The 57,671-nt window shown below is 66.8% G+C and carries 49 protein-coding genes and 1 pseudogene (2 of these 50 only partly in view); 11 read left to right on the top strand and 39 right to left on the bottom strand.

Going from position 1 to position 57,671, the window contains the following annotated elements; genetic code table 11:
* The 12 genes from ACZYZ5_RS05890 to ACZYZ5_RS05945 form a co-directional block, all read right to left on the bottom strand.
* A protein-coding gene (locus ACZYZ5_RS05890; protein ID WP_463899974.1) for an McrB family protein crosses the window boundary here: on the bottom strand, positions 1-1,917 show its 5' portion. It extends 315 nt beyond the left edge of the window; 1,917 of the gene's 2,232 nt are visible here — the first part of the coding sequence; the start codon lies at positions 1,915-1,917; its stop codon lies off the left edge, out of view.
* Between the two features lie 97 nt (positions 1,918-2,014).
* Positions 2,015-2,290, bottom strand: a complete 276-nt coding sequence (locus ACZYZ5_RS05895) for a hypothetical protein (protein ID WP_463899975.1) — start codon at positions 2,288-2,290, stop codon at positions 2,015-2,017.
* A gap of 96 nt (positions 2,291-2,386) precedes the next feature.
* Positions 2,387-2,815, bottom strand: a complete 429-nt coding sequence (locus ACZYZ5_RS05900; RefSeq protein WP_463900186.1) for an acyl-CoA thioesterase — start codon at positions 2,813-2,815, stop codon at positions 2,387-2,389.
* 50 nt (positions 2,816-2,865) lie between these two features.
* Positions 2,866-4,953, bottom strand: coding sequence for an ABC transporter ATP-binding protein (locus tag ACZYZ5_RS05905; RefSeq protein WP_463899977.1), 2,088 nt, complete (start codon positions 4,951-4,953; stop codon positions 2,866-2,868).
* Positions 4,950-6,683, bottom strand: a complete 1,734-nt coding sequence (locus ACZYZ5_RS05910) for an ABC transporter ATP-binding protein (RefSeq protein ID WP_463899979.1) — start codon at positions 6,681-6,683, stop codon at positions 4,950-4,952. Before ACZYZ5_RS05910 ends, ACZYZ5_RS05905 begins: the two co-directional genes overlap by 4 nt.
* Before the next feature lie 259 nt (positions 6,684-6,942).
* Positions 6,943-8,670 carry an MFS transporter gene (locus tag ACZYZ5_RS05915; RefSeq protein ID WP_463899982.1) on the bottom strand — a complete coding sequence of 576 codons (1,728 nt, stop codon included), beginning with the start codon at positions 8,668-8,670 and terminating at the stop codon, positions 6,943-6,945.
* A 10-nt stretch (positions 8,671-8,680) separates the two neighbouring features.
* Positions 8,681-9,160 carry a MarR family winged helix-turn-helix transcriptional regulator gene (locus ACZYZ5_RS05920; protein ID WP_463899984.1) on the bottom strand — a complete coding sequence of 160 codons (480 nt, stop codon included), beginning with the start codon at positions 9,158-9,160 and terminating at the stop codon, positions 8,681-8,683.
* Positions 9,161-9,357: 197 nt separating this feature from the next.
* Positions 9,358-11,034, bottom strand: coding sequence for a thiamine pyrophosphate-binding protein (locus ACZYZ5_RS05925; RefSeq protein WP_463899985.1), 1,677 nt, complete (start codon positions 11,032-11,034; stop codon positions 9,358-9,360).
* Entirely contained in the window at positions 11,031-12,119 is a 1,089-nt protein-coding gene (speB, locus tag ACZYZ5_RS05930; RefSeq protein WP_463899988.1) for an agmatinase, read from the bottom strand. The genes ACZYZ5_RS05925 and speB overlap by 4 nt, the downstream gene beginning before the upstream one ends.
* A gap of 81 nt (positions 12,120-12,200) precedes the next feature.
* Positions 12,201-13,730, bottom strand: coding sequence for a glycoside hydrolase family 32 protein (locus ACZYZ5_RS05935; protein ID WP_463899990.1), 1,530 nt, complete (start codon positions 13,728-13,730; stop codon positions 12,201-12,203).
* 670 nt (positions 13,731-14,400) lie between these two features.
* The gene (locus ACZYZ5_RS05940; RefSeq protein WP_463899993.1) at positions 14,401-15,996 is read right to left on the bottom strand and encodes a glycoside hydrolase family 68 protein; all 1,596 of its coding nucleotides are present in this window, start codon (positions 15,994-15,996) and stop codon (positions 14,401-14,403) included.
* A 458-nt stretch (positions 15,997-16,454) separates the two neighbouring features.
* Positions 16,455-17,030 (bottom strand): helix-turn-helix domain-containing protein, encoded by a 576-nt coding sequence (locus tag ACZYZ5_RS05945; protein ID WP_463899995.1) that lies wholly within the window; start codon positions 17,028-17,030, stop codon positions 16,455-16,457.
* 322 nt (positions 17,031-17,352) lie between these two features.
* Between ACZYZ5_RS05945 and ACZYZ5_RS05950 the strand changes: the two genes are divergently transcribed.
* Positions 17,353-18,876 carry a sodium:solute symporter family protein gene (locus ACZYZ5_RS05950; RefSeq protein ID WP_463899998.1) on the top strand — a complete coding sequence of 508 codons (1,524 nt, stop codon included), beginning with the start codon at positions 17,353-17,355 and terminating at the stop codon, positions 18,874-18,876.
* Between the two features lie 139 nt (positions 18,877-19,015).
* On the opposite strand, the gene ACZYZ5_RS05955 is transcribed toward ACZYZ5_RS05950, so the two are convergent.
* Positions 19,016-19,252 (bottom strand): hypothetical protein, encoded by a 237-nt coding sequence (locus tag ACZYZ5_RS05955; protein ID WP_463900000.1) that lies wholly within the window; start codon positions 19,250-19,252, stop codon positions 19,016-19,018.
* A gap of 263 nt (positions 19,253-19,515) precedes the next feature.
* On the opposite strand from ACZYZ5_RS05955, the gene ACZYZ5_RS05960 reads away from it, so the two are divergent.
* Positions 19,516-20,673 carry a VIT1/CCC1 transporter family protein gene (locus ACZYZ5_RS05960; protein WP_463900003.1) on the top strand — a complete coding sequence of 386 codons (1,158 nt, stop codon included), beginning with the start codon at positions 19,516-19,518 and terminating at the stop codon, positions 20,671-20,673.
* Positions 20,673-21,581: a matrixin family metalloprotease gene (locus ACZYZ5_RS05965; RefSeq protein WP_463900005.1), complete on the top strand. Its 909-nt coding sequence runs from the start codon at positions 20,673-20,675 to the stop codon at positions 21,579-21,581. The genes ACZYZ5_RS05960 and ACZYZ5_RS05965 overlap by 1 nt, the downstream gene beginning before the upstream one ends.
* Before the next feature lie 4 nt (positions 21,582-21,585).
* Here ACZYZ5_RS05965 and ACZYZ5_RS05970 read toward each other — a convergent pair.
* Together ACZYZ5_RS05970 and ACZYZ5_RS05975 are read right to left on the bottom strand one after the other, a co-directional pair.
* A pseudogene (locus ACZYZ5_RS05970) lies at positions 21,586-22,720 on the bottom strand (LOG family protein).
* Between the two features lie 154 nt (positions 22,721-22,874).
* Positions 22,875-23,360, bottom strand: coding sequence for an SRPBCC family protein (locus tag ACZYZ5_RS05975; RefSeq protein WP_463900006.1), 486 nt, complete (start codon positions 23,358-23,360; stop codon positions 22,875-22,877).
* Between the two features lie 53 nt (positions 23,361-23,413).
* On the opposite strand from ACZYZ5_RS05975, the gene ACZYZ5_RS05980 reads away from it, so the two are divergent.
* From ACZYZ5_RS05980 to iolB, 3 genes are all read left to right on the top strand, one after another.
* Positions 23,414-24,217 (top strand): gamma-glutamyl-gamma-aminobutyrate hydrolase family protein, encoded by an 804-nt coding sequence (locus ACZYZ5_RS05980; RefSeq protein ID WP_463900008.1) that lies wholly within the window; start codon positions 23,414-23,416, stop codon positions 24,215-24,217.
* A 131-nt stretch (positions 24,218-24,348) separates the two neighbouring features.
* Positions 24,349-25,089 carry a GntR family transcriptional regulator gene (locus ACZYZ5_RS05985; RefSeq protein WP_463900010.1) on the top strand — a complete coding sequence of 247 codons (741 nt, stop codon included), beginning with the start codon at positions 24,349-24,351 and terminating at the stop codon, positions 25,087-25,089.
* Positions 25,090-25,237: 148 nt separating this feature from the next.
* On the top strand, positions 25,238-26,134 hold the full coding sequence (gene iolB, locus ACZYZ5_RS05990; protein ID WP_463900011.1) for a 5-deoxy-glucuronate isomerase: 897 nt from the start codon (positions 25,238-25,240) through the stop codon (positions 26,132-26,134).
* Positions 26,135-26,261: 127 nt separating this feature from the next.
* Here the strand turns inward: iolB and ACZYZ5_RS05995 are convergent, their stop codons facing one another.
* The 7 genes from ACZYZ5_RS05995 to ACZYZ5_RS06025 all read right to left on the bottom strand — a co-directional run bounded on the left by ACZYZ5_RS05995 (position 26,262) and on the right by ACZYZ5_RS06025 (position 33,890).
* Positions 26,262-27,296 (bottom strand): Gfo/Idh/MocA family oxidoreductase, encoded by a 1,035-nt coding sequence (locus tag ACZYZ5_RS05995; RefSeq protein WP_463900013.1) that lies wholly within the window; start codon positions 27,294-27,296, stop codon positions 26,262-26,264.
* Positions 27,293-28,087, bottom strand: coding sequence for a TIM barrel protein (locus ACZYZ5_RS06000; protein WP_463900015.1), 795 nt, complete (start codon positions 28,085-28,087; stop codon positions 27,293-27,295). Before ACZYZ5_RS06000 ends, ACZYZ5_RS05995 begins: the two co-directional genes overlap by 4 nt.
* Positions 28,087-29,193, bottom strand: a complete 1,107-nt coding sequence (locus tag ACZYZ5_RS06005) for a Gfo/Idh/MocA family oxidoreductase (protein WP_463900017.1) — start codon at positions 29,191-29,193, stop codon at positions 28,087-28,089. Before ACZYZ5_RS06005 ends, ACZYZ5_RS06000 begins: the two co-directional genes overlap by 1 nt.
* A gap of 169 nt (positions 29,194-29,362) precedes the next feature.
* The gene (locus tag ACZYZ5_RS06010) at positions 29,363-30,277 is read right to left on the bottom strand and encodes an ATP-binding cassette domain-containing protein (RefSeq protein WP_463900019.1); all 915 of its coding nucleotides are present in this window, start codon (positions 30,275-30,277) and stop codon (positions 29,363-29,365) included.
* A 16-nt stretch (positions 30,278-30,293) separates the two neighbouring features.
* A complete protein-coding gene (locus ACZYZ5_RS06015; RefSeq protein ID WP_463900020.1) occupies positions 30,294-31,343 on the bottom strand; it encodes an ABC transporter permease in 1,050 nt (349 codons plus the stop codon).
* Positions 31,344-31,395: 52 nt separating this feature from the next.
* Positions 31,396-32,391 carry a substrate-binding domain-containing protein gene (locus ACZYZ5_RS06020; RefSeq protein WP_463900023.1) on the bottom strand — a complete coding sequence of 332 codons (996 nt, stop codon included), beginning with the start codon at positions 32,389-32,391 and terminating at the stop codon, positions 31,396-31,398.
* A 263-nt stretch (positions 32,392-32,654) separates the two neighbouring features.
* Positions 32,655-33,890, bottom strand: coding sequence for an MFS transporter (locus ACZYZ5_RS06025; protein WP_463900025.1), 1,236 nt, complete (start codon positions 33,888-33,890; stop codon positions 32,655-32,657).
* Positions 33,891-34,062: 172 nt separating this feature from the next.
* On the opposite strand from ACZYZ5_RS06025, the gene ACZYZ5_RS06030 reads away from it, so the two are divergent.
* Entirely contained in the window at positions 34,063-34,512 is a 450-nt protein-coding gene (locus ACZYZ5_RS06030; protein ID WP_307463632.1) for a MarR family winged helix-turn-helix transcriptional regulator, read from the top strand.
* A 77-nt stretch (positions 34,513-34,589) separates the two neighbouring features.
* On the opposite strand, the gene ACZYZ5_RS06035 is transcribed toward ACZYZ5_RS06030, so the two are convergent.
* The 9 genes from ACZYZ5_RS06035 to ACZYZ5_RS06075 form a co-directional block, all read right to left on the bottom strand.
* Positions 34,590-36,041: a sugar porter family MFS transporter gene (locus ACZYZ5_RS06035; RefSeq protein ID WP_463900027.1), complete on the bottom strand. Its 1,452-nt coding sequence runs from the start codon at positions 36,039-36,041 to the stop codon at positions 34,590-34,592.
* 10 nt (positions 36,042-36,051) lie between these two features.
* On the bottom strand, positions 36,052-36,924 hold the full coding sequence (locus ACZYZ5_RS06040) for a sugar phosphate isomerase/epimerase family protein (protein WP_463900030.1): 873 nt from the start codon (positions 36,922-36,924) through the stop codon (positions 36,052-36,054).
* A gap of 80 nt (positions 36,925-37,004) precedes the next feature.
* Complete coding sequence (locus ACZYZ5_RS06045; protein ID WP_463900032.1) at positions 37,005-38,018, bottom strand: Gfo/Idh/MocA family protein; 1,014 nt, start codon at positions 38,016-38,018, stop codon at positions 37,005-37,007.
* Between the two features lie 27 nt (positions 38,019-38,045).
* The gene (locus tag ACZYZ5_RS06050; RefSeq protein ID WP_463900034.1) at positions 38,046-38,957 is read right to left on the bottom strand and encodes a sugar phosphate isomerase/epimerase family protein; all 912 of its coding nucleotides are present in this window, start codon (positions 38,955-38,957) and stop codon (positions 38,046-38,048) included.
* A 92-nt stretch (positions 38,958-39,049) separates the two neighbouring features.
* On the bottom strand, positions 39,050-40,561 hold the full coding sequence (locus ACZYZ5_RS06055) for a CoA-acylating methylmalonate-semialdehyde dehydrogenase (RefSeq protein WP_463900036.1): 1,512 nt from the start codon (positions 40,559-40,561) through the stop codon (positions 39,050-39,052).
* 48 nt (positions 40,562-40,609) lie between these two features.
* Positions 40,610-42,538 (bottom strand): 3D-(3,5/4)-trihydroxycyclohexane-1,2-dione acylhydrolase (decyclizing), encoded by a 1,929-nt coding sequence (gene iolD / locus ACZYZ5_RS06060; protein ID WP_463900038.1) that lies wholly within the window; start codon positions 42,536-42,538, stop codon positions 40,610-40,612.
* Between the two features lie 39 nt (positions 42,539-42,577).
* A complete protein-coding gene (locus tag ACZYZ5_RS06065) occupies positions 42,578-43,543 on the bottom strand; it encodes a Cgl0159 family (beta/alpha)8-fold protein (RefSeq protein WP_463900040.1) in 966 nt (321 codons plus the stop codon).
* Complete coding sequence (iolC, locus tag ACZYZ5_RS06070; protein WP_463900042.1) at positions 43,540-44,541, bottom strand: 5-dehydro-2-deoxygluconokinase; 1,002 nt, start codon at positions 44,539-44,541, stop codon at positions 43,540-43,542. Before iolC ends, ACZYZ5_RS06065 begins: the two co-directional genes overlap by 4 nt.
* Positions 44,542-44,660: 119 nt before the next feature.
* Positions 44,661-45,023, bottom strand: coding sequence for a tautomerase family protein (locus ACZYZ5_RS06075; RefSeq protein WP_463900189.1), 363 nt, complete (start codon positions 45,021-45,023; stop codon positions 44,661-44,663).
* A 211-nt stretch (positions 45,024-45,234) separates the two neighbouring features.
* On the opposite strand from ACZYZ5_RS06075, the gene ACZYZ5_RS06080 reads away from it, so the two are divergent.
* Positions 45,235-45,600, top strand: a complete 366-nt coding sequence (locus ACZYZ5_RS06080; protein ID WP_463900044.1) for an ArsR/SmtB family transcription factor — start codon at positions 45,235-45,237, stop codon at positions 45,598-45,600.
* Positions 45,597-46,079, top strand: coding sequence for an SRPBCC family protein (locus ACZYZ5_RS06085; protein WP_463900046.1), 483 nt, complete (start codon positions 45,597-45,599; stop codon positions 46,077-46,079). Before ACZYZ5_RS06080 ends, ACZYZ5_RS06085 begins: the two co-directional genes overlap by 4 nt.
* 182 nt (positions 46,080-46,261) lie before the next feature.
* On the opposite strand, the gene sucD is transcribed toward ACZYZ5_RS06085, so the two are convergent.
* The 6 genes from sucD to ACZYZ5_RS06115 form a co-directional block, all read right to left on the bottom strand.
* The gene (sucD, locus tag ACZYZ5_RS06090; RefSeq protein WP_463900048.1) at positions 46,262-47,164 is read right to left on the bottom strand and encodes a succinate--CoA ligase subunit alpha; all 903 of its coding nucleotides are present in this window, start codon (positions 47,162-47,164) and stop codon (positions 46,262-46,264) included.
* 12 nt (positions 47,165-47,176) lie between these two features.
* A complete protein-coding gene (gene sucC, locus ACZYZ5_RS06095) occupies positions 47,177-48,346 on the bottom strand; it encodes an ADP-forming succinate--CoA ligase subunit beta (protein WP_463900050.1) in 1,170 nt (389 codons plus the stop codon).
* Between the two features lie 224 nt (positions 48,347-48,570).
* On the bottom strand, positions 48,571-49,278 hold the full coding sequence (locus ACZYZ5_RS06100) for a hypothetical protein (RefSeq protein ID WP_463900051.1): 708 nt from the start codon (positions 49,276-49,278) through the stop codon (positions 48,571-48,573).
* Positions 49,279-49,353: 75 nt separating this feature from the next.
* Positions 49,354-50,682 (bottom strand): glycosyltransferase, encoded by a 1,329-nt coding sequence (locus ACZYZ5_RS06105; protein WP_463900053.1) that lies wholly within the window; start codon positions 50,680-50,682, stop codon positions 49,354-49,356.
* 8 nt (positions 50,683-50,690) lie between these two features.
* Positions 50,691-53,207 (bottom strand): DNA helicase PcrA, encoded by a 2,517-nt coding sequence (pcrA, locus tag ACZYZ5_RS06110; RefSeq protein WP_463900190.1) that lies wholly within the window; start codon positions 53,205-53,207, stop codon positions 50,691-50,693.
* Between the two features lie 476 nt (positions 53,208-53,683).
* Positions 53,684-54,538 carry an inositol monophosphatase family protein gene (locus tag ACZYZ5_RS06115; protein ID WP_463900055.1) on the bottom strand — a complete coding sequence of 285 codons (855 nt, stop codon included), beginning with the start codon at positions 54,536-54,538 and terminating at the stop codon, positions 53,684-53,686.
* A gap of 101 nt (positions 54,539-54,639) precedes the next feature.
* Between ACZYZ5_RS06115 and ACZYZ5_RS06120 the strand changes: the two genes are divergently transcribed.
* Positions 54,640-55,293 (top strand): hypothetical protein, encoded by a 654-nt coding sequence (locus ACZYZ5_RS06120; protein ID WP_463900057.1) that lies wholly within the window; start codon positions 54,640-54,642, stop codon positions 55,291-55,293.
* Positions 55,294-55,399: 106 nt separating this feature from the next.
* On the opposite strand, the gene ACZYZ5_RS06125 is transcribed toward ACZYZ5_RS06120, so the two are convergent.
* Positions 55,400-56,422, bottom strand: a complete 1,023-nt coding sequence (locus tag ACZYZ5_RS06125; protein WP_463900059.1) for a hypothetical protein — start codon at positions 56,420-56,422, stop codon at positions 55,400-55,402.
* Positions 56,423-56,633: 211 nt separating this feature from the next.
* On the opposite strand from ACZYZ5_RS06125, the gene ACZYZ5_RS06130 reads away from it, so the two are divergent.
* The gene (locus ACZYZ5_RS06130; RefSeq protein WP_463900061.1) at positions 56,634-56,786 is read left to right on the top strand and encodes a hypothetical protein; all 153 of its coding nucleotides are present in this window, start codon (positions 56,634-56,636) and stop codon (positions 56,784-56,786) included.
* Positions 56,787-56,895: 109 nt separating this feature from the next.
* Here ACZYZ5_RS06130 and ACZYZ5_RS06135 read toward each other — a convergent pair whose 3' ends face one another.
* On the bottom strand, positions 56,896-57,671 hold the 3' portion of the coding sequence (locus tag ACZYZ5_RS06135; protein WP_463900063.1) for a putative bifunctional diguanylate cyclase/phosphodiesterase. Its footprint extends 757 nt past the window's final position; the window shows 776 of its 1,533 coding nt (coding positions 758-1,533); its start codon lies beyond the right edge, outside the window — the gene reads right to left on this strand; the stop codon is at positions 56,896-56,898.

Below are 57,671 nucleotides of genomic sequence, written 5' to 3' on the forward strand. Positions count from 1 at the left end.
GAAGGAGAAGCGCCGGCGGATGGCGGCATCCATCATCGCAATGGACCGGTCCGCGGTGTTCATGGTGCCGATGATGTACAGGTTGTCCGGCAGCGTGAAGGGCTCGTTGGGGCTGTATTGCAGGTAGATCCGGTCGTCGCGGTATTCGAGCAGGAAGTACAGCTCACCGAAGACCTTCGCGAGGTTGGCCCGGTTCATCTCATCGATGATCAGGAAGTACGGTTTGCTCTCGTTGCCGGGTTTGGCAGCCTCCTCGGCGATCCGGCGCAGCGGCCCGGCGACGAGTTTGAAGGACACCTGGCCTTCCTCCGTCTTGTCCGGCCGGAAGCCCTCGAAGAAGTCCTCATAGGCGTACGAGGGGTGGAACTGGACCAGCTTGACGCGCTCATCGGTGGTGTCGCCGGCGAGCTGGGCGGCCAGGTGCTTGGCGAGGTACGTCTTGCCGGTCCCGGGCGGGCCATACAGCACCAACTGGCGGTTCTCCTCCAGCAGTTCGGCGATCTCCTGCAGCGGCTCCAGGTCCATGTGCAGCGACGCGGCGAACTCCGGCGTCAGCGGGCGGAATCCTTCGCAGGCAGGTTCGACGGCGGCGGCCGGCCCGGTCCCGTCGCCAGGCTGGGCTTCCGCTTCGGCGGGCAGCAGTGCCTCCAGGGCCTGAATGACACGGGTGGTGTCCACGACAATGCCGGAGGTGGCCAGCTGCCGCTGCACGTGGCGCGGCAGCTCCGTCATGTTGTGGGTCTCGTCGAACCAGCGGACCTTGCGACGCAGCCGGCGGTTGTCCTCGCGGTGCTCGGGCTCACCGAGCACCACGCCCACCCGGACGGTGCCGGAGCTCTGGTACAGGGCCAGGTCGCCCGGCTTCATCACGGTCAGGAAGGCGAAGACGGCAGTTTTGGTGTCCTCGCGTTCCACGTAGCCAAGGTGCTTGTAGTCCTCGTCGACGGCATGCTGGACCAGCCCGGCGGTGACGCCCGGGTCCAGCAGGCGCAGGTGCTCGACGTCGAGCGTTACCGATTCCTCGGCCTGCCAGGTGCCCAGCAGTTCCGCGTTGTCGTGGTGGGTGCGCAGCAGCCAGGCCCGCCGGCCGGGGTCGCCGACCTTGCGCCACTGGCTCACGAGCTGCCGGGAGTACCAGTCGATCCGCTGGCCGGCCTGTTCGCCGAGGTGCAGCCGGATCCGGTGGATGTCGGCGGAAATGTCCTCGTCGCTGTCGCCCTTCGCGCCGCCCACGAGGGAGGCGAACGCGTCGCGGATCTCCTGGCGCTCGACGTCGGCCACGACGGGCTCGAAGTAGCTGGGCCAGACCAGGAATTCGATGCTGCGGCGAATGGCCGGCTGGTCATCGGGCGTGCCGGCAACGAGCCGATGGAAGGCCAGCGGATCCTTGACGGCGGCCGCGACTTCCCCGGCCGGGCGCTGGGCGACGTGTTTCACCAGCCGGCAGAGCCATTTCAGGTGGTCCCAGATGGTCCAGTTGAACTCCGCGGTGCGGTCCCGGATGACACCGTGGTCCGTCATGCCCGCGAACAGCTCCTCCGGGAGTTCCAGCGGCGGTTCCAGCCAAGAAGCAGCCTCGGCCACCCGCGCGCGCTTGACCTTGAGGGACTTGACCTCATGGGCCAATGGCAGGGACTGCAGGAAGAGCAGCTCCACGGCCAACTGCTTGGCTCCCCTGGAGGCGTCCGCCAGGTTCTGCCGCAAGTTGGTCATCATGGGCGCTTTGGGATCCGGCACCCCGCGTTCGAGGCGGCCGAGCAGCTCCGCGGCGGCCGGCACCGACCACGTTTTGGTGCGGCCGTCCAGGGCTGAAGCTTTGCCCAGCAGCCCGGGCCCCAATACAAACCACGCCGCATCCTCAATCTCCTTGGAGATGCCGAGGGCGCGGTGCATGGCAGGCTTTTTGGCTGGGGTCATGCCTTTCAATTTACAGGCTTAAGCTGGACGCCCGCATCACGGGGCACCCCAAAGTTACTGCGAAGTAAGCGCGGAAGGATCGGCTATGTGATCGTTGCTACTGGGTAGCGTGATGTCGCTTGACGCCAAAGGTGAAATAGCTGCCCGGGCCGACGAAGTTCACCAGTGTGGCGATCCGCCACATCGCCTTGCTGCCGCGGATCTCCGCCGCTGGGCGTCGCGTGATGTCCGTCTGGGCCGCGACGAGCAGCGAGAGTTGGACGAGGGCAGCGGAAATGGTTCCAAACTTCGCCGTCGGTGAGAGATCTTTCCACGCCTTCTTTCGGGCGTTCCTGCGCTTGTGCGCCATTATTTGTGCTCGCTTGTTCACCATGATCTGTGCTCCTTGGCTTCGGGGCTGAGTGCCCGCGGGTTTTTTATTCTAGGGACGATCGGTGGACCGAGGTAGAGCCTAACGGACCGGTTTGGCTCAGCCGGCGGGAACCGGCGCGAAGCGGGCGAGCTTCTCCTTCTGCTCCGGGGTCAGCCGCAGCACCCGCCCGGTGGATTCCTCCACGAAGGCCAGGTGGCTGGTGGCCCGGACGCAGTCCTCGCCGGTCACGGGGTCCTGGACGAGGTAGTGGATGTCGAAGCTGGCGCCCTTGACCGCGCCGATCCACAGCTGCACCAGGGCCGGGATGTTGCGGTATTCAAGCGTCCGGACGTAGCGGATCTTGTGTTCCACGATCAGCGCCAAAGTCCCTTCCGGGACCTCGCTAAAGAGCGGCACGGGCGGCTCGATCCCGGGCAGCCCAGGACCGCGCGGCGGCCCAAAGGCTGCGATGCGGGCCTCCTCCAGGATCCGGACGACCTGGACGTTATTGATATGGCCGTAGGCGTCCATGTCGCCCCAGCGCATCGGGATCTGCACCTCGATGCGCCGGGACTCTGCGGCCCGGCCGGCAGCACTCAACTACGCACCGTCGTCGCGTCGTCTGCCGTGTTTTCCGAAAAGGCCGTCTCTGCGTCTTCGCCGGCAAACTGGGACATGTACAGGCGGTAGTAGGCGCCCTTGAGGTCCAGCAGCTGGGCGTGGGCGCCCTGCTCCACGATCCGGCCGGACTCCATCACCAGGATGGTGTCGGCGTCGCGGATGGTCGAGAGGCGGTGCGCAATCACGAAGCTCGTGCGGTCGGTGCGCAGGGCGGCCATCGCCTTCTGGACGAGCACCTCAGTGCGGGTGTCCACCGAGCTGGTGGCCTCGTCCAGGATCAGCAGCGAGGGGTTCGCCACGAAGGCCCGGGCGATGGTGATCAGCTGCTTCTCGCCGGCGCTGACGTTGTTGCCTTCCTCGTCGATGATGGTGTTGTAGCCGTCCGGGAGGGCGCGGACGAAACGGTCCACGAAGGTGGCCTTCGCCGCCTCCATCACCTGGTCCTCGGAGGCGTCCAGCTTGCCGTAGCGGATGTTGTCGTAGATGGTCCCGCCGAAGAGCCAGGCGTCCTGGAGCACCATACCCACCTTGGCCCGCAGTTCCGCACGGCTCAGGTGGGTGATGTCGACGCCGTCCAGGGTGATGCTGCCGCCCTGGAGTTCGTAGAAGCGCATTACGAGGTTCACTAGGGTGGTCTTGCCCGCACCGGTGGGGCCGACGATCGCGACGGTGTGCCCGGGCTCCGCGGTGAAGGACAGGTCCTCGATCAGCGGCTTGTCCGGGGTGTAGCTGAACGTGACCTGCCGGAACTCGACGTGGCCGTCGGTCTTAGCCGGCAACTGCTCCGTGGCGGTCTCGGCGTCCTGTTCCTCGGCGTCGACGAATTCAAAGACCCGCTCCGCGGAGGCGACGCCGGACTGCAGCATGTTTGCCATGCCCGCCATCTGGCCCAGCGGCTGCGTGAACTCGCGCGAGTACTGGATGAACGCGGTGGCGTCGCCCAGGCTCATCCCGCCGGAGGCTACGCGAAGCCCGCCGACAACGGCGATGCCGACGTAGCTGAGGTAGGAGACGAACTGCATGACAGGCATGATCATGCCGGACACGAACTGCGCCCCGAAGCTGGCCTTGTAGAGCGCCTCGTTCCGTTCGTCGAAGCGGTCCAGCATGTCGGCATCACGGCCGAAGACCCGGACGAGGTCGTGGCCGGAGAAGGATTCTTCGATCTGGCCGTTGAGCTCGCCGGTGTTCTTCCACTGGGCGGCGAAGAGCTTCTGGCTCCGGGAGCCGATGATACCGGCGGCCACGGCCGAGAGCGGCAGCGCGACCAGGGCAATGAGCGCCAGCTGCCAGGACACGATGAACATCATGATGACGATGCCGATCACCGTCAGTGCTGAGTTCACGAGCTGCGCGAAGGCCTGCTGCAGCGCCTGCTGGATGTTGTCCACGTCGTTAGTGACCCGGGAAAGGATGTCGCCGCGCTGGCGGGTGTCGAAGTAGTTCAGCGGGAGCCGGTTGAGCTTCTTCTCGGTGTCGTCGCGCAGCTGGCGGACCACGCGCATGACCAGGATGTTCAGAACGTAGCCCTGCAGCCAGAGGAAGATGTTGGCAACGAAATACATCACCAGCACCACGCTGATCAGGAAGGCGAGCTGCTGGAAGTCGATGCCGACGCCGGGGATGACGTCCATCTTGGAGAGCATGTCCGCGAAGTTGTCCTGGCCCTGGGCGCGCAGGCCCTCGACGAATTCCTCCTTGGTGCCGCCAGCCGGCAGCTGCTTGCCGACAACGCCGCCGAAGATCACGTCCATCGCCTGGCCGAGGATCCGGGGCGCCACCACGTTGAGGACGACGGCGACCGTCACCATGGCGAGCACGGCGATAATGCCGGTCCGTTCGGGCTTCAGCAGGCCCATCAGCCGCTTCGCGGAGGGCCAAAAGTGTTGGGCCTTCTTCGCGGGCAGGTCCCCGAACATGCCGCCGTCGGCTTCCCCGGGCTTGTATTCCTCCTCGTAGAAATCGTCGTCGGGCTCGGTGACGTCAGGCTCGGTGGCAGCTGGTTCCGTGGCAGATAGTTCCGCGTCGGCGGATTGGAGCTTGGTCTTTTCGTTGGTGCTCATGCCACGGCCTCCGCGGTCAGCTGGGATTCGACGATTTCTTGGTAGGTGCTGGAGCTCTGCAGCAGTTCCTCATGGGTGCCGCGGTCCACGATCCGCCCGTTGTCGAGCACCAGGATCTGGTCGGCGTCGGCGATGGTGGAGACGCGCTGCCCGACGATGATGACCGTGGCGTCGGCGGTTTTGGCTTTGAGGGCGCGGCGGAGCCGGGCGTCGGTGGCGACGTCGAGGGCTGAGAAGGAGTCGTCAAAGAGGAACACCTTCGGCTCGGTGATCAGGGCCCGGGCGATGCAGAGACGCTGGCGCTGGCCGCCCGAGACGTTGGTGCCGCCCTGGGAAATCCGTGAGCCGAGCCCGTTCTTCTTCTCGCGCACAAAGTCCGCCGCCTGGGCCACGGTCAGCGCGTCCCAGAGCTGTTCCTCGGTGGCCTCCGGCTTCCCGAAGCGCAGGTTGTGGTCGATGGTCCCGGAGAACAGGTAGGGCCGCTGCGGAACCATGGCCACGCGCTGCGTGATCTCGGAGCGGGCCAACTGGGTGACGGGGACGCCGTCGAGCAGCACCTCCCCCGAGGCGGCGTCGTAGAGGCGGGGCAGCAGGGCCAGCAGGCTGGTCTTGCCGGCGCCCGTGGAGCCGATGATGGCCACGGTCTGGCCGGGTTCGGCGGTGAAGCTGATGTCGCTCAGTACGGGCGCCTCGGCGCCGGGATAGGCGAAGGACACGTTCCGGAATTCGACGCGGCCGGCTTTTTCGGCCGGTGCCACGGGGGTCAGCGACTCGTGGATGGAGGGTTCGACGTCGAGCACCTCGCCAATGCGGTCGGCGCAGACCGAGGCGCGCGGAATCATCATGGCCATGAACGTGCCCATCATGACGGCCATCAGGATCTGCAGCAGGTACTGCAGGAAGGCTGTCAGCGCGCCGACCTGCATTTCGCCGGCTTCGACCCGCTGGCCGCCGAACCACAGCACGGCGGCGGTGGAGACGTGCAGGATCATGCCGATCGCGGGGAACATGAGGACGAACAGGGCGCCGATTTTCAGTGAAACGTCGGTGAGTTCCTTGTTGGCGGCACCGAAGCGCTCGGCTTCGTGGGGTTCGCGGACGAAGGCCCGGACCACGCGGATGCCGATGATCTGCTCGCGGAGGATGCCGTTGAGCCGGTCAATCTTCTTCTGCATGGACCGGAAGAGCGGCATCAGGCGGACCACGAGGTAGCCCACCACCACCACGAGCACCGGAACGGAAACCCAGACCAGCCAGGACAGGTTGAGGTCCTCGCGGAGGGCCATGAAGATGCCGCCGATGCACATGATGGGCGTGGCCACCATGAAGTTCAGCCCCATCAGCATGAGCATCTGCACCTGCTGGACATCGTTGGTGCCGCGGGTAATCAGGGTGGGGGCGCCGAAGACGTTGACGTCCTTGGCGGAGAAGCCCGTGACCTGGCGGAAGACCCCGCGGCGCAGGTCGCGGCCGAACGCCATGGCGGCCTTGGACCCGAAATACACGCCGGCGATCGCGGTGGCGACCTGGACCAGGGCGACGACGAGCATCACCCCGCCGGTCCGCCAGATGTAGTCCGTGTCGCCGCGGGAGACACCCTCGTCAATGATCTGGGCGTTCAGGCTGGGAAGATACAGCGCCGCGATGGTGGAGGCGAGCTGGAAGAAGATGACTGCCCAGATGTATGGCAGATACGGCTTCGAGTAGCGCCGTATGAGAGTGACAAGCATGCCCACGAGTCCTTAGGAGATACCGAGTAAATGAGGCTGGAGAAGAGTCTGGCGGGGAAACATCCACCGGATGCTCCCATTACTAGCAAAGGGGGCCGACAGCCATAGCCATCCAACTCTACGAAACGACCGGCCCGCGTGGAACATCGGACACAGAAAATCATCCATACGGCGTACATTTCTGGATCTCAACGCTGCCGCGCCGCTGCGGCCCGCACTCCGGGTCGGCTGGGGCGCTGGCAGCGTGCAGCACTCGGTCCTACTCGGCCCGGCGCTGGCTTTCGCGTTGCTGGCTGAGCACCTCGACAAATTCCCGGTCGAGGTCGACGATTCCGGATCCCGCCGCCGCGCCGGCCGCGGGGTGTGAACGGTCGGCCGCGCCGGCCGCGGTGGCCCCGGGGCCTGAACGGTCGGCCGCGCCGCCGTCGGCGTCGCCTTTAGCGGAGGGGGTGACGATGTCCACGGTGCGCCGCAGCGGCTCCTCCTTGATCAAGAGGATCGCAATCAGTGCCACCAGGCCGACGATCGCGGAGACCATAAAGATCTGGGCTGTGGCGTCACCGTAAGCGGCCCGCATGATTTCGCGGACGGGCTCCGGCATGTCCTTGAGGTCCATGCTGGTGCCGGCGCCGCCGCTGCTGGGAATCCCCGCGGCGGCAAAGCCCTCGGCGGCGAGTTCCTTGACCCGATTGGCCATGATGGCTCCCAGCACGGAGACACCGATGGCGCCGCCCACCGACCGGAAAAACGCGACCGAGGCGCTGGCGGTTCCGATGTCGCTGGCCCGCACGGTGTTCTGCACTGCCAGGACGAGGTTCTGCATCAGCAGGCCCAGGCCGAGGCCGAGGATCGCGGTGTAGAGACCGGTCAGCCAGAGGTCGGTGGTGTGATCGATGGTTCCGGTCAGCCCCAGGCCGCTGATCAGCAGGATGGAGCCAGCGACCAGGTACCGCTTCCACTTTCCGGTCCGGCTGATCAGCTGTCCGGAGACGACGGACCCGATGAGGTTGCCGGCGATCATCGGCAGGGTCAGGAGCCCCGCCTCGGTGGGTGATGCGCCACGGGCCACCTGGAAGTACTGGCCCAGGAAGGTGGAGGAACCGAACATCCCGACGCCGACGGCGATCGAGGCAAGGATGGCGAGGGCGGTGGTGCGCTGCGAAATGATCTTCAGCGGAATGATCGGCTGCGACACCTTGGATTCGACCAGGACCAGCAGGGCGAGCAGGGCAATGCCGCCGCCGACCATGGCCACGGTCTGCCAGGACCACCAGTCGTAGTAGTCCGGGTTGCCGGCGAAGGACACCCAGATCAGCAGCAGGCTGACGCCGGAGGTCAGCAGGATGGAGCCGAGCCAGTCGATCTTGGCAGGGCGCCGGACGTGCGGCAGCTTCAGAGTGACCTGCAGCAGGATGAGCGCCACAATGGCTAGGGGCACGCAGACGAAGAACGTCCAGCGCCAGCCCAGCGGGCTGTCCACGATGAACCCGCCGAGCAGCGGACCGCCGGCGGTGCCCACGGCCATCACGGCGCCCATGTAGCCGGAGTACTTGCCGCGGTCACGGGGCGGGATGATGGAGCCGATGATGGCCATGGCCAGCGCGGTCAGCCCGCCCATGGCGACACCCTGGATAACGCGGGCGGTCAGCAGCAGCGGGATCGTCTCGGACAGGCCCGCCATGACGGATCCGGCCACGAAGATCACGATGCTGAGCTGGACCAGCATCTTCTTGTTGAAGAGATCGGCGAGCTTGCCCCAGATCGGGGTGGTTGCGGCGTTGGCCAGCAGGGCTGCGGTGATGACCCAGGCGAAGTCGGTCTGGGTTCCGTTGAGGTCGGACATGATCGTGGGCAGGGCGTTCGCGACGATCGTGCTGCTGATAATGGCGGTGAAGAACGCGGCCAGCAGGCCGGTCAGGGCCTCCATGATCTGGCGGTGGGTCATCACCGCAACTGGTGCCGGGGGCATTTCGGTGGTTGCTGCCATGGGGCGCTCCTTAAACAATGTCGGTCGTATTGATGGATCCGGCCGTCGTTGCCCGGGCTGAAGTCCGAAGGGACTCAGCAAGTTTCTGCAAGGATTTCGTTGTCTCTTCGACGTCCTGCTCGCTCCAGCCCTGCAGGAAGCCCAGGAGAGTGGCGGCGCGCTGGTCCTCGATGGAGCGGAGCTTGGCGACGCCCGACGTGGAGAGGGCGATCAGCTGGGCCCTCCCGTCCACCGGGTCGGGCCGGCGGACCACATAGCCCTGTTCCTCCAGTTCGGCGATGTGCCGGCTGAGGACGGGGGCGCTGACACCGAGCCGCTCCGCAAGTGCGGTGGCGCGGGATTCCCCCTCCCCCACAAAGCGCAGTACGCCTTGGAGGGCCACGCCGGTGTCCTCCCCGCGGAGCTTGACCGCTGCCACGCACCGCACGGCGCGCTGCAGATCGAAGATTTGATGGACGAGTTTGGCTGCGGTGTCCGGCGCGACTGCCATGACGACTCCTCTTTGCTTGCCTAAGGCAACAATATATCAGGAATTTAGTTACTTTGGGAAACTAACCCTTCCGGCCGAGCTCCTGTTTAAATACCAAGCGCGGACCGGCAGCTGTGCTGCCGGTCCGCGCTTGCTTGTCCTCGCAGGGGGGCGTGGTGCTTAGGCCTCCATGTGGGTCGGGGCGCCGAGCGTGGTTCTTAGGCCTCCATATGGGTGGGGGCGAACATGCTCAGCAGGGTTTGGACGACGACGACGTTCGGCCCGTCCGCGGCGAACCCGGCCTTGAGCGCGTCCCCGATGCCCTCGGGGGCCACCCGGACGGCCGGAACCCCGAAGGCCTCGGCCAGCTTGACGAAATCGGGTCGCGCGAGTTCCGTGGCCGTGGCCTTGCCGAAGGCGCCGACCATGTATTCGCGCAGGATGCCGTAGCCGCCGTCGTCGACAATCAGCCAGGTGACGGGAACGTTGTGCTGCTTGGCAGTGGCCAGTTCGGAGATGGAATACATCGCCGAGCCGTCGCCGGAGACTGCGAGCACCCGGGCCGAGCCGCCGGGCGTGCCGGTGGTTTCGAGGCCGACGGCGCCGCCGATCGCCGCGGGGAAGCCGAAGCCGAGTCCGCCGGCGCCCTGGGCGGAGTGGAACTGGCCCTCGCGGGCGTCCCAGCAGCTCCAGGCCCAGTACGCGGAGATGGTCATGTCCCAGAACGTCTGCATGGTGGCGGGAACGGCTTCCCGGATGTCCGCCATGAATTTCAGTTCCTTGCCGAGATCCTGGGATTCGAGCCGGGCCTTGACCTTCGCCAGCGTTTCCTTGACCAGCGTCTCGGGCGCGGTGCCGCGCCAGTTGGCGCGCCCTCCGTGGGGTTCCGTCAGGGCGGCGTCGAGCGCCGTGTCGAGGGCGGCGAGCCCCTGGCCGGCGTCGGCCCGGATGCCCAGGCCGGGGCGGTTGGATTCGAGGACGCGAGGTTCGGCGTCGATCTGGATGATCCTGCCGCGCGGTTCGAAGGTGAAGTAGTTGGACGTGACCTCGCCCAGCGAGGAGCCGATCACGATCAGCACGTCGGCGTCCTCGAGCAGTTCCGTCATGTGCTGGTCCTCGATCCAGGCCTGCAGCGAGAGCTCGTGGTTCCACGGGAATGCGCCGTTGCCGCCGGGGGTGCAGATGACCGGAGCCCGCAGCTTCTCCGCGATGGAGAGCAGCGATTTCTCGGCGCGGCCGCGGCGCGTTCCGCCGCCGGCGATGATGGCGGGACGTTCCGCCGCCGCGAGCCATTTCACGGCCTCGCGGACCAGCTCGACGCGCGGCGGATTGTCGGCCGCTTCGGCGAGGGCGTCCTCCACCGGCGGCACCATGATGGGATCCAGCAGCACGTTCTGCGGGATTTCCAGCCACACGGGGCCCTGCGGCGAGGAGATCGCCTCGGTCCACGCGTCCTGGATGGCGGAGGGAATGCCGGACGCGTGCTGGATCAGCCGCTGGCTCTTGGTGACGTTCGCGGCCGAGGCCTTCTGGTCATCGAGCTGGTGCAGCATGCCCTTGCGGCGCGCGCCGAGTCCCTCGAGCGGGATCTGGCTGGCGATGACCACCATGGGAACGCCGGTGGCGTAGGCCTCCTGCAGCCCGGCCAGGGACGTCAGCGCACCCGGACCGGTGGAGAGGAAGAGGACACCGACCTCGCCGGTGGCCCGGGAGTAGCCGTCGGCGGCGAAGGCCGAGTTGTTCTCCACCCGGGACGAGACGAAGTGCAGGTTTCCGCGGCCCATCGCATCGAAGAGACCCAGGGCGTGCTGGCCCGGGATGCCGAAGACGGTTTTCGCGCCGAGCGCCTCGAGGGTTTCGACAACGAGGTCCCCGCCGTTGCGCACGCCGGTCACTGGGAGACGCCGCTCTCGGCCCGCTGGGGCGCCGGAGTCGAGAAGCCGGCCGGTCGGCGGGATTCCTGGCCGAGGGCCTGGGCTGCGTAGCCGGTGGCCGTGCCGAAGCGGTCGCCTTCAACTGCGCGGTCCGCCATCAGCGTGACGAGCTCATACGCCACGTGGCTGGCGGCGACACCGGTGATGTCGGCGTGGTCGTAGGCGGGGGCGACCTCTACGACGTCGGCGCCGACCAGGTTCATGCCGCGGAAGCCGCGGATGATTTCCAGCAGCTCACGGCTGGTGATACCACCGGCTTCCGGGGTTCCGGTGCCGGGGGCGTGGGCGGGATCCAGCACGTCGATGTCCACGGAGATGTAGAGCGGGCGGTTGCCGATCCGGTCGCGGACCTTGGCGACGGTCTCCAGGACGCCCTGGTAGTAGACGTCGGCGGAGGTGACGATGCCGAAGCCGAAGCGGTGGTCGTCGTCGAGGTCCTTCTTGCCGTAGAGCGGGCCGCGGGTGCCGATGTGGCTGATCGCCTCGGTATCCAGGATCCCTTCCTCGACGGCGCGGCGGAACGGGGTGCCGTGGGTGTATTCGGCGCCGAAGTAGGTGTCCCAGGTGTCCAGGTGCGCGTCGAAGTGCAGCATGGCGATGGGCTGGCCGGCGCGTTCGGCGGCGGCGCGGAGCAGCGGCAGCGCGATGGTGTGGTCTCCGCCGAGGGTCACCAGCTTGCTGCCGGAGGCGGTCAGGTCCAGCGCGTTCTGCTGGATGGTCTCGATCGCTTCATTGATGTTGAAGGGGTTAACGGCCATGTCGCCGGCGTCGGCCACCTGGATGTTCTCGAAGGGGCTGACATCCCAGGCCGGGTTGTACGGGCGCAGCAGCCGGCTGGCCTCGCGGATGTGGTTGGACCCGAAACGGGCGCCGGGCCGGTACGAGACGCCGGAGTCAAAGGGGACGCCGACCACGGTGACGTCGGCTTTGGCGACCTGGTCCAGCCGCGGCAGGCGCGCATAGGTGGCGGCTCCGGCGTAGCGCGGAATGCGGGATGAATCGATGGGGCCAAGGTTGCCATTGGCCTCGATGCGCAGCTCTTCCAAAAGAAAGCCTCTCCTTCGAGGATTGACCGACGGGTGTGACAGCCATCATACACATGAAGTTGCCTCTTGTGCATCAAATGTTTACCTAATCGCCAGCGGCCTGTAGCTGAAGGACTTGAGCGTGAGGGAACCCCCTGCCGTGACGGCTTTGATGGTCGGCGCCCCCTCACGGGGGAAAACGAGCGACGTCAGGGTCTTTTCCCCGCCATTGATAAAAACCTCTACTGAGCTGTAGTCGACAAAGATTGTTAGCTCGACTTTCCCATCTCGCGCCGGGCTGGCGGTGCGTCGGGATGCCCGATAGCCCGGGTTGAGTTCGGCCTTCCCAGTGGCGGCAGCATCAGCATCGCGGGAAATGAATGCCGATTCACTCGCAAAGTCATATCCGACCGTCGCGTATGTTCCTTTGTCGCTTCCGAGATCGATCCTCGCTTCGGACCCGTCGTCGCCCACCGTCCGTTCAAGCGTCACATCGAGCCGGTATGCCCCGCCCTCCGGAGCCGGCAACTGCCCTGCGCCATCCTGTGTCATTCGACGTTCTCCAGCCGTTGCCGCCGGTCCCTCAATGGACTTCATGGCAGCGGTGGGGCTGGACACCAGGGTGTGCTTTCCCGCGATTGTTTGCAGCCTGATGTCGCGCACAATGGAGTCGGCGCCGCCGTGCCAGTCCTCGGTGGGAAGCTGCCGTGCGTACGCCCAGTTGTTCATCCAGCCGATTGCGTGCCGGGAGGACATCCGCTGACTTTCGGTGAGCCTCGGATCATCCCACGTCACGGCTGCGTAGAAGTCGGGGCCGGCGTCGAGCCACTGATGCGGCTCATCGGACGGGGCGAACCGGGTTCCGTCCCACTCGCCAGTCCAGTAGGCAACGCCCGTGGTGAATCCCTCTTCGCTCCCATTGGCGCTGGCGGCCAGGACCCAGGTCCGCTTGGATGGATCACCGTCGAGATCCAGCTGGAAGAGTTCCGGGCATTCGAGGGTGCCCAGACCGGCGCGTTCGATGCCCGAAGCGTAGCGCCACTCCTTCAGGTCAGTCGACGTATACATGCCGATCTTCTCGCCTTCGGCCAGTGCCATCACCCATTGGCCGTGGGCTTCATCGCGGATGATCTTAGGATCCCGCCAGTCCGGTTCGCCGGGATTTTCCATGACCGGGTTCTGCGCATACGCGGTGAACGTGTACCCGTTGTCGGTGGAATAGAACAGGGATTGCCGCTGGATACCCTGGTCCTGTTGCGTCATAACCGCGATAACGGCTCCCTTGCCGAAGCCGGCCGAGTTGTCATGGTCCACCACAGCACTTCCGGTCTCGATGTCGCCCAGCCCGTTTTTGTACTTGGCGATCGCCACCCCCTCGTCTTTCCAGTGCACCAGGTCGGTGCTGGTCAGGTGGTACCACTCGGTGCCGTTTTCCTTCGGATACCCGGCATTGTAGAGGTAGTAGTAGTGCCACAGCCCGTCCAGCAGGATCGGACGCTGCGGATCATTCATCCAGTTCTTCCCGGGCGTGATGTGATAGCTCGGCCGGAACTCGGACGCCCCCTCGGGCCGGTCGAAAGCTGAAGCCGCGGGCGCCGACGTCTGCCGCGGCACGCCCAGATCCGCGAGCATGGCCGCAACTGCCTCGGACGTTATGCACTCCGGTCGGACGACTTCGCCTGTTCCTGCACGGACCACCCGGTCTTCCGCGCTGGACCTGATCTCGACGTCATCTCCAATCCGTGCGGCTGCCACCCACCCGTTGGTGCATTCGATGCTCCGCAGGTCCGCCACGCCCTCGGTCCGAATCGGATGTGTCAGCTTCTCAAGGGTGCGGTCACCACTGCTAAGCCAATAGGAGCCGTAGCGGCCCTGGGCTTCCATGGCTTCGGCCTGGGCGTCGGCGATACCCAGGAGCGCCCGCTCAGCCTGGCCTTGGGCGGCCGGAAGGGAACCCGTCGTCGTCGGGACAAGCGCCACCGTGACAAGAACGGCCGCGGCCGCTGTGGCCACAGCAATCCAAATCGTGCGGGGGCTCAGCGTTCCGGGAGGGAACCTCTCTGCGAGATGGCTTCCGATCAGCTTGGCAAGTGAAACTGCAGTCATTCGCCGATGGGGCGGCTGCCGGCGTCGAAATGGGTTCAACTCTTCAGCCCCAGCCGGTGTACAAGGTCTTTCACAATTCAACATTCCTGGTTCTGGTTGTGCCACGAGGCCCGGGCCACCTTGGGCCCGTACATACGGAGAATGGAGGCGCCCGGATTCCCGGGCGCCTCCTCCCTGTTACTGCCTCATTGATGAACTACTTGTAGTGGCCGGCCCCGCCGACGTTGACGTTGGTGGGCAGGTAGCCGAACGGCCCGAGGCCGTTCTGGCCGAAGGTGCGGTCAACCGCCGAGACACCGTCGCGGAAGTTGATCTTCACGGTGGGCGAGAGGGAACCGCCGCGGACACCATTGACGTTGTCGATGAAGGACTGCACCAGCCCGCCCGGCTGCACGTAGTGCGAGTAGGCCTGGAACTGGCGGCCGTTCTGGCTGGGTGTCGGCCGTTCCGGGGATTCGGACGGCAGGTTGAGGTCGGTCGGTGAGGCCAGAGCCAGACCGCTGTTGTTCATGGGCTGGTAGTCGGAGCGGACGCCGTCCCCCACGAAGCCGTAGACCCCGTCCGGGCCGCGCATCCCGGCAGCATAGGTGAACTGGTGGCTGATCGTGAACAGGTAGTACTTGTTCTTGCCGCCCTCGTTCTGGATGAAGATCTGCGGACGCTCGGTCTGGTCGTTGACGCAGTTCGCGGACAGGACCGGCGGCAGGAAGGACCACTTGGTGAGGTCCTTGTTGTCCGCCACGGCCAGCCCCACGTTGGCGGTCTGGTAGTAGGCGCCGATGCTGTTGACCTCGCTCAGGTTCTCGGCGTTCGGGTCCCCAGGCTGGTAACCGAGGTCCTCGTCCTTGCACTTGTAGTCGCCACGCGTTCCGCCGGTGTTGCCTTCGAACACCATGTAGGTCTTGCCCGGGTGGGCGGGGTCCGCGAAGGTGTACGGGTCACGGAAGGCGAAGCCGGGGTTCTGGGCCTTGTTCTGGTACATGACGCCGTCCGGCTCCAGCAGCTTGGTGTGCTGGAAGCCGTCGAAGGTGACGCCGTTCTCGTCGGCGTGGATCTTGCCCAGCGCCTTGGCGATGGCTGCGTCCGGGGCGATGCCGCCGCCGCCCGCGTTCCGTTCGGCCACGTCGTGGAAGGTGGTGGCCGTGTAGAAGACGTTGACCTGGTTGCCCTGCATCAGGCGGGTGGAACCGGACCATTCGGTGTTGCCGATTGAGGCGCCGTCGGCAAAGACGTGTCCGCCGTAGTTCCACTTGTCCTTGGCCGGATCGGCGTTGGTCTTGCGGAAGAAGTAGCCGATCCGGGCGTTCCAGTGGCGCTGGTCGAAGCCGTAGCCGGCGTCGCGGTCGGCGACCAGGGAGAACACGACGTCCCAGCCCTTGTAGCTGATCTGGTTCGCGTTCTCGTCCGTCAGTGACCAGGTGTCCCAGACCCAGACGTCCTCATTCATGGTGGGGAAGTCCTCGGGGATTTCCGGCATGGTGACATTCGGGCTCATGGAGTTCACGCCGGGAGCGACCGTCGGGTCGCTCTGCGCCATGATCTGCTTGGCATCGGCGCGGGTCCACTTGGAGGTGAAGTCGGACGCCGGGTCGTAGGCCTGCTGGCTGTGCTTGGTCGGCAGCGGGAAGCCGGGAGTCGGCGCCGGCATCTGCGTGGCCGCCGGTGGATCCGAGGGCTCATTGGCCTGGGCCGACGGAGCGGCCAAAAAGGCCGAGACTGCAACGGCTGCGACGACGACGGCGGCGGTTGAACGCCGTAGCCGGCCGCGGGGTGCGGTGGGGTGCTTGTGCATTTACTGCTCTTCTCGCGGAGTTGAGACCATTCGTGGAAGACGGGCGGGTGCCGTCAATTCCCGACATGCCGACGGTCCCGACAGCGCCGAGGGCGTCATCGAGGACGCCATCGTGTCGAGGGGCGGGGCCTGGGTAGGACCCCGCGTGGCAGCGGAGGAAGATTTCGTCCGAGGCCGGAAACCACGCTAGGCGGGTCACGGCGGGATACCAAACCCTGTGTCCGCGGCCGGGGGACGGATCCCGGCACAAACATGTAAGCGCTTACATTAACGTTCCCGCGCGCGTGCCACAGCGCGGAAACCACCGTCAAGTGTTGCGAAGGCTACTAATGGAAAACTGAGAACTATCTGTGCGTTTGCCCGTTCGTTGCCGGGTAGCCGCCCGGCCGTCGAACACGCTGACGCCCACCTTGCCTGCGTGCAGGTTTTAGGGACGTCGCGGTGCCGGACCAGGAACCCTAGCGGCTCGCGGCGGGGACCAGCACCCAGAGGACCTCGACGGCCTCATCCGTCGGATTGACCCAGGTGTGCGGCTCGCGGCCGGGGAAGGTCACGGTGTCCCCCGTGTGGAGCTCGAATTCCTCATTCGTGAGGATCAGCCGGATGCTGCCTTTGACCACGTGCAGCACGTCGACGTCGCAGTCCACGGCATAGAGTTCCGATTCGCCGCGGCCGCGGGGCTCGATCACGGCCTGGATGATCTGGACCCGGCGCTCTGAGCGGGCGGTCAGCAGCCGCTCCACGATCCCTTCGCCGCCGAGTGAGATCCGGGGACCTTCGTTCTTCTTGGTGTGGTGCGTCTCCGGGGCGGCAAAGAGGTCGCCGATCGAGATGGAGAGCACCTGGCATAGCGTCACCAGGGACGCGACCGAGGGTGAGGTGAGGTCCCGCTCGACCCGGCTGAGGAAACCCTTGGTGAGCCCGGTGGCGTCGGCAACCTGCTCGATGGTGAGCCGCTGCGACTGCCGGGCGGCGCGGATCCGGGAACCGATGGCAACGGGAACGTTGCTCGGTTCAACTGGTAGAGCCTTCATTTTGGAACCTTTCACGGCCGGCCGCTCGGCCCCATCGTTGGAGCAATACTAGCGGGACCGCCCCCGCCGGGCGCCGGATCCGCCCGCGCCGCGTAATGCGTCTTGACTGTTACCCGGATCACAACATACGCTGATTGGCAACAAGTGTTGTCTATTAGGCAATTGCCGGATACGGCGACCACAAGTCACTGTATTTGCGAGTCAAAAGACCGGGAGCCCTGCGGGGCCATCCTCATCAATCCGATAAAGCAGCAGAACCTCCGTGTGCGCTGGTGCGCTGCGGCAGGTTCAGCACTGCACCAACAGCTCCGAGGAGCCCTTCATGGACGCAAGTTTCGTCAACATCGCCATTGTGGTGGTGTACCTGGTCGCCATGCTGGCGTTTGGGTGGTGGGGTAAGTCCCGCACCAAGAACAACAGCGACTTCCTGGTGGCCGGCCGCCGCCTCGGCCCGTTCCTCTACACCGGAACCATGGCCGCCGTCGTGCTCGGTGGCGCCTCCACGGTCGGCGGCGTCGGCCTGGGCTACAAGTTCGGCATCTCCGGCATGTGGCTCGTGGTCGCGATCGGCGCCGGTGTGCTGCTGCTCAGCCTGCTCTTCGCCCCCACCATCCAGAAACTCAAGATCTACACCGTTTCCCAAATGTTGAGCCTGCGCTACGGTAGCCACGCTACCCAGACTTCCGGCATCATCATGCTTGCCTACACGCTCATGCTCTGCGCCACCTCCACCAGCGCCTACGCCACCATCTTCGTGGTGCTCTTCGGCTGGGACCGCGCGCTGGCCATCGCCATCGGCGGCGCGATCGTGCTGGTGTACTCGACGATTGGCGGCATGTGGTCCATCACCCTGGCCGACCAGGTCCAGTTCGTCATCAAGACGGTCGGCATCTTCTTCCTGATGCTGCCGTTCACGCTCAACGCCGCCGGCGGCATCGAGGGCATCCGCGCCCGGGTGGACGCCAGCTTCTTCCAGATCGACGGCATCGGCATCCAGACGATCATCACCTACTTCGTCGTCTACACCCTGGGCCTGCTGATCGGCCAGGACATCTGGCAGCGCGTTTTCACCGCCAAGACCCCCACGGTTGCCCGCTGGGGCGGCGCAACGGCCGGCATCTACTGCATCCTCTACGGTGCGGCCGGCGCCCTGATCGGCCTCGGTGCCCGCGTCGCGCTCCCTGACATTGACGTCGCCAACCTCGGCAAGGACGTGGTCTACGCCGAGGTTGCCACGCAGATCCTGCCGATCGGCATCGGCGGCCTGGTACTTGCCGCGGCCGTCGCCGCCATGATGTCCACTGCCTCCGGCGCACTGATCGCCGCCGCCACCGTGGCCCGCGCGGACGTTCTGCCGTTCGTCGCCAGCTGGTTCGGCAAGGACATTAACACCGACGACACGGACAATCCGGAGCACGACGTCAGGGCCAACCGCATGTGGGTCCTGGGACTCGGCATCGTAGCGATCGTCATCGCCATTGTCACCAAGGACGTCGTCGCGGCTCTCACCATCGCCTACGACATCCTCGTCGGCGGGCTCCTCGTCGCCATCCTGGGCGGCCTGATCTGGAAGCGCGGCACCGGTGTCGCCGCCGCCGCCTCCATGGCCGTGGGGACGGTCGTTACCCTCGGCACCATGACCATCCTGGAGCTCAACGCCGAGGTGCCGCTGGACGGCATCTACGCCAACGAACCGATTTACTTCGGCCTGCTGGCGTCCGCGGTGGTCTACATCACGGTGTCACTGCTGAGCAAGCCGACAGACCCCGCCGTCATGGCCAATTGGCGCCGTCGGGTCGCCGGCATCGCAGCCGAGGAAAAAGAAGTCCCGGCAGCGTCGCACTAGGGTCCTGACCCCTGGCCCGGCCCGCTCGGGTCCTGGCAGCGAGTTAAAGGTCGGCGGCGGCGCTCCCTCTGAGGGGGCGCCGCCGTCGGACGTTTAGGGGTCGAGCATCAAGCCGCAGAACCGTTAGGCCGCTGGGGCATCATTCGTTCTCTTCAGGCTCCAGGAATTCCTCTCCATCCAGGGGCACCACGGGCGTCTCGTCGCCCAGGAAGTCCTCCTCATCGAGGGGAACAAGCCGATCGGCCTCCTCGAAGAGCTCCTCTTCCTCGGTCTCCGCGCCATCAGTCACGGGCGCGTCGTCGGCGTAGTCGTAGGCGGGGTCGGACTCGAGGGAATCCCGGGCCGGCTGGATTGGACGCGAGCCGATGTTGTCCATGATGCAACCTCCGTCTGACTGCGGTGGCGGCAAAGGCCCCGGAGAGCCCGCCCTGGCTTTCATTCGAACACCACGGGCCCGGGCGGTCAAGGGCTCCCTCGGAGCGGGACTCCGGCGGCTGCGCGAGGCCCCGCGACACGGGCGTTTTTTACGGTTCGCCTAAACCCCGCACCGAGGTTCGCCAGCCGAAAATCCGCGGAAAGACGGGGTAGGCTGGATACGCAATGGGGCCGAACCATGCCCTTTCAAGCCCAGGAGCTTCCGTGTCCCAGCACGCCACATCTGACTCGTTCAACCACGAACCCCACCGGTCCGACCCCCGCCACACGGCGCCCGCCACGACACCCAGCCCCGCGGATATCAAGCGGTGGCGGCAGTACCTCGCCGACGAACGCGCCGAAGCAGCCGTCTACCGCGATCTGGCCCAGAACCGCCGCGGCGAGGAGCGCCGGATCCTGCTCGCCCTGGCCGAAGCCGAGGGACGCCACGAGGCGCACTGGCTGCAGTTGCTCGGCGACCAGGCCGGCCGGCCCCGCCCCGCCTCACTCCGCAGCCAGCTCCTGGGCTTCCTGGCCCGCCACTTCGGTTCGGTCTTTGTCCTGGCCCTCGCCCAGCGGGCCGAAAGCCGTTCCCCGTACGCTACCGACCCCACCGCCACTGCGGCCATGGTCGCCGACGAACAGATCCACGAGGAAGTCGTTCGCGGGCTCGCCACCCGCGGCCGCAACCGGCTGGCGGGCACCTTCCGTGCGGCCGTCTTCGGCGCCAACGACGGCCTGGTCAGCAACCTGTCCCTGGTCATGGGCATGGCCGCCTCCGGTGTGGCCAGCTCCGTGGTGCTCCTCAGCGGCGTGTTCGGGCTGCTTGCCGGGGCACTGTCCATGGGCGCGGGCGAGTTCATTTCCGTGCGCTCCCAGCGCGAACTCCTCGCGGCGACCCGCCCCACCCAGATCACCCTGGCCGCGGCGCCGTCGCTGGACATCGAACACAACGAGCTGCTGCTGGTGTACCTGGCCCGGGGCATGTCGCGGGAGGCAGCCGAGCACCGCGTCGCGGAGCGGATGGGTCTGCTCGACTGCGATTGCGATCCCAGCCTCTCGCTGCAGCCGGAACTTCCGGAGGCGCGTGACGAGCACGAGGCCGTCGGGACCGCCTGGGGAGCAGCGGCGTCGAGCTTCTGCTTCTTCGCCTCCGGCGCGATCGTGCCGATTATTCCCTTCCTCTTCGGCATGACCGGTATCCTGGCCCTCGTATTGTCCGCCGTACTCGTGGGGCTGGCGCTCCTGGTCACCGGCGGCGTCGTCGGACTGCTCTCCGGCACCTCCCCCGCGTCCCGCGGCCTCCGGCAGCTTGCCATCGGCATGGGCGCCGCCGCCGCCACTTACCTGCTGGGCCTGGCTCTCGGCGCCGTGATCGCCTAGTGGACGGTCCTGAGTTCCGGGACCGGACAGCGCGGCACAGGCGCCCCCGCACCACGTGGCGGATCGTCCGTGGCCTCGCGGCCGCCACCCTGATTGCCGGCGCCGCGTTCCTGGCCGCCGGCGTCATCTCCGGGGACCCGCGGTTCGCCGGACCGTTCGACGCCGGCCGCGGCACCGGACCGGGCAAGGCGATCGCCGGCCAGCCCGGGCAGCCGGCAGCCGCCGAGGCCGTGCGCACGGACACTCCCCCGCCCGGAGTCGAGGAGCAGGACGAGCCGCTCGGACGCCCGCAGAAGCCGGCCGCCGCCAGCAGCTCCTACCGGTTCCTGGCCATGAACGACGACGGCACTCCGGTGGGCTATTCGCCGTGCCGGCCGCTCCACTATGTGGTGAACGCGGCGCTCGCCCCGGAGGGCGCCGAGCGTCTGGTCGAGGACGCGATCAGGACGATATCCCGCGCCACCGGGATCAGGTTCGTCGACGACGGGTCGACTGCCGAAGCGCCTTCCCCGGCCCGCATCCCGTACCAGCAGGACGCCTACGGGGACCGCTGGGCGCCCCTGCTGATCGCGTGGACCACCCCGGAACAGGCCCCGCAGCTCGCGGGACCGGTGATCGGCACCGGCGGCAGCACCCACTTCAGCTTCGGCGACGGGCCCAAGAGCTTCGTCACCGGCAGCCTGGAACTCGATGCCCCGCAGATCGCCGAGGACCTCAGCCGGACTGACGGGGCCGCGTACGCCACCGCGGTGATCCTGCACGAGCTCGGCCACGTCATGGGCCTGGAGCATGTGGATGACTCCGTACAGCTGATGTACCCCGAGATCGGCGCCCCGGACGGACTGGCCGCCGGGGACCTGAACGGCCTGTACGAGCTGGGCTCGGCGCAGTGCCGCAAGGACCTCTGAGCCCTTAGCGGTCCAGGACGGCGAGCGCTTCTTCCACGGTGTCCACCAGGAAGATCCGGTTCTCCATCTGCCGTCCCGCAGCGAGGCTCTGCAGCAGCGGCCACGCCGGGTAACGCCGCAGCCAGTGCTCCTGGCCCACCAGCACCATCGGCATGATGGTGCCCGGGGTGCCGTAGTAGTTCTCGCAGGCATCCTGAAAGATCTCCTGCACAGTGCCCCCGGACCCGGGCAGGAACACAATGCCGCCGTCGCACAGTTCCAGCAGGATGGCCTCGCGGACGGCATTGGCGAAGTACTTGGCAATGTGGGTGGCGAAGAAGTTCGGCGGCTCGTGCCCGTAGAACCAGGTGGGGACGCCCAGGGATGGTGTGCCCTCCGGATGGCGTTCGACGACGGCGGCAGCGGACCGCGCCCACGCCGACACCGAGGGCAGGAACCCGGGAACCGCGGCGAGGTCGTCCAGGGCGCGCCGGAAGTCCCGTTCCGGGGCCTCGCTCAGGTACGCGCCGAGGTTGGCGGCCTCCATCGTCCCCGGGCCGCCGCCCGTGGCAACGACCCGGCCGTCCCTGGCCAGCAGCCGCCCCAGCAGTGCGGCCTCCTCGAAGACAGCGGACCCGCGGCTCGCGGCATGTCCGCCCATCACGCCCACCATGGTTCGGCCGGCGCAGAGATCCGAACGGGTCAGCTCATCGAGGGCATCGCCGATCGAATGGTCGTGCAGGGCCGCGGCCAGCGTCGCGTCCAGGCGGTGGCGCTGTCCCGGCCGGATGCTCCACTGGTACACCTTGGCGTCCGGGGTGTCCTCATAGCGGGATGCGGAGATCCCCTGGTAGAGCTCCTGGGGGGGTGTACAGCCTGGCGCGGTAAGGGTTGAACGGCGCCGCCTCGAGCTTGGGGAAGATGAGGGCGCCGCGGCTGCGCAGCGAATCCTCCACGCCGTCGTCGAACGTGCACCCGAGGAAAATCCCGCCCTGCGGATTCATGGCCTCGAGCTGCGCCGTCCGTCCGCGCAGGTCCAGCGACTGGGCGTGCCAGCCCTGCATGGTCCTGGCCCCGGCAGCGACCAGCCGGTCGAAGCTGTCCAGGCTTTCGACCTCCAGCGTGCGCGGACTCGGGTGCAGGCTGCGGGCGGCGTTCATAATGCCAGCCTAGACTGCGGCCTGGGCTCAGATCCGGCAGGCACCGGGCCGGCAGGCACCGCCCCGACGGGCACACAGCGACAGGCACAGGGCCGACGCCACGAAGGTGCCCCTCCGAACATCCGGCGGGGGCACCCTGTGCTCCGCCTTGGCGTCAGGAAACCCCGGCGGTGCCGGCTTCACGCTGCCCGGAGCTCAGGTAGGCGTCCAGCTTGGCGAGGGTCTGCTCGATGCTGGCCGGGTGGCGGCGGACGTATCCGGCCAGGCGCAGGAGGATCCTGGCGCGCACTTGCCGCGCGTCCCACTGTTCGGTGACGAGGGTGCCTGGGTTGCCGGCGACGTCAGCCGCGGGCTCCAGCAGGTAGCGCCAGACGTGGCCGCCGAAGTGCCGCCACGCGATCCGCCGGCCCTCCTCGAACTCGCAGACCGTGTTGAAGATCTTGTAGTCCAGCTTGATGTTCATTTCCATGCCGAACTTCGCACCAAGGGCAAGCCGTTCGGGGCCGCGCGGCTGGGCGCCCTTAACAGTGCCCGAGCCGTCGATCACGCTGTGCAGGGCCGGGGTGGCGAGCACCTCGAAGATGGCTTCCGGAGCGGCCGCGATGAAGCGGCTGCGGGACACGAGATATCTGTTGGTCATCCGGCCATCCTAGACCTCCGTTGTGACACCGAAGTTGTGGTGCAGAATAGACCATGCAGACTCCGCCCCTTGCCCGCAGCCCCCGGCCGCGCATCGGCATCCCCGTCCGGCTCAGCAGCTCCACGGACCCGGATCCGCGCGTGGCTGAAGCCAATGCGCTCTTCGAGTACATTGTGGAACTGGTGCGCGACGGCGGCGGCGAGCCGGTGCTGCTCTCGGCCCCCGGAGAGCCGCTTGAGGCGCTCGACGGCGTCGTCCTTCCGGGCGGCGGCGATCTTGACCCCCGGCTCTACGGCGAGGAACCCGGCGTCGCCTGCTACGACGTCAGCCACGCCCAGGACAAGCTGGACCTGGCCATTGCGCGGCGGTCGATTGATGCCGGGCTGCCGGTGCTCGGCGTCTGCCGCGGGCACCAGCTGCTCAATGTGCTCTATGGCGGAACGCTGATCCAGGACATGGATCCGGGGACCGTGGCGCACCGGGAAGCCGACCCCGGGCTCGGGGCCGGACCGTGGGCCTGGCATGGGGTCGCCGTGCAGGGTGGAAGCAAGATTGCCGGCCTGTACGGCGGCGGTGGATTCGGCGGCACTGGCGACGGCGGCACGGGCGACGGCGTCAGTTCTCAGGCCGTCACGGTCAAGGTTGCCTCCGGCCATCACCAGGCCGTGGCCCGGGTCGCCGATGGGCTCGTCGCGTCCGCCGTGGCGGAGGACGGGACGGTTGAGGCGCTGGAGGACCCGGACCGCTGGGTGGCGTCCGTGCAGTGGCACCCCGAGGCCCTGGAACTCCCGGCCGAAGAGCGGCTGGCCCCGTTCCGCGCCTTTGTTGAAGTGTGTCGCAGATCTCCCCTGGCCTGAACGGCCCTGCTACCATGGACTTAGGCAGTATGTCCTATCAAGCGAACATATGCTGAAGAACGTGACCGGCGGCCCGACCTGGGCCCGGGTCCGGGGCACAAGGGAGCGCTTCAACAGTGGCTATTCAAAAAGTGGCGAATCAACTTAATCTCAATGTGGACCGGTCCTCGCCCGTGCCGCTCTACCACCAGGTGGTCCAGGGCATTGAGGCCGCGATCCACGGCGGGATCCTTCCGCCGGGCAGTCGTCTCGACAACGAGATCGACCTGGCCGCGCAGCTGAACCTCTCCCGCCCCACCATGCGCAAGGCCATGGATGAACTGGTCCGCTCGGGCCTGCTGGTGCGCAAGCGCGGCGTCGGCACTCAGGTGGTCTCCAGCCAGGTCCGGCGCCCCCTCGAACTTTCCAGCCTCTTCGACGACCTCAGCAACAACGGGAGCAAGCCCACCACGGAGGTGCTGAGCTTCTCCCACGATGAGGCCGACGCCGCCACCCGGGCTGCACTCCAGATTCCCGCCGGCGCAAAGGTCTACCACTTCACCCGGCTCCGGAAGGTCGGCGGAAAACCGCTGGCGCTGATGGAAAACTGGGTCCGCGACGACATCACCCCCATCGACGAGGCGCTCCTGGGCTCACAAGGCCTCTACGCGATCCTCCGCAACGGCGGCGTCAACTTCCGGCTCGCCTCACAGCGGATCGGTGCCATGATCGCCAACGACTACCAGGCGTCCCTGCTGGAAACCACCCCGGGCTCGGCCCTTGTCACCATGGAGCGCACCGCCGTCGACGACACCGGCCGCCAGGTGGAGACCGGCCACCACGTCTACCGCGCGGATTCCTACAGCTTCGAAATGACGCTCGTCCAACGCTAGGCGCCACCAGCGCCCAGGCGACGGGCGCCCGCCGTCGGCTGGGCCGACTGGGCACTGCCCGGCTGGGCACTGCCCCCTGGTCCCCGCGAAACCCACCCCCGTCAGCATCCGCGCCGTCCTCCGGCGCGACAACGAAAAGGCAGAACTCATGGCCAACTGGGTCTATCCGCTCGGCACCGCCGCCCAAGGCACCTGGGACGTGTCCCTGGGCACCTCCGATTCCACCCTGGAGGTGGACGGCTGGGCCCACACCGGGCTGAAGGTCGCCACCCTGGGGGCCGCGGCCGCCGTCGAACTTCCCGCCGCGGGCGAGGAACGCATCGTGGTCCCGCTCAACGGGTCCTTCACGGTGTCGGTCGACGGCGAGGAGTACCGGCTGGCCGGCCGGGAAAGCGTCTTCAGCGGCCCCAGCGACGTCCTCTACACGGGGACCGGCAAGGCCGTGACCATCACTTCGGCCGGCGGCGGACGCGTCGCCGTGGCCACCGCCCCGGCCAGGGCCTCCTACCCGACGCGCCTGATCACGGCCGCGGAGACTCCGGTCGAACTGCGCGGGGCCGGCAACTGCTCCCGTCAGGTCCACAATTTCGGGACCCCCGCCGCCCTCGAAGCGGACCGCTTCATCGTCTGCGAGGTCCTGACCCCGGCCGGGAACTGGTCCTCCTACCCCCCGCACAAGCACGACGAAGAGAAGGACGGCGAGACCAGCCTCGAGGAGATCTACTACTTCGAGACCCGGGTCTCCCCCGGCGCCCCGGCCCGGCCGGGAGCGGACGACGCGATCGGCTACCAGCGTGTGTACGCCTCCGACGAGCGGCCCATCGATGTTTCCACGGAGGTGCGGACCGGCGACGTCGTCCTGGTGCCCTACGGCTGGCACGGCCCGGCCATGGCGGCCCCGGGCTACGACATGTACTACCTCAACGTGATGGCAGGCCCCGGCCCGGTCCGCGACTGGCTCATCAGCGACGACCCGCACCACGGCTGGATCCGCCAGACCTGGGAAGGCCAGGACCTGGACCCGCGGCTGCCCTTCGGCGCCTGACGGCACCGCTGTTCCAGACACGACCGCAACACAAGAACCCCGGGGAGCAGTTCACGCTGCGGCCCCGGGGTTCTTAGCAACTCCACCCCGGCGACGGAACCGGGTGGAGCGTCCTTTCAGCCGGCCTTCAGCCGGCCACGGTCTGGACCACGCGGACCGGTACGCCGGTCGCGAGGGATTCCTGGGCGGCATCGGCCACGCGGGAGGCGGCCACCGCGTCCTCCGCCGTGCAGGGGTTGTCCCGGCGACCCAGGATCAGCTCGACGAAGGCAGCCATCTCGGAACGGTAGGCCGCCTCGAACCGCTCGGCGAAAGTCCGGTGCGGCTCCCCCGCCGGGAACGAGACCCCGGCTTCGGCGGAGACCAATGCCGTTTTGTCGTCCAGGCCGACCATGAGCGAGCTCCGGGAGCCCTGGATTTCCAGCCGCACGTCGTGGCCCGCCCCGTTGTACCGCGTGGCCGAGACGGTTCCCACGGTGCCGTCGTCGAAGGTCACCAGCGCGAGGGCGGTGTCCACGTCGCCGGCTTCCCCGATGGCCGGGTCACCGTTGTTGGAGCCCCGGGCGTAGACCTCGACGATTTCCCGGCCGGTGAGCCAGCGCAGGATGTCGAAATCGTGGACCGAGCAGTCCCGGAACAGCCCGCCGGAGCTGGCCAGGAACTCGACCGGCGGCGGCGCCATATCGCAGGTGACGGCGCGCAGCGAGTGGATCCAGCCCAGTTCGCCGGCCTGGTAGGCGCGCCGGGCCTCCTGGTAGCCGGCGTCGAAACGGCGCTGGTGGCCGATCTGGACCACGCCGTTTCGGTCCCGGACGTAGTCGAGCACGGGCAGGGCGTCCGCCACGTTCAGGGCGACGGGTTTCTCGCAGAACACCGGGATGCCGGCGTCCACACCGGTTTTGATCAGTTCCGGGTGGGTCCCGGTTCCGGTGGCGATGACGAGTCCGTCCAGCCCGGACGCGAGGAGCGCCTCCACCGAGGGCAGGAATTCGGCACCGAGCCCCGCGGCGATGCTCCGGGCGTGGTCTGCGGCGACGTCCGTGAGCCGGAGCCGGACGTTGATGCCCTGCGGATTGAGGACGCCGTTGAGCGCGGCGATGTTGTTGGCGTGCATAACGCCGATCCGTCCCACCCCGACCAGCCCGAGAATCACGTCTTTCATACGTCTACCTTCGTGTGCAGTGCGGGAACGGTGAACGCTGCCCGGAAGGCCTCCAGGGCCGCGTAGCTGTCGCCGCTGGCCCAGGCTTCCATGCCCACGGTCCCGTCGTAGTCGGCCTCCGCGAGCGCCCTGGCGACAGCAGCGTAGTTAATTTCCCCGGTCCCGGGTTCGCAGCGCCCCGGAACATCCGCCACCTGGATTTCACCGATGTACGGCAGTGCGCTCCGGACGAGCTCGATCAGGTTCCCCTCCCCCATTTGGGCGTGGTACAGGTCAAGCATGAGTCTGGCGTTCGGGTGACCGGCGGCCTGCACGAGCGCAAGCGTGTCCTTGGCGCGGGCCAGCGGGATGCCGGGGTGGTCGAGGATGGTGTTGAGGTTCTCGAGGCAGAACGTCACCCCGTGTTTCTCGCCGAGTCTGCCGAGCCGCTCCAGGGTCCTGGCCCCGGTAGTCCACATGTGGCCGCTGGGCCGGTGGACCGGGCGGGCCGCCTGGCCGTCGATGAGTTCGGCCGGGTGCACCACCAGCCGGCTCACACCGAGTTCCAGGGCGGTCGGGATGAGCGACTCCGCCGTCCGCACGACCTTGTCCGCCGTGTCGGGATCCACCAGGCTGCCGGCGGTGTAGCCGGTCATGGAGGAAAACACCGCCCCGGTGGCCTTGAGCGCGCCGATGTCTTTGGTCCGCGACTCCCAGAGTTCGACGTCGAATCCGGCTTCGTGGATCCGGCGTACGCGCTCGGTGAACGGCAGCTCGGTGAAGATCATTTCGGCGCAGACGGCCAGGCGCATCAGAGGACCGCCGACTCGTTGACGGCGACCGTGTTGACCGCCACCGGCGTGCCGCGCTGGACTGATTCGATGCAGGCCAGTGCCACGGCCAGGGCACGCCGGGCGTCCGCTGCGCCGGGCGTCAGCGAGTACGGCGTCGTCGACGACGGCGCTGTGCCGTCCCGCCGGGCCCGCACGGTATCGGCGAAGTCGACGAGTTCGTCCGTGTAGGCCTGCCGGAAGAGCTCCACGTTAAGCTGCGGCGTGTCGGCCGACATCCCGTCGGCGGTGTAGCGGCGGGCCGCGGTTTCCGTGGCCCGCCCGGCCTGGACCATGCCCTTGGAGCCGAAGACCTCCCCGCGGATGTCGTAACCGTAGAGGGCGCTGAAGTTTGCCTCGGCCACAGCGATGGCACCGTTGCTGTAGCGGATGGTCACGACGGCCGTGTCCAGGAACCCTTGGTCCCGCAGTCCGGGTTCCACCAGGGCATCGGCAATGGCGTACACCTGCACCGGTTCGGCGCCTTCGTTGAACCAGTTGAGGGTGTCGAAGTCGTGGATCAGGGTTTCCAGGAAGACGGTCCAGGCCGGGACCCTGGCCGCGTTTGGGATGCAGCCCGTGCCCGGATCCCGGGTCAGTGAGCGCAGCAGTTGCGGCGTCCCGACGGCGCCGGCGGCGAGGTCCTTCTTGGCGGCCTGGAAGTCCTCCGCGTACCGGCGGTTGAAGCCGATCTGGAAGTGCACGCCGGCTGCCTCCACGGCGGACAGGGCGTCGTCGAGCTCGTCGAGGCCCAGTCCGGCCGGCTTTTCGCAGAACACATGCTTCCCGGCGACGGCGGCCTGGGCAATGAGCGAGGAGTGGAAGCGCGCCGGGCTTGCGATGATTACGGCGTCGATTTCCGGGTCGGCCAGGATGTCGGCGGCGTCGGCTGTCACCTTGCCGGCGCCCAGGACGGAGGCAAGCGCCGCGGCGGACTCCACGTTGGGATCAGCGATGGCCGAAAGCTCGGCTCCGGGGACGCGTCGGGCGATGCTCTCGGCGTGGAAGGCACCCATCCAGCCGGAGCCGATGAGCCCGATCCGTACGGGCTGGGGAAGGTCGGTGGTGTCCCGCTTCTGGTAGGTCATGGGATCGTCCTTTCAATTGTTCGCAACCTTGTGAGGGTGGAGCCGGTCTGCTGCGGGACCGCGGTTTCCTGGCATTGCCTCGGTCGGCGCAGGAAGCCGGCGCAACAAGGCCCGGCGCAGGAAAGAGCAGGGCCGTGCCCGGACGGGCGGGCCCTGCTCCCCCGTACTGCTAATAGGTCTTGCCGGTCGTCTGGGCCACCTCTGCCACTTCGCCCTGGACTTCCTTAATCACGTCGCCGTGGCCGCCGAGCTGTTCGAGTTCGTGGGCGAGTTCGGCGAGTTCGGCGCCGCCGGCCATTTGGGCGGTGAGCTCGTCGAGGGTGATGTCCTTCTTGTCGTAGTAGCCGATGGATTTGCCGCGTTTGAGCAGCAGGAACCGGTCCCCGACGGGGAAGGCGTGGTGCGGGTTGTGGGTGATGAAGATGACGCCGAGGCCGCGGTCGCGGGCCTGCAGGATGTAGCGGAGCACGACGCCGGACTGCTTGACGCCCAGCGCGGCCGTGGGCTCGTCCAGGATCAGGACCTTCGCGCCGAAATACACGGCCCGGGCGATCGCAACGCACTGGCGTTCACCGCCGGAGAGCTGGCCGATGGGCTGCTCCACGTCGCGCAGGTCGATGCCCATCGCGGAGAGTTCCTTAAGCGTGATCTCCTTCATCTTCTCGACGTCCATGCTCTTGAACGGGCCGAAGCCGGAGGTCAGTTCCGAGCCGAGGAAGAAGTTCCGCCAGATCGGCATCAGGGGCACCACCGCGAGGTCCTGGTAGACGGTGGCGATGCCGACGTCCAGGGCGTCCCGGGGCGAGGAGAATTTCCGTTCCTCGCCCATGATGTTCAGGACCCCGGCGTCGTGCTGGTGCAGGCCGGCGATGATCTTGATCAGCGTGGATTTGCCGGCGCCGTTGTCGCCCAGGACGCAGGTGACGCGTCCGTTGTCCACGGCCATCGTGACATCGGACAGGGCGATGATGTTGCCGTAATGCTTGCCCACCTTGTCCAGGGAGAGCAGGTGCACGGGGGTGTGCGTGAGGGGATCCTTTTCGTTCTGCAACAGTGTTTGCTGGTCGATCTCTTTGGCATTCATTTCTCTACAGACCCCTTTACTTCAGTTCCGCGCGGCGCTTGACGATGAGGTTGACGATGGTGGCCAGCAGCAGCATCAGGCCCAGGAAGAACTTGAACCAGTCCGGGTTCCACTGCGCGTAGACGATACCCTTGTTGGCCATGCCGAAGATGAACGCGCCGATCGCGCCGCCGATGGCCGAGCCGTAGCCGCCGGTCAGGAGGCAGCCGCCGATGACCGCGGCGATGATGTAGAGGAACTCGTTGCCTACACCTTCACCGGACTGCACGGTGTCGAAGGCGAAGAGGTTGTGCATGCCCAGGATCCAGGCACAGAACCCCACGCCCATGAACAGGCCGATCTTGGTGGCCTTGACCGGGACACCCACGGCGCGGGCGGCGTTGGCGTCCCCGCCGACGGCGAAGATCCAGTTCCCCACGCGGGTCCGCATCAGCACCCAGGTGGCCACCGCGACGAGGGCGAACCAGATGAACACCGTGATCTTGACGTCGACGCCGCCGATGGTCACCGAGGAGGCGAACACCGCCCGGGCCGAGGCGAAACCGTCCATGTTGGAGATCGACGGGGAAGACACCGACCCGCCGATCAGGCGGGTCAGGCCCAGGTTCAGGCCCGTCAGCATCAGGAACGTGGCCAGGGTCACGATGAAGGAGGGCAGCTTGGTCTTGATCAGGATCCAGCCGTTGATGAAGCCGATGGACAGGGACACCACCAGGGCCAGGCCGACGCCGACCCAGACGTTCGTGGTGAAGTACCAGCTGAACATCGACGCCGTCAGCGCCGAGGTGATCACGGCGACACCGGTGGACAGGTCGAACTCCCCGCCGATCATCAGCAGGGACACCCCTACCGCCATAATTCCGATCGTGGAGCTGCCATACAAAATGGTCGCCAGGGCGCCAGGTTGGGTAAACGTCGGGGAAACCAATGCGAAGAAGATGAAGAGGACGATCGCGCCCACCAGGGCACCGACCTCGGGACGTCCGAGGAGTTTCTGGAACGGACTGCGCTTGGCGACGCGCTCATCGGGCGCCGGTGACTTTGTCTTGGTCTGGGTCATGGTCATGATAGATCTCCTTGCTTCCGGGCCGGCGTGAGCCGGCCCGGCCAGCGGGCTGTTAGCGGATACCCTGCTCGGCGAACTTCAGGACATCGGCCGCATTTGACTGGTCGATGATTGCGGGGCCGGTGAGGACCGCCTGGCCACCGCCGATATTGAATCCGCCGCGCTTGTTCTGCCACAGCGCATCAACGGCGCCGTAGCCCTGCAGCCACGGCTGCTGATCCACGGTGAACAACACGGTGCCCTCGGAGATCTTCTGCGCCAGTTCCTTGTTCAGGTCGAAGCTGGCAACCTTGGCCTCACTCCCAGCGGTCGACACGGACTTCAGGAGCGTCAGAGTGATGGGGGCGCCCAGGCCGATGATGACATCGGCATCCGTGGAGGCCTGCAGCTTCGCGGTCGCCGTCGACTCGACCGAGGTCATGTCAGCCCCGTTCACGTACAGGATCTCGGTCCCCGGAACCTTAGCCTTCACGCCGGCGCATCGGGCTTCCAGGCCCACGTGGCCCTGCGCCTGGATCACGCAGACCGGGTGCTTGAACCCGCCGTCTGCCAGCTTGCTTCCTACGGCCTGTCCGGCGAGCTGCTCGTTGGAACCGAAGTGCGTGAAAGCCCCGAGCTGGGTGGCGACCGATTCGCCGGCGTTGAGGCTGACGATCGGGATGCCCGCGTCGGAGGCCCTCTTCAGGGCGTCCTTCAGCGCGTCCGGCGTAGCCAGCGTCACGGCAATACCGTCCACTTTCTGGTCGATGGCCTGCTCGATCAGCTGCGCCTGCCGGCCGGCCTCGGGATCGCCGGTGTAGAGCAGTTCGACGTTGTCCTTCGCGGCCGCTTCCTCGGCTCCCTTCCGGACGGTGTCCCAGAAGGTGTCACCGGCCGGGGCGTGGGTGATCAGGGCAATCTTCATCCGTTCCGTCGTGGCGACCTGGCCGCCGCCAGCCGCGTTGCCGGTATCTGCGGGCTTGCCGCCGGTGCTTGAACATGCGCTCATTGCCAGCAGCGGCACAACCGCCGCCACCAGGGTCGCCTTGCGCCAGGAAAATTTAGCCACCGTCAATCTCCTTTGATTTCAGCTCCGGGCTGCTACCTTGCAGCCGCCGGAATAATGCCTACCTCGATCATGGTGATTTAGCTCACGCATGTCAATAGTTTGTCCTGACATTAGGATGTAATCACGTAACTAAGGCGGTAAGGAGCGTAAAGATTCGCCGGTTCGCGCTGGCTTGCAGGGCGGTGACCGCGGTCCAAAACGCCGACGACGGCAGCCGGGGGCCGCCGTCGTCGGTTTCGCCTGCAGTGGTCTTCTGCTCAGCGCTAGGCCCGCTGCAGCGCAGCACCGTCCCGCTCGCTGTCCTGACCCGGGATGCCGGTTCCGGACGTGCCGCCGTCGCCTTCGGCGTCGTGCCGCTTCGCAGCGGCCGCCGCAAACACCATGACCCCCAGTCCCAGCACGGTGATCCCGGCGCCGGCCCAGATGGGCGAGGTGTAGCCAAGGCCGGCGGTAATGGTCACGCCGCCCATCCACGCGCCGAGCGCGTTGCCCACATTAAAGGCTCCGATGTTGGCACCGGATGCCAGGGTGGGTGCGGTCGTGGCGTATTTCATGACGCGCATCTGCAGCCCGGGGACCGTGGCGAAGCCGAAGCCGCCCAGCAGCACCATGGAGGCGATGGTCATCGGCTGGCTGCCGGCGGTCAGGGCAAAGACCACGAGGACGACTACCAGCACGGCGAGCGCCACGAGCAGGGTGCGGTCCACGTTCCGGTCCGCCGCCTTGCCGCCCACAGTGTTGCCGATGAATAGGCCCACGCCGAAGAGGATGAGGAGCCACGGGACGGTGGAGGCGGAGAACCCGGTGACCTCGGTGAGGGTGAAGGCGATGTAGGTGAAAGCGCCGAACATGCCGCCATAGCCCAGGATGGTGACCAGGATGGAGAGCCAGACCTGGCCGGAGCGGAAGGCACGGAGTTCCCCGCGCAGTCCGCCGGCGGCCGCCTGGCCTGAGCCGGTCTTCGGAACCAGGGTGAGGATGCCGACCAGGGCGAGCACACCGATGCCCGTGATCGCCCAGAAGGTGGACCGCCAGCCGGCGGCCTGGCCCAGCATCGTGCCGAAGGGAACGCCCAGGACGTTGGCCGCCGTGAGCCCGGTGAACATGATGGCGATCGCACCGGCTTTTTTGGTGGGTGCGACCATGCTGGCGGCGACCACCGCGCCGATGCCGAAGAAGGCGCCGTGCGCGAGTGCCGCGATGATGCGGCCGATCATCATCAGCAAGTAGTCGGGAGCAACGGCGGAGACCAGGTTGCCGGCAATGAACAGCACCATCAGCACGGCCAGCACGGGCTTGCGCTCGAAGCGCGTCACGGCGGCGGTCAGGAGCAGGGCCCCGACGACGACGGCGAGCGCGTAGCCGGAGATGAGCCAGCCCGCCGTGGCCTCGCTGACCTGGAAGTCAGCGGCCACTTCGGGCAGCAGGCCCATGATGACGAACTCGGTGAGTCCGATCCCGAACCCGCCGAGGGCGAGTGCTATCAGGCCGATGGGCATGGAGGAGCTCCTTCAAAAACTGTACGGAAAGAAAAACGAGGCGTAAGCTATTAGTTGCAGACGCGTTATTTATTGTTGCACAAGCAACTATGCCGCGCAAGCAACTAATTGGTGGCTGTGGGCGGTCCGGGGTTTTTCGGGGTAGTGCAGGCTGATCTGAAGGGAAGAACTGATGGGCATCAAGGACGACGCCGTCGAGGTCCGTGCGCAAGGCTGGCGGACCCTGGCGGCCTTGCATGGGCTGATCGAGGCGGAGCTGGAGCGCTCGCTGCAGGCCGTGGCGCAACTGTCCGTGGTGGAATACACCGTGCTGGATGCGCTGAGCCGCCAGGACGGCTGGCACATGCGGATGCAGCAGCTGGCGCGCGCCACCGCCCTGAGCGCCAGCGCCACCACGCGCCTGGTCAACCGGCTGGAGGACCGCGGCCTGCTGACCCGGATCCTGTGCGCCGATGACCGCCGCGGGATCTACACCGAACTCACGCCTAGCGGCATCAAGCTGCTCGAGGAAGCCCGGCCCAGCCATGACGCCACGCTGGAGCGGGCGCTGGCCGAAGCGCAGGAGGTGCCGGAACTGGCGCCGCTGGTCGCTGCGCTCCCGACGCTGCACGCGCACGTGTAAAGCCGCCGCCCGGCTTCCGGTCACGCAAAAGCCCTGCCCCGCGCCAGTTCGCGGGGCAGGGCTTTGTGCTGGTCCCGCTACACGCCGGCGGGCTGCTTGGCGGCCGCGTTCTTGAAGTAGTGCTCCAGGTCTTCCAGGCTCTTGTCCTTGGTTTCCGGGACCACGCGTTTCACCCAGACGATCGCTGCCAGCTGCATCGCCACGAAGATGAAGAACGTCATGGAAACACCGATCCAGGCGACCATCTGCGGGAAGAAGAAACCGATCAGGAAGTTGATCATCCACAGCACGAACACGCAGATGCCCATGCCGATCCCGCGGACATGCATCGGGAAAATTTCAGACATCGTCAGCCAGGTCACGGTGCCGATGCAGGACTGCATGGAGGCAAGGAAAGTCACCATGAACAGCAGCACCAGGTAGCCGCGGAGGGTGCTTTCCGGGATCAGCATCGAAATCAGGCCAATGGCCAGCAGCGAGGACGAGGTCCCGATCAGACCGGTGATCAGCATCGACTTCCGGCGGACCCGTGTCATCAGGGACATGCCGATGATGACGGCGACCACCGAGGTGACGCCGTTGACGACGTTGGCAAGAAGTGCGCCCTGGTCCCCGAAGCCTGAGCTGGAGAGGATCGAGGTGCCGTAGTACATGATGGCGTTGACGCCGCTGATCTGGTTGATGACCGCCATGCCCAGGCCCACCACAAAAATCCTGCGGATCCACGGCACCGTGAGGTCGCGGAAGGTTCCGAGCCTGGATTGGTAGTCCTCCCGGGCCGCCTGCCGCACCTCATCGAATTCCGTTGAGACATCGGCCGGGGCGCGGGTCTTGCGCAGGACTTCGAGGACCTCGCCGAAGCGTCCGGCCGATGCCAGCCAGCGGGGGCTTTCGGGCAGGACCAGCATCCCGAACCAGAGCACAACGGCCGGCAGTGTCGCGATGACCAGCATCCAGCGCCACACGTTCGAGGCCTCGGGGAAGGCGTTGCCCAGGACCGCGTTGAACGTAAAGGCCAGGAACTGCCCGGTGACGATCATGAGCTCGTTCTGCGTGACGATCCGCCCGCGCTGGGCCGCCGGCGACATTTCCGCGAGGTAGACGGGCACGATCACCGAAGCCCCGCCGACGGCCAGGCCAAGGACGGTCCGGGCCAGGACCAGCAGTTCCGTCGTGGGGGCGAGGGAACAGGCGACGGTGGCGACGGCGAAGATGAGGGCCAGCCCCATGATGGTCTTGCGGCGGCCGAAACGGTCGGACAGCCTGCCGGCGGTGATGGCGCCGAACGCCGCGCCGAACAGCAGGGTCGAGGTGACCAGGCCTTCGGTCAGCGGGGTCAGCCCGAGGTCGCGCTGCATGAACGGCAGGGCACCGTTGATGACACCGGTGTCGTAGCCGAAGAGCAGGCCGCCGAAGGTCGAGAACAGCGCGACGCGCCGCATGAAACGCTTCGGGTGCGCGGCAGCACCGGCCGGGCCGGCCGCGGCTTGGGCCGAGGAGCTGGTGAGGGTGTTATCCGTTTTCTGCATAGGGCGGCCGCTACCGTGCTTTTTCGATGTAGTTGTTCATCGTGTCCAGCTGGTAGCGGGAGACCTCGGCGGCGTTGTCGTCCTCGGCGAAGACGCTGGAGACCATCACGGTGTCCGTCCGGTCGAGGAAGCCGATTTCCTTGAGACCGCCGAAGAACTCGTCCCAGTTGACGTCGCCGTCGCCGATTTTCAGGTGCTGGTGCACCCGGACCGGATTTCCGGGCGGGTTGGTGATGTAGCGCAGCCCGTGCGAGGCGTGGTGGTCCATGGTGTCGGCGACGTGGACCAGGCGGAGCTTGTCCCCCGCGGCGCGCATGATGTCCAGCGGCGCGTTCTGCATGTGGAAACTGTGCGAGGCGACGTAGACCAGGCCGACGTTCTTGGAGTTCAGGCCGCGGATCACCCGGATCGCTGCCAGTCCCTCCTCGACGAAGTCGTCCGGGTGCGGGTCGATCAGCAGGTCGATGCCTTCGCGTTCGATGATCGGCAGCAGCTCCTCCATGGAGCGGTAGAACGCGCGCTCGGATTCCTCCGCCTTCTCCGGGCGTCCGCTGAATTCGGTGTTCATCGTGCTGACGCCGAGATCCACGGCGATCTGGATGGCACGCTTCCAGTAACGGACAGCCGCTTCACGGGCGTCCTCATCCGGGCCGGACCAGCGCAGCACCGGCAGGACGGAGGCGATTTCGATTCCCGCGTCCTTGCAGGCCTTGGCCAGCTGGCCAACCAGTTCGTCGTCAGCCTTGGGGTGGTTGTAGAACGGGATGAGATCGGCGTGCGGGGTCATCTGCATGTACTTGTAGCCGAGGTCCGCCACCACCCGGGGAAACTCCAGCAGGCTGTGCGAGTGGTGGAAGGGCGTTGGATCAAGTGCGATTTTCACTGAGGACACTCCATTGTGGATCGGTTGAGCGCGGGACGGGAAGGAACGGGTACGGGGCCGTGGCCCGCAACACGTTCGTCCTAGCGGTACAGGTCGGGCTTGGCGTTCAGTCTCACGGCGACCTTTTCGCCGTTCTTCTGCGCCTCGACGCCGGCCTCGCAGCACGCGGCGGTGGCGTACCCGTCCCAGGCCGTCGGGCCGCCGATTTCACCGCGCACGGCGGCGTCCACCCAGGACTGGATCTCGACGTCGTAGGCGGCACCGAAGCGCTCCTCGAAGCCGGGGGTGACGCTGCCGCCCCAGCGGCCGTTGCTGCGGGTGTACGGGCCGTTGTCCCCGCCGATGCTGACGATGCCGTCCTCGAAGGAGGCCTGGGTGGCCACCTCGTAGCCGAACTTGGCGTTGACGTAGATCTCGACGTCGGCCAGGACGCCGGTTTCGGTTTCGATCAGCACGTGCTGCGGGTCGTGCTGGCCGGCCGGGGCGTTCCGGGTGGCCTTGCCGAGGCGGACCTGGACGGAGGTGATTTCCTCGCCGGTGAAGTAGCGGATCGCGTCGAATTCGTGGACCACGGAGTCGTTGATCAGCATCTCGTTGGTGAAGCCGGCCGGGGTGCTCGGGTTGCGGTGCTGGTGGTGCAGCATCAGCAGCTCGCCGAGTTCGGAATCGCGGATGATCTTTCCAAGGGCTGCGTATTCGGCGTCGAAGCGGCGCATGAAGCCGACCTGGATGCGCTTGCGGCCCAGCTTCTGCTCGGCCTCGACAATCTTCCAGGAGGTCTCGGCATCCGGGGTGAGCGGCTTCTCGCAGAGGATCGGGATGTCCTTGGCGATCGCCTTGAGCAGGATGTCCTCGTGCAGGAAGCCGGGTGTGGCGATCAGTACAGCGTTGACGTCGCCGTTGTTGAGGGCCTCGTCGGCGTCGGCCAGGGCCACGGCGCCCGGGATGCCTTCGATGGCCGCCTGCGCACGGGCGAGGTCGACGTCGACAACGGCGGCAACTTCCGCGCCGTGGATACGGGAGCTGAGCCGCTGGATGTGGTCTGCGCCCATACGGCCGGCGCCGATGACAGCTACGCGGAGGGTCTTGGTCATGGTCATGTCCTCAGTTCTGGTTGACGTCTAGTTGACGGCGGTGCGGGATCCGCAGGAAAGCAGGTAGTTCCGGGTGCGCTTGGCGATCGGCATCGGGACGTCGAAGGCCACGGGGTACATGTCCTGCTCCACGATGCCAAAGATCGGCCGGTTCAGTGCCTCGACGGCCTCGATGACGGCGCGCAGGTCCGGCAGGCCGTTCGGCGGTTCAGTCATCACGCCGGCCAGGTTGGCGGCGGCCCAGGTCATGTTTTCCGCGTTGACCTTTCGGAGGATGTCCGGATTGATCTGCTTGAGGTGCAGGTAGCCGATCCGGTCCGGGTAGTTCTTGATCAGCTCCAGGCTCGAGGCGCCGCAGTACTCGGCGTGCCCGGTGTCCAGGCACAGATTGAGGTACTGGCCGTCCGTGGCGGCGAGCAGGGTTTCGATGTCCTCCTGCGCGCCGACGTGGGAGTCGGCGTGCGAGTGGAACTGCTGCTTCAGGCCGAAGTCCTCCAGCAGGGTCTTGCCGAGGCGGTTGTGCCCGGCGAAGAGGTCAGCCCAGGCCTCTTCGGTGAGCTCGCCGCTTTCGACAGCCTCGCCGGTGACGTCGTCGCGCCACATCGCGGGGATGACCACGATGTGTTCCCCGCCCATCGCGGCGGTGAGTTCGGCGACCTTGCGGGCCGGTTCCCACGCGGTTTCCCACTCGTCCAGGCCGCGGTGGAAGGCGGTGAACACGGTGCCGGCCGAGATCTGCAGGTCGCGTGCCTTGAGCTCCTCGGCGAGCCGTGCGGGGTCGGTGGGGAGGTAGCCGTAGGGGCCGAGTTCAATCCACTTGTAGCCGGATTCGGCGACCTCGTCGAGGAACCGTTCCCACGGGGTCTGCTTGGGGTCATCCGGGAACCAGACACCCCAGGAGTCCGGCGCCGTGCCGATGATCAGCTTGTTCTCAGTCATTGCCATTCCTTCTCATCGATTGCTCCGCAGGTGCCGTTTTGGACGCTCAAAACGGCGGTTGCGGAGCAGTCGATGGTGGGTAGTTGGGTCGCTTAGTTGGACGGGAAGTTGTAGGAGGCGCCGGAGGCGTGGGTGGGTTCGGGCCAGCGTGAGGTGACCACCTTGCCGCGGGTGTAGAAGGACACACCCTCCGGACCGTACATGTGCTTGTCGCCGAAGAGCGAGGCCTTCCAGCCGCCGAAGGAGTGGTACGCCACCGGTACGGGCAGCGGCACGTTGATGCCGATCATGCCCACGGTGACGGAGCGCTGGAACTTGCGGGCGTTGGCGCCGGAGGAGGTGAAGATGGCGGTGCCGTTGCCGTAGGGGTTGGCGTTGATCAGCGCGATGCCGGCGTCCAGGTCCTCGACGCGGACGACGACGAGGACGGGTCCGAAGATTTCCTCGCTGTAGGCGGTCATTTCGGTCTTGACGTGGTCCAGGACGGTGGGGCCGACCCAGAAGCCGTCCTCGTGGCCGGGGACGACGAGGTCGCGGCCGTCCACCACCATCGCAGCTCCCGCGGCTTCGGCTTCGGTGACGATCTTCACGATGCGGTCCTTGGACGCCGGGGTGATGACCGGGCCCATTTCGGCGTCGGGCACGGTGCCGTTGTCGACCTTGACGGCCAGGGCGCGCTCTTCGACCTTCTTGACCAGCAGGTCGGCGGCCTCGCCGACGGCGACGGCGACCGAGATGGCCATGCAGCGTTCCCCGGCAGAGCCGAAGGCGGCGGCCGCGAGGTGGTCCGCGGCGTTGTCGAGGTCGGCGTCGGGCATGATGATGGCGTGGTTCTTCGCGCCGCCCAGGGCCTGGACGCGCTTGCCGTGCTTGGTGGCGGTCTCGTGGACGTACTGGGCGATCGGGGTGGAGCCGACGAAGGAGATGCCGTCCACGTCCGGGTGGGTCAGGAGGCCGTCGACGGTTTCCTTGTCCCCGTGCAGGACCTGGAAGACGCCGTCGGGCAGGCCCGCGTCCTTCCACAGCTGGGCCAGCAGCATCGAGGCGGAGGGATCCCGCTCGGAGGGCTTGAGGATGAAGGCGTTGCCCGTGGCGATCGCCATCGGCGCCATCCAGAGCGGCACCATGACCGGGAAGTTGAACGGGGTGATGCCGGCGACGACGCCGAGCGGTTCGCGGAACGAGAACACGTCGATGCCGGTGGAGACCTGGTCCGAGTAGTCGCCCTTGAGCAGCTGCGGGATGCCGCAGGCGAACTCGATGACCTCCAGGCCGCGGCCGATCTCGCCCTTGGCGTCGGAGAGGACCTTGCCGTGTTCGGCGGTGATCAGTTCGGCGAGTTCATCGACGTGGGCGGCGACGAGTTCGCGGAACTTGAACAGCACACCGGTGCGCTTGGCGAGGGAGATGTCGCCCCAGCTGTCGGCGGCGGCGCGGGCGGCGGCGACGGTGGCGTCCAGGTCCGCCCGGTTGGCCAGCCGGAGCTCTGCGGTGACGGCGCCGGTGGCGGGGTTGTAGACGGGCTGGGTGCGGGTGCCTTCGCCGGCGGACTCAGCGCCGTTGATGAAGTGGTGGATGGTTTTGGTGGTGGTGAGGGTGCTCATGGGAATGTCCTTGGGGGTTGGAATCTCGGGTGGCTCTGGGAGCCGGGGTCAGCCGAGCAGCTTGCGCTGGCGGCTCTTGTGGTCGACGTAGGTCTGGAAGGCCTGTTTCGTGGAGTCGAGCTCGGCGACCTGGGAGACCGGAACGTCCCACCAGGACTCGGAGCTGGGGGCGTCCAGCAGCGGGTCGGATTCCACGTGGATGAGGATCGGACCGCCGCGTTCGGGCGCCGCCTTGGCGTCGCGGACGGCCTGTTCCAGCTCCGCGATGACCTTCTCCCCCGGTTCGATCCGGATCACCTTCACGCCGAGGCTTTCGGCGTTCAGGGCCAGGTCCACGGGGAGCCGCTCGCCGTCGTCGAAGCTGTGGTGGTCCTCGTCGAGGGCCCGGTACTGGGTGCCGAAGCGCTGCGAGCCGAGGGATTCGGAGAGCGAACCGATCGAGGCGTAGCCGTGGTTCTGGATCAGGACCACGATCAGCTTGATCCGTTCGGCGACGGCGGTGACCAGTTCGGTGTGCATCATGAGGTAGGAACCGTCCCCCACCATCACAACGACGTCGCGCTGCGCCCCGCCCCTCGCGGCTTCGGCCAGCGCGGCGCGCTTGACGCCGAGGCCGCCGGGGATCTCGTAGCCCATGCAGGAGTAGGCGTATTCGACGTGGTAGCCGAACGGGTCCCGGACGCGCCACATCTTGTGCAGGTCGCCCGGGAGGGACCCGGCGGCGCAGATGACGACGTCCTGGGCGTCCATGGCGCGGTGCGTGGCGCCGATGATCTCGTTCTGGGCCGGCAGCGGGGTGAAGCGGGTGTCGAAGGCCTCGTCCACGGTGGCGTCCCAGCGGGTTTTCTCGGCCGCGATCTGCTGCTCCAGGTCGGCGCCGATCCGGTAGCCGCCCAGGGCCTGGTTCAGCTTCACCAGGGCCTTGCGGGCGTCCGCGACGATCGGCAGGGAGCTGCCGTGCTTGTAGGCGTCGATCGCGGCGACATTGATGTTGATGAACTTCACGCCCGGGTTCTGGAATGCGGTCCGGGACGCGGTGGTGAAGTCCTCGTAGCGGGTGCCGATCCCGATGATCAGGTCCGCTTCGGCGGCGATGGCGTTGGCCGCCGTCGTGCCGGTGGAGCCGATCGCGCCGAGGGAGAACTTGTGGTCCCAGGGCAGGACGCCGACGCCGGCCTGGGTGTTGCCGACCGGGATGCCGGTCAGCTCGGCGAACCTCGCGAGCTCCTCGTTGGCGTAGGCGTAGAGCACGCCGCCGCCGGCGATGATGAGCGGGCGTTTGGCGGCGCGGATGGCTTCGGCGGCGCGGCGGATGTCCTCGTCGTCGGCGTCCGGGCGGCGGATCCGCCATTCGCGTTCGGCGAGGAATTCCTCGGGCACGTCGAAGGCCTCGGCCTGGACGTCCTGGGGCAGCGAGATGGTCACGGCGCCGGTCTCGGCCGGGTCCGTCAGCACCCGGAGGCCGTGGTGGAACGCGGAGAACAGCTGCTCGGGCCGGGAGACGCGGTCGAAGAACTTGGACAGCGGACGGAACGCGTCGTTGACCGTGATGTCGTAGGCGTAGGGCTGCTCGAGCTGCTGCAGGACGGGGTCCGCGGCGCGGGTGGCGAAGGTGTCGCTCGGCAGCAGGAGCACGGGCAGCCGGTTGGTGGTGGCCAGCGCCGCACCGGTGAGCAGGTTCGAGGAACCCGGCCCGATCGAGGTGCTGATCGCGAAGGTCTGCCGGCGGCGGGTGTGCCGGGCGTAGCCGACGGCCTGGTGCGCCTGGGCCTGCTCATTCCGGCCCTGGTAGTACGGCATGATCGTGGGATCGAGCTGCTGGTACTGCTTGAGGGCCTGGCCGACGCCGGCGACGTTGCCGTGGCCGAAGATCCCGAACGTGCCCGGGATCAGCCGTTCGCGGAAGTCCTGGCCGCCGATCGAATCGACGGTGTACTGCTGGGACAGGTATTCGACCACCGCCTGCGCGACGGTCATGCTTCGTGTTCCTGAGGCAGTTCTGGTTCCCATGGGACGTTACTCCGATACTTCTGCGGCGCGGGCGGATGCGGGGCGGGTGGATGCGGTGTGGTGCAGCAGCGAGGCGGCGGTCGCCACGGCCCCGGCCACGTCGCCGTCCTGCGGGTAGAGCAGGGTCCGGCCAACGGTCAGGCCCTGGACGCCCGGCAAGGCGAGGGCTGCTTCCCAGCTCGCAAAGACGACGTCCTGGCTGCTGTCCGGGTCGCCGCCGAGGAGCACGGTGGGCATGGTGGTGGACGCCATGACGCGCTCCATTTCGGCCACCACCGGGAGCTTCATCCAGGTGTAGGCGCTGGTGGAGCCAAGGCCTTCGGCGATCGCGACGGATTTGATGACGGCGTTGGTGGAGAGGTCGTTGCGGACCCTGCCGTTCTCCCAGACGGACAGGAACGGCTCCACCATCGCGATGAGCTTGCGCCCGGCGAGGGAATCGATCGCCTTGGCGGTGGCTTCCAGGGTGGCGACGGTGTCCGCGTCGCCCAGGCAGATGCGGGTGAGCATCTTGCCGCCGTCGGCTCCGAGCGCCTCGAGGGCGGCAGCGGTGTGGCCGGTGAAGCGGTCGTCAAGTTCATTGACCAGGCCGGAGAGGCCGCCGCGGTTCATCGAGCCGAAGAGCAGCTTACCCTCGAGCGCGCCGAGCAGGAGCAGGTCGTCCATGATGTCCGGGGAGGCCAGCACGCCGTCGACGTCGGGATTGGCCAGGGCGATCTGGAGCCGGTCCAGCAGCTGCCGGCGGTCGGCCATCGCCACGGGGTCACTGCCGACAGTGAGGGCGCCGCGGGCCGGGTGGTCGGCGGCGACGATGAAGTTCTGCTTGCCGGCCTTGACGCCGGGGTGGCGGCGGCGGGCCTTCGCGGCGCGGGCGATCGCGTCGGGGTCCTCGAGCCGGATGATGCTCAAGTGTTCGTAGCGGCGGGGATCATCATCCACCGCGAGGGTAGCGGCGGCGGGGTTGACACTCACAGGGTTGCTCCTTCGGTGGCGTAGGTGCCCGGCACGAGGCGGCCGCGTTCGGCGAGCAGTCCGGTGACTTCGTCTGGCGTCGGCATCGCGTCGGCGCAGGACAGCCGGGAGGCGACCAGCGCGCCGGCGGCGTTGGCGAAGTCGAGGACCTGGGCGAGCGGCCAGCCGGAGAGCAGCCCGTGGCAGAAGGCTCCGCCGAAGGAGTCGCCGGCGCCCAGGCCGTTGACGGTTTCCACCGGCACGGGGGCGGAGACGACGCGTTCGGTGCGGGTTTTGGCCATGACACCGTCCGGCCCGAGCTTGACGACGGCGATCTCGACGCCGGCCGCGAGCAGCCGGTCCGCCTGTTCGTCCGGGGTGCCTTCGCCGACGGCGACGGCGCATTCCTTGTCGTTGCCGATCGCCACGGTGACGTGCGGGAGGATCCTGGCGACCTGTTCCCGGGCTTCGGCTTCGGAGGCCCAGAACATCGGCCGGTAGTCGAGGTCCAGGATGGTGAATTGGCCGGGCTTCAGCCCGGTGCGGGTCCGCGCCTTGTGGGCCGCGAGGTGGGCGCTGCGGCTGGGTTCCTGGCACAGGCCGGTGACGGTGGACCAGAAGATGCCGGCGGCCCTAATGGCGTCCAGGTCCAGCTCCTCGGCCTTGATCTGCAGGTCCGGGGCCGTGGGGAAGCGGCCGTAGAAGTAGAGCGGGAAGTCCTCCGGCGGCTTGATCGCGCAGAAGGTGACGGCGGTGGGCCATTCCTTGACCGCGGTGACGAAGGCATCGTCGACGTTGAACTTCCGCAGTTCGCGGTGCAGGTAGCGGCCGAAGGCGTCGTCGCCGGTGCGGGTGATAACAGCGGTGCGGCGGCCGTGGCGGGCGGCGGCAACGGCGACGTTGGACGGTGATCCGCCAAGGTACTTTCCGAAGGACGTGACATCCTCCAGATCCACCCCGATGTCGTTCGGGTAGATATCAACGCTGATGCGCCCGATCGTGAGCAGTTCGTGGGTCACGGTGATCGCGGACCTTTCTGGTGTGAACTCGGTACCTTTGCGCAGCCTGAGCTTCGGTGCTTAGGAAGCCGGCGTGAGCCGGGCCACATCCACTACTCTGCCTTAGAATCTATGTACTGTCAAAGGTTTGTACTGACATACTTACAACATGACACCAGAGGGGCTGAATGCCCCCCGCCGCGTGGCCGTTTTGGCGGGCAGCCGGCGCGCGCCCGCGGGCTATTTACTGGGCACGCCCAGCTCTCCGGTGACGTACTGCGCCCGGCCTGGGTGAAGATCTGGATCATCACCACGTCCGGCGTCCGCTCGAAGCCGAGGCCGGCATCCTGGGCCAGGATCTGCCCCGCGGGATGTTCGGTTTGGAAGTAGTCCCGCTCCGGAATGCCGTATATGGCCACAATGGCGTCATGGATTCCCCGGCTGAGCGCCTGGAGCTGCTCCGGGGTCCGGCCCTGGTTGACGTCGATTCGCACGAGCGGCACCGGCCACTCCTTCATTAGTTTGTCCTGACATACTAACAAATGGCCGAGGGAGGGTGCAAGGCTAACCAGCAACGCGGGCACTTGCGCAGACCGGGCGCCAGGCGTAGCGTTAACAACCTAGAGATTGATCAATGAAACGGTTGAATACAGAGTTGGCTAGCAGTGACCAAGCACCGTCACTGTCGGATCCGGGACGGGAGGTGGGCACCCAGTGGACGAACGCGACGACGATCAGCTCGACTCGGCCTTCCTGGCCCTCGCCGACCCGGTCCGTCGCCGCATCATCTCCCGGCTCAGCCGGGGTCCGGCCACCGTGAATGATCTGGCGGAACCTTTCGCGATCACCAAGCAGGCGGTCTCGAAACACATCCAGGTCCTCGAGCAAGCGCAGCTGGTCACGCGCACCCGTGACGCCCAGCGCCGGCCCGTCCACCTGAACCCAGCACGGCTGGAGGCACTCACCGCATGGATCGACCAGTACCGGCTGGTCCGCGAGGAGCAGTTCCGCAGCCTTGACGCCGTGCTCCAATCAAACGCCGCGGCACGCGGCACCCAGGCAAAGGACTCGTCATCATGACCAACGCCCTGAAACTCAGTGTCCCGGAGGGACTGCCCTTCATCGATTGCGAGCGGGAGTTCGACTTTCCCGTCGCCGACGTGTTCCGGGCCCACAAGGAGCCCGCACTCGTCGCCCAGTGGCTCGGCCCGCGGCGGCTGAAAATGGACGTCGACCACTACGATTTCCGCACCGGCGGCAGCTACCGCTACACCCACACGGGACCGGACGGCGCCGCCTACGGCTTCAACGGCGTCTTCCACACGGTCCGGGAAAACGACTTCGCCATCCAGACCTTTGAGTTCGACGGCTACCCGGATGTCGTCAGCATCGAGTTCCTGACCTTCGAGGATCTCGGCGGCGGACGCACCCGGCTGAAGGCCCACGGGGTCTATCCCAGCATGGAGGCCCGCGACGGCATGGCGCAGTCCGGCATGGAAGGCGGGCTGACCGAAGGCTACGAGCGGCTCGACGAACTCCTGGCCGGCGCCAAAGTCTGAGGCCCGGCACCGGCAGCGGGCAGAGCGGGATAGCACGACGGCGGCAGGTCACCTCCCCGGGGAAGGTGGCCTGCCGCCGTCGTGCTTAAACAGACAACGCGGGGTCGCTCCGGACCCATCCCAGCGAGTGGGACGGGCCGGAAGTGACCCCGCGTTGTGTTGGTGCTTGTGGTGCTTCGGCCCTAGAGGGCTGCGAAGACCTCGCGCAGGAGCTTGGCGGTCTCGGACGGCGTCTTGCCGACCTTGACGCCGGCAGCCTCGAGGGCTTCCTTCTTGGCCTGGGCGGTGCCCGCGGAGCCCGAGACGATGGCGCCGGCGTGGCCCATGGTCTTGCCTTCCGGGGCGGTGAAGCCGGCGACGTAGCCAACAACCGGCTTGGTGACGTGTGCCTTGATGTAATCGGCGGCACGCTCCTCGGCGTCGCCGCCGATTTCGCCGATCATGACGATCGCCTTGGTGTCCGGGTCAGCTTCGAAGGCTTCGAGGGCATCGATGTGGGTGGTGCCGATGACCGGGTCGCCGCCGATGCCGATGGCGGTGGAGAAGCCCAGGTCGCGCAGTTCGTACATCATCTGGTAGGTCAGGGTGCCTGACTTGGAGACGAGGCCGATGGGGCCCTTGCCCGTGATGTTTGCCGGGGTGATGCCCACGAGGGCCTCGCCGGGGGTGATGATGCCGGGGCAGTTCGGTCCGATGATGCGGGTGACCTGCTTGCCGTTGGCGTCGACCTTGGACTGCGCGAGGGCCCAGAACTCGGCAGAGTCCTGCACCGGCACACCTTCGGTGATGACGACAACCAGGCCGATGCCGGCCTCGATGGCCTCAACGACGGCGTCCTTGGTGAAGGCCGGGGGGACGAAGACGATGGAGACGTCAGCGCCGGTCTCGGCCATGGCTTCCTTGACGGTGCCGAAGACGGTGATCTCGTTGTCGCCGTGCAGGACCGTGGTGCCGGCCTTGCGGGCGTTGACGCCGCCGACAACGTTGGTGCCGGCCTTCAGCATCAGGGCGGTGTGCTTGGTGCCTTCGCCGCCGGTGATGCCCTGGACGATGACCTTGGAGTCCTTGTTCAGATAAATAGACATAGTCGAGTCCCTTTACTTCGCTGCGTTGGCGAGCTCGGCAGCCTTGTCGGCGCCCTCGTCCATGGTGGCTGCCAGGGTAACCAGCGGGTGGTTGGCCTCGGCCAGGATGCGGCGGCCTTCCTCAACGTTGTTGCCGTCGAGGCGGACTACCAGCGGCTTGTTCGCGGAGTGGCCCAGCTCGGCCAGTGCACCGACGATGCCCTTGGCGACGGCGTCACAGGCGGTGATGCCGCCGAAGACGTTGACGAAGACGGACTTGACCTGCGGGTCGCCCAGGATGACGTCGAGGCCTGCTGCCATGACCTCGGCGGAAGCTCCACCGCCGATGTCCAGGAAGTTGGCGGGCTTGACGTTGCCGTGGTTCTCGCCGGCGTAGGCAACGACGTCGAGCGTGGACATGACCAGGCCGGCACCGTTACCGATGATGCCCACGGAGCCGTCCAGCTTGACGTAGTTGAGGTCCTGCGCCTTGGCCTTGGCCTCGAGCGGGTCAGCAGCGTCCTTGTCTTCAAGGTGGGCGTGCTTGGGGTGGCGGAAGTCGGCGTTCTCGTCGAGGGAGACCTTGCCGTCGAGGGCAACGATGTCACCGGCGCCGGTCAGGACCAGCGGGTTGACCTCCACGAGGGTGGCGTCTTCCTTCTTGAAAACGTCCCAGAGCTTCAGGATGACGCCGGCGACCTTGCCGCGCAGCTCCTCGGCGAAGCCCGCAGCGGCGACAATTTCGTCGGCCTTGGCCTGGTCGATACCGACGGCCGGGTCGATGGCGATCTTGGCCAGGGCGTCGGGGCGCTCAACGGCGAGCTGCTCGATTTCCATGCCGCCTTCAACCGAGCACATGGCCAGGTAGTTGCGGTTGGCCCGGTCCAGAAGAACGGAGAAGTAGTATTCCTCGGCGATATCCGCACCCTGGGCGATCATCACGCGGTGGACGGTGTGACCCTTGATGTCCATCCCGAGGATGTTGGTGGAGTGTTCAAACGCCTCGTCAGCGGTCTTGGCGACCTTGACGCCGCCGGCTTTGCCGCGGCCTCCGGCCTTGACCTGCGCCTTTACGACGGTTACGCCGCCGATTTTCTCGGCAGCTGCCTTTGCTTCTTCAGGGGTATGCGCCACGATGCCAGCAAGCACGGGTACACCGTGCGCCTCGAACATATCGCGCGCCTGGTATTCAAACAGGTCCACGGTTTAGTGTCCTTCTACGTCGAAGTAGTTTCTGTACAGCCGGACCCCACGTTATCGCGGTTACCGGGCTGCGGAATAAACGCACCCTGCGACTGGCTGGAAACGAGCCACACGGCGCAATGCTCCTCTTTCGAACTCTAGCCCTTCGTTGGGAGGGGCCTGTCCCAGAGTACCCGTTATGTGAGGAAGGACACTATTCTATGGAGCGTAGAAAAACCGCTAGATTACGGGGTTTTTGGAGCGTCTGAAGGTGCCTGGGTGGCTGTTTTCCCGGCGTCGGAGATCACTTCGTAACGCTCGCGCGACACGAAGAATGCGACGCCGGCGGAGACGTTTCCGCAGGCGACTCCGCCGTTGTAGGCCGAGCAGCGCAGTCCGTTGCGCTCCAGGTTTTGGCCCTCGCCGAGGACGCGAAGCTGGGATATCGGGCCCTGTCGGCTTCCTTGGGGCCCGGATTCGGCTTCCTGCTGTGTGACGCCGGAGCGGCATTCGCCGTAGCCGGCGCGTTCCGGGGTGAGCAGCGCGACGCCGCCGAGGTAGCCCAGGCCCGTCCCGCCGCAGTCGTCCGTGATGTCCTTCGCGTCCGGCGCGGGGTAGGCCGCCAGTTCGCAGTGCGCCACCGGGACGGTCGCCAGCTTGTTGTTGGCGGGGTCGGCGTAGCCGCTCTGCTCATACGGCAGGTTCACGTGCTCGCCGCGGGCCGAGGTCAGGGAGCAGACCACATTCCGGTCCTCGGTGACAAAGCTGAGGATGTCCTGGCCTGCGGCATACGGGGCCGCGTCCGCGAGGGCCGCCTCCGTGAGCTGCTCGAGGACAGGCAGCGGTGCGGGCGGGACATAGTCCGGGTCCTTCTGCGTGACGCTGCACGCCGTGGCTGCCAGCAGGATGAGGGCGGCCAGGATCCCCAGAAGTGTCCGTCGCATGGGCTCCATTATGCCTGCAGGGACCACGGGCACCGGCGGCTGCCGGCGTCAGCCCCCGACGCCGGGTGCGTACGGGTGCCTGCGTCAGCCCGCGACGGCGGCTTTAATGACGTCCACGGCGGCGCCGACGCTGTCTTCGGCTTCGAACTGCCCACGCATGGCCTGCGCCCGTTCCCGCCAGGACGGGTCCCCCAGCACGGTGTCGACGGCGGAGCGGATCGACGCGGCGCTGGGGTTCTCGGTCTTCAGGTTCACCCCGACGCCGGCGTATTCCACCCGGGCATTAACATCGCTCTTGCCCTCGTTGAGTCCCGCCGTCACAAGGGGAACTCCGTGGGACAGGCTCAACAACACCCCGCCGAACCCGCCGTTGGTGACGAAAACATCGGTGAAGGGAAAAACCCGGGCAAAGTCGACGTAGTCCTCGACGACGATGTTCGGCTGCGGATACCGCCGCCGTAGAGCTTCGGTTCCCACACCTCCAGTTGCCACCACAATGCGGGAGTCCGTGTCCTTTAGCGCGTCGATGGTGGGGATTATCAGTTTGGCCGGATCCCTGTTGTCAACGGTCCCTTGGGTGACGACGACGGTCCGGCGGTAGGTCCGCTGCGCCGCCGTCGGCTGCTGGGCGTCCGCGGCGGGAGCGGTGGCCGGCGCGGTCGCGGTCACCGGGCCGACGGCGGCTCCCGCACGGTGCGGCAACAGGGCGCCGACGTAGTGGACTTTCGGGTTGATGTTCCGCCGCGGGAAGTCCAAGGACGCGGTGCCGGTCTGGATGATCGCATCGGACCACCGATAGGGCTCGTCAGTGATGGGGTGGCCCCGTTCGGTGCGGAGACCGTAGCCGTGCAGCTGCCGGACATAGCTGGCCCGCGCAGGCTTGGTCACGAACTGGTCCGAAACCAGCCGCGCACCGGCATGGAGGGCCTTGTCGACCCGGTTCCGTGCCGGGGCGAAGCCGAAGAACATCGGGGGCACGAGCGGATCGCTTTCCATATTGCCGATAGGGACGAAGCTGACCACTGTCTTGCCCAGGACGACGGCCACAAGCCGCTGGATAAACATGGTGTTGTCCATAACGACGACCTCGAATGGAAAGCGCCGGTGCACGTCCCTGATGTCTTCGAAGAAGTTGGTGACGTTGCTGGCAAAGATCCTTTCGCCGTCGAACCGGATGGCCATCGGTCCCTTGAGTTTCGCGCGCTGCGGGTAGAGCTCGTTGAGGTTGTCCCCGGTGTGCTCAATCGCGCGGTCGAACGGGTAGTGCGGGATGCCCAGCTGGTCCAGTCTGCCGGCGAGCGTGCGGCCCGTGTACCAGCCGACCTCGTGGCCCTCGTCCTTCAAACGGACGCCGATGCCGGTCAGGGGATTGAAGTGTCCGGCGATGGCCTGGCTCGCCAGCAAAACTTTCATGCCTGAGTTTAGGCGTCGAGCTTGGTCAGCGGGGCGTACCGGAGCAGGAGCCGTTTTTCGCCGATGCTGAACTTCACCTTAGCGACCATTTTGTCCCCCGCGCCCTCGACGGCCAGCACGGTGCCGTTGCCGAAGCTCGTGTGGTTGACCTTGTCGCCCACGCTGACGGCGACGATTTCCTTCTGCGGCTGCACGCGGTTCTTGGCGATGGCGGCGGGAACGTCGGCGTTGAAGCCGGCGGTCGGGCTGGCCTCGGCTCCGCGCGCCGTGCCGGCTCCCCAGAAGGATCCGCCGTACCGGCTGGAGCCGATGGAGGCGCCGCCGCCCCAGCCGCCGGTCTGGCGGGTGGAGCCTTCGCGCTTCCACTCGACCAGCTCGGCGGGGATTTCCTCGATGAACTGGCTGGCGGGGTTGTACTGGCTCTGGCCCCACATGCTGCGCACCTCGGAGCGGGTCAGGTAGAGACGTTTCCGTGCCCGGGTCAGGCCCACGTAGGCCAGCCGGCGTTCCTCGGCGAGCTCTTTCGGGTCGGTGGCGGAGCGCTGGTGCGGGAACAGTCCGTGCTCCATGCCGGTCAGGAACACCACCGGGAACTCCAGCCCCTTGGCGGTGTGCAGGGTCATCAGGGTGACGACGCCGAGCCGCTTGGCTTCGGCGACGGCGGCGGCCAGCTGGTCGGGGGACCCCGCCGGGGCGTCGGGGATCTGGTCGGCGTCGGCGACGAGGGAGACCCCCTCCAGGAAGGCGCCGAGGGAACCCTCGGGGTTATCGCGCTCGTATTCACGCACGACGGCGACGAGTTCCGCGAGGTTCTCCACCCGGGACTCGTCCTGCGGGTCGGTGCTGGACCGAAGGGTGGCGAGATAGCCGGTCTGTTCCAGGACGGCTTCCAGGGCAGCGGCCGCGCCGGAGCCGGAGGCCACCTCGGCGAGGTCGTCGAGGAGTTTCACGAAGCCCAGCACGGCGTTGACGGAACGGGTGGCCATGCCAGGGGCCTCGTCGGCGCGGCGGGCGGCGGCCATAAACGAGATCCGGTCGCGTTGCGCGAGGGAGGCTACGGCGCCCTCGGCCCGGTCGCCGATGCCGCGTTTGGGCTCGTTCAGGATGCGGCGCAGGTTGACGTCGTCGTCCGGGTTGACCAGGACCCGCAGGTAGGCGAGCGCGTCCTTGATTTCCTTGCGCTCGTAGAACCGGGTGCCGCCGACCACCTTGTACGGCAGTCCGACGCGGACCAGGACATCCTCGATCGAGCGGGACTGGGCGTTGGTGCGGTAGAAGATCGCGACGTCGCCGGGGCGCAGATCGCCCTCGTCCTGTAGTCGGTCGATTTCCTTGGCGATGAACTGGGCCTCGTCGTGCTCGTTCTCGCCGACATAGCCGACGATCTTCTCGCCGTCGCCTTCCGCGGTCCACAGCCGTTTCTCCGGCCGGTTGGGGTTGCGGGAGATCACCGAGTTGGCGGCGCTGAGGATGGTCTGGGTGGAGCGGTAGTTCTGCTCGAGCTTGATGGTGCGAGCGTCCGGGTAGTCCTTCTCGAACTCCACAATGTTGCGGATGTCGGCGCCGCGGAAGGCGTAGATGGACTGGTCCGAGTCGCCGACGACGGTCAGCTCGGCCGCGCCGGGCCCTTCCCCGACGATCTCGCGCACCAGCGCGTACTGGGCGTGGTTGGTGTCCTGGTATTCGTCGACGAGAACGTGCCGGAAACGGCGGCGGTAGGACTCGGCAAGCGCAGGGAAGGCGCGGAACATGTAGACCGTCTCGGCGATCAGATCATCGAAGTCCATGGCGTTGGCCTGGCGCAGCCGCTGCGTGTAGCCCTTGAAAACCTCGGCGACGGACTGTTCGAAGGGGTCGTTGTGGTTGGCGCTGGAGGAGTAGCTGTCCGCATCGATCAGTTCATTCTTGAGCGCGGAAATCTTGTGCTGGATCGCCTTGGGGGCGATGCGCTTCGGATCGATGTCCAGGTTCTTGGCCACGAGTGTGATGAGGCGCAGCGAGTCAGCGGAGTCGTAGATGGAGAAGTTGGAGTTCAGGCCGACGTTTTTGGCTTCGCGGCGCAGGATCCGGACGCAGGAGGAGTGGAAGGTGGAGACCCACATGGTCTTGGCCCGGGGGCCGACGAGGGCTTCGACCCGCTCCCGCATTTCGGCGGCAGCCTTGTTGGTGAAGGTGATGGCCAGGATCTCGCCGTGGTGCGCGCGCCGCGTGGCGATCAGGTAGCCGATCCGGTTGCTGAGCACCCGGGTCTTGCCCGAGCCGGCGCCGGCGACGATCAGCAGGGCGCTGCCGGCGTGCTTGACGGCCTCTTCCTGCTGCGGGTTCAGTCCCTCGAGCAGTTCAGCCGCGCCCGGGAGCCGGTGGTGGTCCGCGTCCGCTGCCGGGTTGTGCCCGTGGACGCCGTGGGGCTCGGGACTTCCCGCGGCGTGCAGGGTCGCAGTCCCCGTTCCCGCGGGCGTTTTCATGCTCGCCGCCGTCTTCGTGGCAGCTTGGAAGGGTCCGTCGGCGTAGGGGTCAAACAACATATCCATGGTGTTAACAAGTCTAGGCGGTGCCACTGACACCGGCGTCCGCCCCGTCGGGACATGCCCTCCCCTGCCCGCGGCCACTGGACATAATGCCAATATGCGCATGCCCCGCCACCAACAATGGGCATGTCCCCCGGCCCTCACAGCGCCCCGCGTCCGGACATGCCCTCCCCTGCCCGCGGCCACTGGACATAATGCCAGTATGTCCATCCCCCGCCACCAACAATGGGCATGTCCCCCGGCCCTCACAGCGCCCGCGTCCGGACATGCCCTCCCCTGCCCGGGGCCACTGGACATAATGCCAGTATGTCCATGCCCCGCCACCAACAATGGGCATGTCCCCCGGCCCTCACAGCGCCCCGCGTCCGGACATGCCCTCCCCTGCCCGGGGCCACTGGACATAATGCCAGTATGTCCATCCCCCGCCACCAACAATGGGCATGTCCCCCGGCGGGGGGGGTCTCCGCCCGGATCTACCCCGCGGAGCCGGATTCCAGGGCGGCGCGGAGTTCCCGGACCGCCGTCGCGCCCCCGGCGACGAACCAGTCGAGTCCGTTGACCCGGACGACGTCGGTGGCGCCGCCGGCCGCACGGACAATCGCCTGGCCCGGCAGCCAGTCCCATTCCGGGCAGCTGTGCTGGAACCAGCAGCCCAGTCCACCGTCGGCCACCCGGCTGAGGTCGCAGGACCCGGAGCCGAACATGCGCAGCGCGGCGGCCGAGGTCGCGGCGGCGTGCCAGGGCATGGCGCACATCGGGTCGGCGAGCCAGGTGGGGTGGATGTAGGTCGCGGCGCCAAGTTCGGCTAACGGAGTGTTTGAACGACCGCCTGTGATGCCGTCCGGCCCGAACGTGGTCAGGCGTTCGCTATTAAGCGTGGAGGGGCGGTCTGTTCCGCCGAGCCAGAGCTTGTCCTCCTCCGGCTGGTAGATCCCGCCGAGCAACACTCCGGAGGAGTCCTTGAGCGCAATGGCCGAGCACCAGTACGTGGAGCCGTGCAGGAAGTTGTAGGTCCCGTCGACGGGGTCGATCACCCAGGTCCTGCCGCTGGTGCCTGCCACGGAGGCGCCCTCTTCGCCGAGGATGCCGTCGTCGGGCCGGCAGCGCTGAAGCTGTTCGAGCACGTAGGCCTCGGCCGCGTGGTCCGCGGCGGTGACGACGTCGGAAACGGATGTCTTTTGCCGGCCTTCCAGCCCGGCCTGCCGCATGAGCAGTGCCAGGGTCCCGGCCTCGCGCGCGAGAGCCTCGGCCAGCTGATAGTCGTCCAGGGCGGGGTTGAGTTCAGCGGTGCTGTGCCGGCCGAGCCGGTGCTTTCCTAGTTCGGTCACGCCCTCCAGCCTATCGGCGCCCACCGGCAGTGAACAGGCGGCAGTCCGACCGGCGCTCGGACCGCGCCGGCCTCCCGGTCGGGACGGGCGATAATGGTGCCATGGCCAAGACACCCGCACAGCGAATGAAAAAGCACGGCGCCAACGCCGTCGTCCCCCAGCACCAGCTGCCGTCGGTGATCAACCCCAGCACCAGCCGGACCCCGCAGAAGGCGCAGAACAACAGCAACCTGATTTTGATAGCCGGTGTCGTGGTGAGCCTGTTCCTGTTCTGGTACGTCCACCTACTCACCCTGAACCAGCTCACCCAGCTCAGCGGCGGCCTGGCCATGCCCGACTCCCTGGTCGGGGGCTTCGACCTAGGCTTTGTGGAGCAACTGCGCCTCGCGATGGACGAGGCGGCCCGCGGCCAGCTCAACTACGTTCACAAAACGGCCGGCACCCTCTTCCCGCTGATCTTCGGCTTCACATGGCTGCTGCTCATCGGTACGAACGTGGCACGCAAGGCGTTGCGCTGGGGGCTGTGGGCTGTCCCCCTGCTGTTCGCCGCCGTCCGGCTGTGGGGCAACGCGGCCATTGACTCGATGATGTCCGCGGAAACGGTCGACGCCGGCCAGGTTGCCCTGGCCTCGGGGCTCACCACCGCAGGCTGGGTGCTGCTGGTGCTGAGCCTGGTGGCTGGCGGCGCAGCGGTATTCCTGGGCCGCAAGCGGGCACCGGCCGCGGCTCCCACCGCGGGACATGCCCAGTCCTAGGCACGGCCACCGGACACAATCCTGCTATGTCCATCCGCCGCGGCTTTCGGAGAGGATGCTCAGCGCGGGGCACAGGAAACGGGCGGGCAGTGTTATCCAGCCGGGCTCATACGTCGGCTGTCAGGTACTCCCGGGCCTGGTCCGCACGCTGCTTTGCACCGGCAGCCTCAAAATAGATTGCAGCCTTCAGCAGGTTCCGGTCTGCTACCGGCCTGTCGCCAAGCGCCTTCTGTGCCCGTCCCAGCAATAGGCAGGCTTCCCCCAAAGTGTGTGGCTGGAGCACGTCTTCACGCTCGCAGACATCGTCCAGTAGCTCGACAGCCGTTGCCGGATCCCCGGCCAGAAAGTTCCAGTGGCCGCGGTTCAACTTCTGCAACAGAACGTTCTCCTCGCTTCCGCCGATGACGTCAGTGGCCAATTCGGCTCGTTCGATACACCGAAGGGTGGCCGAATCGGCGACATCTGCGGCCAGCCGCATCGCCGCGGACGCATTGTTGAATCTAGCCCAAACCTCCAGATTCCTTCCCGGCGAAAGAGTGCCAGCTGCCAAGTCATGGAACCGCAGGCCTTCATCAATCCTGCTGTTGAGAAATGCCACATTGCCAATGGCCCAGTAAACATTTCCCAACAACTGATCATCGACTTCAGGCGAGATCACGCTGGCCAGATTAAGACTTACGGTCCAGGCCTCGTCCAGCCTGCCGCTTTCTCCTAGCGCAGCGATCAGAGCCAGGCTGGCCGTGACACTTACCTCGTCGTCAGCGTCATCGGCCATTAGATCAGCGGCCGCCCTCGCTTCTTCAGCAGCTTTTTCGAGCATCCCCGCACCCTGCCACGCCTTGGACAAAAGAATTCTCACCCTCGCCTGCAGCCGTGCCCCGGCGGGGAGCGGTTGGCCTATCAGTGCTGTAGCGACGCCGGCGCACTCCTCGAACTGTCCGGCGGCAAGAAGGCTTTCCGCTTGGAAGAAAGTCATGTTCCACCACGATTCGGTGTCCCCGGCGTCAAGAGCAATTTCCGCAGCACTGCGAGCACTGCTGGCAGCCTCGATAAACCCATGGTTGGCCCAATGGTCCCGCGCCTGCAGCTCAGCGGTGACATAGGAGGGAGAGACGGCGTTTTGTTGCATAACTCAATTATCCGTTGCCACAGGGGACAAAAAGTACCAAGGGTGCAAGCATTTCCCGCGCAGTATTGCCACAGGAAATGCTCAGGTTCGCGCGAATAACACAGCTTTTCCGGGTCCGGCGGAAATTGTTGTCCTTCGGCGTGTCTTATGCCCCTATACTGAACTTGCACCACATGAGTCACATCAGCCTCTTACGTATCAGGAGCTCCCAATGAAGAAAACCCTCGCAACTTTCCTCGTCGTCGGCGCACTTGCCGTGGCGGGCTTTTCCGCAACGGCCGCAATCTCTGCAAGCGGTGACAACTCGGGACAGACTCCGGTTGCAGCTCCGCAGTGGTGGCCGAATTCCACTCCCAAGTACTAAGGGAGACGGACCGAACGGCGGGTACAGGAAGGCGACTTCCGGTACCCGCCGTTATTGCTTAACACCCGCGGACAAAGGCCTGAACAGGGCAAGGGGGGCGCGACTGCGCCTACGCGCCCGGCGCCGCCGGACTAATCAGCGCCTCGATCTGCGCCGCTGGCACGGGCCGGCTGAAGTAGTAGCCTTGCCCGCTCGCGCAGCCCAGCCGGACCAGTTCGGCGGCCTGCTCAGCTGTCTCGATACCCTCGGCAACAGCCTTGAGCCCGCAGGCGTCGATGAGATGAAGCACCGCCGCGACGAAGTTACTCTGCTCCTGGTCCGATCCCAGCCCGGAGATCAGGCTCTTGTCGATCTTGACCACGTTGACCGGCAGTTTCCGCAGGTAGCTGATGGATGAATAGCCGGTGCCAAAGTCATCGATTTCGAGCTGCACGCCCAGGCGCCGCAGCCCGCTCAGGGAGTACTGGTCCACGTCCCCGCCGTTGACGGCCATGGACTCTGTGAGTTCGACAATAAGGTTGGCGGCGTCCACGCCGGTTTCCCGTAGGATGTCGCGGACGTGATCGATCAAGTCGAGGTTCTGCAGCTCGGTCGTTGAGATGTTGACGCGGACATTGAAGCTGTCGTCCACGTTCAGCTCCTGCTGCCAACGCCGCAGTTGGCGCACAGCGTTCTGGAGAACCCAGTGGCCCAGATCCACGATCATCCCGGTCTCTTCAGCCAGCGGGATGAACGAATCGGGCATCAGCAGGCCGCGCTCCGGATGGTTCCAGCGCACCAGCGCCTCAACGCCTTCGATCCTGCCGGTCGCAAGTTCCACCACCGGCTGGTAGTGCAGGGTGAGCTGGTCCTGGCGGATCGCCTCACGCAGTTCGGTGATCATGA

Source organism: Pseudarthrobacter ribosi, from assembly GCF_055412865.1.

Coding starts and splice junctions, on each gene's coding strand:
- ACZYZ5_RS06045 (WP_463900032.1), bottom strand. CDS start 38,018: ATGACCAAGACCCTCCGCGTAGCTGTCATCGGCGCCGGCCGTATGGGC.
- ACZYZ5_RS05945 (WP_463899995.1), bottom strand. CDS start 17,030: ATGAAGGCTCTACCAGTTGAACCGAGCAACGTTCCCGTTGCCATCGGT.
- ACZYZ5_RS06130 (WP_463900061.1), top strand. CDS start 56,634: ATGAAGAAAACCCTCGCAACTTTCCTCGTCGTCGGCGCACTTGCCGTG.
- ACZYZ5_RS06050 (WP_463900034.1), bottom strand. CDS start 38,957: ATGACTGAGAACAAGCTGATCATCGGCACGGCGCCGGACTCCTGGGGT.
- ACZYZ5_RS05895 (WP_463899975.1), bottom strand. CDS start 2,290: ATGGTGAACAAGCGAGCACAAATAATGGCGCACAAGCGCAGGAACGCC.
- ACZYZ5_RS06030 (WP_307463632.1), top strand. CDS start 34,063: ATGGGCATCAAGGACGACGCCGTCGAGGTCCGTGCGCAAGGCTGGCGG.
- ACZYZ5_RS05940 (WP_463899993.1), bottom strand. CDS start 15,996: ATGCACAAGCACCCCACCGCACCCCGCGGCCGGCTACGGCGTTCAACC.
- ACZYZ5_RS06010 (WP_463900019.1), bottom strand. CDS start 30,277: ATGAATGCCAAAGAGATCGACCAGCAAACACTGTTGCAGAACGAAAAG.
- ACZYZ5_RS05950 (WP_463899998.1), top strand. CDS start 17,353: ATGGACGCAAGTTTCGTCAACATCGCCATTGTGGTGGTGTACCTGGTC.
- ACZYZ5_RS06055 (WP_463900036.1), bottom strand. CDS start 40,561: ATGAGCACCCTCACCACCACCAAAACCATCCACCACTTCATCAACGGC.
- ACZYZ5_RS06035 (WP_463900027.1), bottom strand. CDS start 36,041: ATGCAGAAAACGGATAACACCCTCACCAGCTCCTCGGCCCAAGCCGCG.
- ACZYZ5_RS06105 (WP_463900053.1), bottom strand. CDS start 50,682: ATGAAAGTTTTGCTGGCGAGCCAGGCCATCGCCGGACACTTCAATCCC.
- pcrA (WP_463900190.1), bottom strand. CDS start 53,207: ATGTTGTTTGACCCCTACGCCGACGGACCCTTCCAAGCTGCCACGAAG.
- ACZYZ5_RS05995 (WP_463900013.1), bottom strand. CDS start 27,296: ATGAAAGACGTGATTCTCGGGCTGGTCGGGGTGGGACGGATCGGCGTT.
- ACZYZ5_RS06005 (WP_463900017.1), bottom strand. CDS start 29,193: ATGACCTACCAGAAGCGGGACACCACCGACCTTCCCCAGCCCGTACGG.
- ACZYZ5_RS05975 (WP_463900006.1), bottom strand. CDS start 23,360: ATGACCAACAGATATCTCGTGTCCCGCAGCCGCTTCATCGCGGCCGCT.
- ACZYZ5_RS05910 (WP_463899979.1), bottom strand. CDS start 6,683: ATGCTTGTCACTCTCATACGGCGCTACTCGAAGCCGTATCTGCCATAC.
- ACZYZ5_RS06025 (WP_463900025.1), bottom strand. CDS start 33,890: ATGCCCATCGGCCTGATAGCACTCGCCCTCGGCGGGTTCGGGATCGGA.
- ACZYZ5_RS06125 (WP_463900059.1), bottom strand. CDS start 56,422: ATGCAACAAAACGCCGTCTCTCCCTCCTATGTCACCGCTGAGCTGCAG.
- sucD (WP_463900048.1), bottom strand. CDS start 47,164: ATGTCTATTTATCTGAACAAGGACTCCAAGGTCATCGTCCAGGGCATC.
- ACZYZ5_RS06015 (WP_463900020.1), bottom strand. CDS start 31,343: ATGACCATGACCCAGACCAAGACAAAGTCACCGGCGCCCGATGAGCGC.
- ACZYZ5_RS06100 (WP_463900051.1), bottom strand. CDS start 49,278: ATGGAGCCCATGCGACGGACACTTCTGGGGATCCTGGCCGCCCTCATC.
- iolD (WP_463900038.1), bottom strand. CDS start 42,538: ATGACCGTCGCGCAGGCGGTGGTCGAATACCTGTCCCAGCAGTACACC.
- ACZYZ5_RS05920 (WP_463899984.1), bottom strand. CDS start 9,160: ATGGCAGTCGCGCCGGACACCGCAGCCAAACTCGTCCATCAAATCTTC.
- iolB (WP_463900011.1), top strand. CDS start 25,238: ATGGCCAACTGGGTCTATCCGCTCGGCACCGCCGCCCAAGGCACCTGG.
- ACZYZ5_RS05915 (WP_463899982.1), bottom strand. CDS start 8,670: ATGGCAGCAACCACCGAAATGCCCCCGGCACCAGTTGCGGTGATGACC.
- ACZYZ5_RS05980 (WP_463900008.1), top strand. CDS start 23,414: ATGCAGACTCCGCCCCTTGCCCGCAGCCCCCGGCCGCGCATCGGCATC.
- ACZYZ5_RS05935 (WP_463899990.1), bottom strand. CDS start 13,730: ATGCTCGCGGATCTGGGCGTGCCGCGGCAGACGTCGGCGCCCGCGGCT.
- ACZYZ5_RS05905 (WP_463899977.1), bottom strand. CDS start 4,953: ATGAGCACCAACGAAAAGACCAAGCTCCAATCCGCCGACGCGGAACTA.
- ACZYZ5_RS06085 (WP_463900046.1), top strand. CDS start 45,597: ATGACCAACGCCCTGAAACTCAGTGTCCCGGAGGGACTGCCCTTCATC.
- ACZYZ5_RS05900 (WP_463900186.1), bottom strand. CDS start 2,815: ATGCGCTGGGGCGACATGGACGCCTACGGCCATATCAATAACGTCCAG.
- ACZYZ5_RS06000 (WP_463900015.1), bottom strand. CDS start 28,087: ATGCGCCTGGCCGTCTGCGCCGAAATGATCTTCACCGAGCTGCCGTTC.
- ACZYZ5_RS05955 (WP_463900000.1), bottom strand. CDS start 19,252: ATGGACAACATCGGCTCGCGTCCAATCCAGCCGGCCCGGGATTCCCTC.
- ACZYZ5_RS06120 (WP_463900057.1), top strand. CDS start 54,640: ATGGCCAAGACACCCGCACAGCGAATGAAAAAGCACGGCGCCAACGCC.